Source organism: Micromonospora sp. NPDC005707, from assembly GCF_040631005.1.
GTDB lineage: Bacteria > Actinomycetota > Actinomycetes > Mycobacteriales > Micromonosporaceae > Micromonospora.
This window is the reverse complement of record NZ_JBEXYR010000015.1, coordinates 57,672-115,342: the sequence shown is the minus strand read 5'-3', so window position 1 is coordinate 115,342 and position 57,671 is coordinate 57,672. Positions and strand designations below refer to the sequence as shown.

The following is a 57,671-nucleotide window of genomic DNA, read 5'->3' as shown; positions in this document are numbered from 1 at the left end:
ACGACTGGGGCATCAGCGCCGAGATCGACCTCGCCGCCTCCGACGAGGCGGGCGCCGCGGTCGTCCGGATCACGGACGTCGGACAGCTCTGACCCCGCGGACGCCGCAGGGGTGAGCCGGGAGACCGGCCCACCCCTGTGGCGTCGGTGAATCAGTCGCGCGGGGTCTGGAAGGCCACGCGGCGACGGCGGAACATGACGAACAGCACGGCGCCGAGCGCGAGCACGGCGGCGCCGCCGCCGGCGAGCGCGGCGGCCGGGGCGCCGGTGACCGGCAGCCCGCCACCGGAGCCGCCGTTGCCGTCACCGGAGCCGCCCTCGGCGCCGGTGATGACGATGCGGGCCGTGTTGTTCTCCGGCTTCGACTCGGTGGAGGACGTCGCGCCGTCGACCACGATCGTGCCGTCCTTGCCCGGCGTCGACTTGATCTTCAGCTTGACGGTGGCCTTGATCCGGCCCCAGCCGGAGGCGACGCTCGGGAACTCGCTCTCGAAGTTGCAGCGCAGCTTCGCCGACTCCGGCAGCTGCCTGCCCGGCGTGCCGTCGGTGTAGCACCACTCGGCGGGCAGCAGCACCGTGCCGCTCGGCGCGGTGATGACGACCCCGGGGCCGCCGCCGTCGGACGGGCCGTTGTTGACGACCTCGTAGGCGAGGTCGACCGTCTGGCCGACGGCGCCCTTCACCGGCGGGACGGTGACGGCGACGTCGAGCGTGTTCTTCTTGGTCCAGAACTGGACGTCGGCGTAGTTGTCCGACTCGTCGAGCTCACGCTCCACGACGGACTGCCGGGCGAGGCCCGCGCGCACGGCCTTGGCGTGCAGCTTCTCGGCTGCGGAGGCGAACGACGGGCCGGTGCCCTTGGCGGTCGCGACCTTCTTCGCCGCCTGCGCCTCCCCGGCCAGGGCCGTGCTGAAGGCGGCGTAGTTCTCGTCCGGACCGGGCAGGTTGCGGCCGAACGTGATGTTGAACAGCGACGTGCCGGTCTCGTCGTCGAACAGCAGCAGCCCCTCGCCGGGCTTCAGCGTCAGCGGCACCGTGCAGGTGACCTGGCTCGGCCCGTACACGTAGGGGGCGCCGATGTCCTTCGGGTAGTAGTCGACGTAGGTGCAGTCGCTGTACCGCTCGACGAAGGTGGCGCCGGTGGGCAGGTCGACCCGGACCGTGAAGTCCGTCGCCGGGCTGTCGCCCTCGTTCAGGACACCGCTGTAGAGCGGGACGCGGTCGCCCGCGCCGACCGGGTGCGCCTTGTCGTTCAGGTTGTCGGCGGCGGCCACCAGGTCGGGACCCGACGGGACCACGGTCACCGGGAAGCTGGTCGTGTTGTCGCCGGGGTTGGCGTCGTCCTCGGCGCCGGCGATGGTCACGCTGACCGAGCCCGCGTCGCCGGGCGTGGCGCCCGTGCGGCTCGCCAGTGACACCGGGTAGATGGTCGTGACCTGCCCGGCCTCAAGACGGCCGACCGTGCAGGTGACCTTGGCGTTGGCGAGCTTGCAGGTGTCGTCCCAGTCGGACACGGAGGCCGTGACCGCGTCGGAGAGCTTGCTGAGGTCGAGGGTGACGGTGACCGCGCTCGCGTCGGCCTCACCGTAGTTGTAGACGTACATGCCGATCGTGGTGCCGCTGTTGTCGATCTCCGCGACGGGTTCGCGGTCGAACGAGACGAAGAGGTCGGGCAGCGCGTCCGCGGCGTGCGCCGGGGCGGAGAGGCCGAACAACGCGGTCGTCGCCAGCACCGCCGCGCCGACGGCGAGGCGGGACCAACGGGCCGTGAGGGATGTCATGTGTGTGCTCCGAAAGAGAACGATGGAAGCCCGCACTCTAATTGATGATCAGCAACCGCGATGTCCCGTGCGAAGAGACCGCTCCAGACCCTGGGCGATGTCAGACCCGTCGATTAGAATGTATGTACTAATCGAGCTGCTTGACCTGGGAGGATGCTCGTGACCGCGCCCACCTCCACCGCCCCTGTCACCCCCTACGCCACCCTCCTCGGTTTCACCCGCTACGTGGACCGCACCGGGCCCACCAAGGCCACCTTCGTGGGCGGCCTGCGCAAGCAGCGGGCGAGCCGGCACGGGTTCAACCCGCACGGCCAGTTCGTCAAGGCGCTCAAGGCCGATGTCGCCTTCCACACCGGCGGCACCCACCTGGCCCAGGTGGCAGACCTGGTCAAGCCGCGCTGGCGCCCGCTCTACGAGGCGCTGGCGCCCGGGGCGACCACCTGGCTGCACTCGCTCGGCGAGCCGGCCGGCGTCGACCTGGCCCAGACCCGCGACGCGCTGGCCATGCTGGGCGACCTGCCCGTGAAGATCAACCCGCAGTTCGGCGTGCGCTACGCCGACGGCCGCGCCGAGGCGATCCGGCTGCACTTCGACGAGGCCCCGCCGAGTGAGGAGACCGCCCTGGCCACGCTGCACCTGATGGCCCGGCACATGGACGCGGTCCTGCCGCACGCCGAGCCGGTGCTGGTCGACGTCCGGCGCGGCGAGTCCCACCGGATGCCGGCCGACGTCAAGCCGGAGCAGGTCGAGCAGTGGCTGGCGGGTGAGGCCGCCGCCTTCCGCGCCATCTGGTCCACCGCGGCCTGACCGGCCCACCACGACGAGCGGCCGCCCCTCCCCGGGCGGCCGCTCGTCCGTGTCTCCCCCCGGATCGGCAGGCACCGGCCCGCCATCCTGTTTCCCCTCTTTCGGGAAGATAGAGGGCGTATGTGAGCGGTTGTCGGGAAGCTTGGTTCATGAGAGTGCCCCGCGCCGACGCCGGCCCTGGACGCCCGGCCGTGCGCCCCGCCGCGGGTCGGCCCGTCGACCCGACGCCCCCGGGTCCCTCCCGCAGGCGGCCGGGAGCCGCCATGTCCAGAGCCAACCGGACCAAGCTGACCGTCTTCGCCCTGCTCACGCTCGCCGCGGCGGGCGTCGGTACCCCCGCGCCGGCGGTCCTCGCGCTCGCCGCCGTCACCGCGCTCATCCCGGTCGCCGACGCGCTGGATCGGGAACCCGCGCCGCGGCCGGCCCGCCGGCCGGCACCCGAGCGCGAACCCGCCTGATCCGTCCGCCCTGCCAGGAGCACACCGTGGTCACGAACGACATCACCATCGCGTCACCGCTGCAGACCGCCCGTGCCCGGGGCCGGGTGCGCGGTCGCCTCATCCTGCTCGGGCCGGCCTTCGTGGCCGCGGTCGCCTATGTCGACCCGGGCAACTTCGCCACCAACTCCACCGCCGGCGCGCGCTACGGCTACCTGCTGGTCTGGGTGGTCGTGGCGGCGAACCTGGCCGCCATGCTGGTGCAGACGCTCACCGCGAAGCTCGGCCTGGCGACCGGCCGCAGCCTGCCCGAGCTGTGCCGCGAGCACCTGCCGCGGCCGGTCAACCGGGTCATGTGGGTCCAGGCCGAACTGGTGGCCATGGCCACCGACCTGGCCGAGGTCATCGGCGGCGCGGTCGCCCTCTACCTGCTCTTCGGGGTCCCGCTGCTGCCCGGCGGCCTCATCATCGGCGCGGCCGCGTTCGCCGTCCTCGCGTTGCGCGCGCGTGGCTTCCGGGCCTTCGAGATCGCCATCGCGGTCCTGCTCGGGGTGATCGTCCTGGCCTTCGCGGTGAACCTGCTCACCGCGCAGCCCGACGTGTCCGCCGCGGCCGGCGGGCTGCTGCCCCGGGCGCAGGGCACCGACAGCATGCTGCTGGCCGCCGGCATCCTCGGCGCGACGGTGATGCCGCACGTGATCTACGTGCACTCGGCGCTGACCCCGAACCGCATTCCCGCGGCCGACGAGGCCGAGCGGCGGATCGTGGCGAAGGGCCTGCGCACCGACGTGCTGCTCGCCCTGAGCGCCGCCGGCGCGGTGAACCTCGCCATGCTGCTCGTCGCGGCGGCCACCTTCCACGGCAGCGGGATCCCCGGCACCGACACCCTGGAGGGCGTCCACGCCGGCCTGGCCGGCAGCCTCGGCGCGGTGGCGGCGCTCGGCTTCGCGGTGGCGCTGCTGCTGTCCGGGCTGGCCTCGACCAGCGTCGGGACCTACGCCGGTGAGGTCATCATGCAGGGCTTCCTGCGCCGCCGCGTCCCCCTCGCCGTGCGCCGGCTGGTCACCCTGTTGCCCGCGCTGCTGGTGCTCGCCGTCGGCGTCGACCCCACCCGGGCCCTCGTGCTGTCGCAGGTGGTGCTGAGCTTCGGCATCCCGTTCGCGCTGATCCCGGTGGTGGTCTTCACCCGCCGCCGGGACCTGATGGGCACCCTCGTCAACCGCCCGGCCACGACCGCCGTCGCGTCGGTGATCACCGCCCTCGTGGTGGCGCTCAACCTGTTCCTGCTCTGGCAGCTGGTCGCCTGACCGGCCGGCCCGCGCGCGGCGCCGTCACCGGTGCCGCGCGCGGTGCAGCAGGTACGCGGTGACCAGGCCACCGGCCAGCACGGCCGCCGCCCCCGCGGTCTGGCCCGTCTCCAGCGCCACCCGGAACGCGTCGCGGACCACGGCGCGCTCGCCGTCGGTGGCGGCGGCGGCCAGCGCGGCCGGGAACGAACCGGCCCCGGCCAGCGCGGCGGGCAGCAGCGCGGCGAACCGCGCGTTCAGGACGGCGCCGAGCACGGCCACGCCCAGGCTGCCGCCCACCTCGGTCATGGTGCCGTCCACACCTGCCCCAGCGCCGGCCCGCTCCGGCGGCAGCGCGCTCAGCACCGCCTCGACGATCGCCGGGTTGGCCAGCGCGCAGCCGGCGCCCATCAACAGCAGGCCGCCGAGCAGCGCCGGGTAGCCGTCACCGGGGGCGTACGTGACGGCCAGCAGCCCGACGGCGAGCAGCGCCATCCCGACGGCGACCGCGGCCGGCCGCCCCATCCGGCGGATCAGCGCGGCGGCGATCCCGGTGAGGTTGAGCACCACGATGGAGAGCGCGAACGGCGCCATCCGCAGCCCCGCCTCCCAGGCCGGGTAGCCGCGGACGAACTGCAGGTGCTGGGTGAGCAGGAACAGCGCACCGGTCGCGCCGAAGGTGATCAGCACGACCCCGGAGACCGCGCCGGTGAACCGGGGGTCGCGGAACAGCCCCATGTCCAGCATCGGCTCGGCGACCCGGTGTTCCCAGGCCACGAAGAGGCCGAGCAGCACGGCGCCGGCGACGGCCGCGGCGAGCACCGCCGGGGCGGCCCAGCCCTGCTCCGGCCCGGCGGTGATCGCCCAGACCACGCCGGTGAGCCCGGCCGTGGAGAGCAGCACGCCGAGCACGTCGAGGCGACCGGTGACCGCCTTGCGGGATTCGGGCACCAGCAGCCGGACGGCCACCAGGCAGACCAGCACCACCGGCACGTTGACCAGGAAGATGGCCTGCCAGGGCAGGTGGGCGAGGATCGTCCCGCCGACCGGCGGCCCGACGGCGAAGCCCAGCGCGCTGGTCGCCGCCCAGACCCCGATGGCCCGCTGGCGCGCCGGCCCTTCGAAGACCTGCACGGCCACGGCGAGGGTGGCGGTGACCAGCAGCGCGCCGCCGACGCCCATCCCGGCCCGGGCCGCGATGAGCTGGCCGGTGGTGGTGGCCAGCCCGGCGGTCAGCGAGCCGGCCCCGAACAGCACGAGCCCGGCCAGCAGCATCCGCTGCCGGCCGTAGCGGTCGGCCGCGCTGCCGGCGCTGATCAGCAGGCCGGACAGGACCAGGGCGTACGCGTTGATGATCCACTGGATGTCGCTGGTGCTGGCGCCCAGCTCGGTGGTGAGCACCGGCACCGCCACGGTGAGCACGGTGTTGTCCAGCACCACGGTGACCTGGGCGAGGCAGAGCACGGCCAGGATCCACCAGCGGTGGCGGAGGACCACCGGCCCGACCGGGGCGGCCGGCGCCGCGAGGGCGCTCACGGCCGCGGGGCGTACGGGGCGAGGGGATTGGCCAGCGTCCCGACGAACTGGAGCGCCGCCGACGGGTCCGCCAGGTCGACCATCTGCTGGTTGTTGCGCAGCTGCAGCCGGTTCAGGCAGGACAGCGCGAACTCCGGGACGAACAGGTCGTGCCGATCGGCCAGTTGCGGCACCGACTCCGTGTAGGCCGTGACGCACTCGGCCACGGTCCGCCAGAAGGTCTCCTCGTCCAGGATCCCCTCGGTGGCGAGGATCGCGTTGAGGTGGCGCAGGAACGAGTCGAACACGTCGGTGAAGACGCAGAGCACCTTCTCGTCCTCGGGCACGGCGGCGCGGATCCGGCTCACCGACTCGGGCAGGTCCGCCGCCGGGTCCATCACCACGATCTCCTCGGCGATGTCCTTGAAGATCACCCGCTCCACCACGTCGTCGCCCAGCACCAGGATGACGTTCTCGCCGTGCGGCATGAACGCCAGGTCGTACGCGTGGAGCGCGTGCAGCACCGGCACGAGGTAGGCGTCCAGGTAGCGGCGCAGCCAGTCCGCCGGGGCCAGCCCGGAGCCGGCGATCAGCGCACCGGCGAACGAGCGCCCGGCCCGGTCGACGTGCAGCAGCGACGCCATGGTGGCCAGCCGCCGGCCGGGCTCCAGCCCGGGCACCGGGCTCTCCCGCCACAGCGCGGCGAGCATCTTCCGGTACGGCGAGTACCGGTCGGTGGCCGCCTCGAACTGCCGGTGCCGGTAGCCGATCGCGGCCCGCTCCCGGATGATCGACAGCCCGGTACGCGCGAACACCGGGTCGGCGGCGATCAGGTCGGCCAGCCAGTCGTTGATGGCCGGGGTGTGCTCCATGTACGCGGCGGACAGCCCGCGCATGAAGCCCATGTTGAGCACCGACAGCGCGGTCTTCACGTAGTGCCGGTTCGGGTCGGTGACGTTGAAGAAGGTGCGCACCGACTGCTGGGCCAGGTGCTCGTCCGGCCCCTCGCCCAGCGGCACCAGGTGGCGGCGGGCCACCTCACCGGCGAACGTGACGGCCAGCTTGTTCCACCACTGCCAGGGGTGCACGGGCAGCAGCAGGTAGTCGGCCGGGTCGAGGCCGAGGCCGGTGAGGGTGCGCGCGAAGCCGGCCAGGCTCTCCTCGCCGAGTTCGGCCCGGACGTGGGTGTCGTAGTCCAGGTCGGCGGCGCAGGTGAAGGTGGTGTGGTCGCGGTGGGCGGCGAGCCAGAGCAGGCGGACCGGCTGGCCGGCCTCCGGGGCGTACCGGTGGTGGTCGTGCACGCCCCAGCCGATCCGGCCGCTGTTGGCCACGAAGCACGGGTGGCCCTCGGTCATCGCCGTCTCGATCTGCTGGAAGTCCGCCCGGACCAGCTCGGCCACCGCCAGCTCGGGCCGGGCGAGTTTGTAGGCGAGCCCGGCCAGGGTGGAGGTGATCTCCTCGAGGTAGACGGGCAGGACGCCGTCGGTGAGGCCGAGCGCGCCACGCAGCTCCAGGCAGAGGTCGACCGCGTCGAGCGGGACCTCCCGCCCGTCGACGTGCCGGGTCAGGCCGGCCGGGTCGATCCACCAGTGGTGCAGGCTCAGCTGCCGGGCGGCGAAGCGGTACTCGGCGGTGCCGTCGTCGCCGCGTACCCGGTAGTGGCCGGAACCCAGGGGCTCGGGGGTGATGAGCCGTTCGTGGGCGAACTCGGCCAGGGCCTTGCGGACCAGCTGGCGGTTGGCGGCGGCCCACAGCTCAGGGGTGAGGTGGTCGACGGCGGCGGAGGGGGTGGTCACGCGGGGTACCTCTCAACGGGTGGCGGCGAACTGCTCTCGGGTGCAGACGCTGAGCAGGGCGGTCTTCTCGGGCTTGGCGATCGGGCCGACGACGGTGAAGCCGACGGCCGCGTTCAACGCGTGCACGGCGGTGTTGCGCACGTCGGGCTCGACCACCACCCGCCGGGTGGCCGGGTCGGCGAAGAGCCAGTCCAGCACCGTGGTGATCACGGCGAGGGTGAAGCCGTGCACCGGCGCCTCGGCGGGCGCGCAGAGGAAGTGCATCCCGACGTCGCCCTCGACCGGGTCGTACAGACCGACCAGTTCGACCTCGGCGGGGTCGTAGCGCTCGGCGAGGAACGCGGGCCGGCCCTGCCAGCACCCGAGGTACGCGTCGTGGTGCGGGTTCGCCGCGATGCGCCGGTACTCCTCGGCCACCCGGGCGACGTCGGCGTCCTGCATCATCCAGAACACCGCCTTCGGGTGGGTGACCCAGCCGTGCAGCAGCGCGGCGTCGCCGTCCGGGTCGAGCGGGCGGAGGCTGAACTCGCCGAGGCGCGGGTCGTGCCGGCGGTACGTGGCCACGGTCACGGGGCCATCTTCCGTTCGCGACTGCGGGGCTCGCAGAACCGGCTCACTCCTCGCGCTCACGAGGGCATCCCGGCCGGCGCGCCGAACTCCTGGAAGGCGATGCTCTTCTCGATCGGGTAGTGCTCGCGGCCGGTCAGCTCCCGGATGATCCAGGAGTTGCGGTAGGGGCCCATGCCCAGGTCGGGCGAGGTGACGCTGTGCGTGTGGGTGCCGGCGTTCTGGAGGAAGACGCCCCGTCCGGTGTGGTCGACGCTGTAGTTGCGGGCCACGTCGAAGCGGCCGTGGCCGTCCCAGCGGATCCGGTCGCGGATCGGGTCGAGGAAGGCGGGCACCCGGTACCGGTAGCCGGTGGCGAGCACCAGCCCCTCGGTCTCCAGGGTGAAGTCGCGGCCCTGCTCGACGTGGTGCAGCCCCAGCGTGTACGTACCGCGCTCCGGGTCGTGGGCCGCGTCGGTCAGCTCGGTGTTGGTGAGCAGCCGGGTGGGCACCGGGCCGCCGACGCTCTTCACGTAGAGCAGGTCGAAGATCCCGTTGATCAGCTCGGCGTCGATGCCCTTGAACAGCCCCTTCTGCTCCGCCTCCAGGCGGTAGCGGGTCGGCTCGGGCAGGGCGTGGAAGTAGTCCACATAGTCCGGGGAGGTCATCTCCAGGGTGAGCTTGGTGTATTCGAGCGGGAAGAAGCGCGGCGAGCGGGTGACCCAGTTGAGCTGGTAGCCGTGGGTGTCGATGTCGGCGAGGAGGTCGTGGTAGATCTCGGCGGCGCTCTGCCCGCTGCCGATCACGGTGATGCTCCGCTTGCCGCGCAGCGCCGCCCGGTGCTCCCGGTACCGCGAGTTGTGGATCACGTCGCCGCCCAGCCCCGCGCACGCCGGCGGCACGTGCGGCGGGGTGCCGGTGCCGAGGACCAGCCGGCGCGCCCGGTGGGTGACCTCGCGGCCGTCGACCCGGGCGCGCACCACGTACCGGTCGTCCGTCGGGTCGTACTCGACGGCGGTGACCTCGTGTCCGAACCGGACGCTGGGCAGCTTCGCGGCGGCCCACCGGCAGTACGCGTCGAACTCGCCGCGCAGCGGGAAGAAGTTCTCCCGGATGTAGAACGGGTAGAGCCGGCCGGTCTCCTTGAGATAGCTGAGGAAGGAGTACGGCGAGGTCGGGTCGGCGAGCGTGACCAGGTCGGCGAGGAACGGGGTCTGCAGGTGGGCGCTCTCCAGCAGCATGCCGGGATGCCAGTCCACGTCGTCGCGGGCCTCCAGGAAGAGGCCGTCGAGGTCGGCGATCGGGGCGGTCAGGCAGGCCAGGCCGAGGTTGTACGGGCCCAGCCCGATGGCGATGAAGTCGTGGGTCGACATGGGGTTCTCCAGGACGGGGCCGGTCAGCCGACCGGGCAGGACAGCTCGTCGGCGGTGCGGGTGCGGGCATACCAGCCGGCGTGTTCGGCGATCAGGTCGAGCACCGCGGCGACGTCCTCCCCGGTGGTCTCCGGGTTCAGCAGGGTGAACTTGAGGTGGTGGGCGCCGTCGACCCGGGTGCCCGCGACGAGCGCCGCCCCGGAGGCGGCGAGCGCCTCGCGGGCGTACAGGTTGGCGTCGTCCACGAGGTCGGCGGCCAGGCCGGCGGGGCGCCAGCGGAACACCAGGGTGCTCAGCGCCGGCCGGGTCACCACCTCGAAGCGGGGGTCGGCGTCGAGCAGGCGCCAGGCCTCGCCGGCCCGGTCCACCACCTCGTCGAAGAGCGCGCCGACCGCGTCGGCCCCCATGATCCGCAGGGTGAGCCAGAGCTTGAGCGCGTCGAATCGGCGGGTGGTCTGGAGGCTCTTGTCGACCTGGTTGGGGATGCGCTGCTCGACGGCGCGCGCCGGGTTGAGGTAGTCGGCGTGCCAGGTGGCGTGCCGCAGCGTCCGGCCGTCGCGCACCAGCACGGCGCTGGAGCTGACCGGCTGGAAGAAGGACTTGTGGTAGTCGACGGTCACCGAGTCGGCCCGCTCGATGCCGTCGAGCAGGTGCCGGCGGGTCGGCGAGACCAGCAGCCCGCAGCCGTACGCGGCGTCGACGTGCAGCCAGACGCCGGCCGCCGCGCAGATGTCGGCGACCTGCGGCAGCGGATCGATGCTGCCGAAGTCGGTGGTGCCGGCGGTGGCGACGACCGCCATGACCAGCAGCCCGTCCGCCCGGCAGCGGGCGATCTCCCGGGCCAGCGCCTCGGGGCGCATCCGCCGCTGGGCGTCGGTGTCGACGGTGCGCACCGCGTCCGGGCCGAGGCCGAGCAGCCGGGCCGCCTTCTGCACGCTGAAGTGGCCGGCGGCGGACGTCAGCACCCGCAGCCGGGACAGCGCCTCGGGTCCGGGCCGCAGGCCGGCGCGCACCCGGGCCTCCTCCCGGGCGAGCAGCAGCGCCTGGAGGTTGGAGTGCGTGCCGCCGCTGGTGAACACCCCGTCGGCGGCGGGCCCGAGCCCGATCCGCTCGGCCGTCCAGTCGATCAGCCGGCGCTCGATGAGCGTGCCGCCGGCGCTCTGGTCCCAGGTGTCCAGCGAGGAGTTGACCGCGCTGAGCACGGCCTCGCCGAGCAGCGCCGGGATCACCACCGGGCAGTTGAGGTGGGCCAGGTAGCGGGGGTGGTGGAAGTAGACGGCGTCACGCAGGTAGACGTCGTGCAGTTCGTCGAGGGCCGCGCCGGTGTCGCCGAGCGGCCGGTCGAGGTCGACGGCCGCGACGCGCGGGGCGAGGTCGTCCGGGCCGATCCCGGTGAACGGCCGGTCGGCGGTCGCCACCCGGTGGGCCACCCGCTCGATCCCCTGGGCCAGCACGTTGCGGTAGCGGTCCAGCGAGCGGGCGGTGAACAGGTGGTCCCGGGCGGCGGCCGGGCCGGCGCCGGCCGAGGGGGCCGGAACGGTTGCTCCGGGCAGGCTCATGAACAGTCCTCAATGGTCGGAAGCGGACACGACGGCGACGGCGCGACGGGCACGGACGGTCCGAAGTTGATCGAAAGTTAGGTTACCCTAACCTAACTCGCGAGGGTCAAGAGGTCGGGTGCCGCCACGCCGGCACCGTTCGTGGCGGTCGGTCCGCCGGGGAAGCGTCGCTGGTGGGCCGCGCCGGCAGCGACGGCGAGGCCGACCAGCACGACGCAGCCGACGGCGACCGCCGGGTAGCCGAACCGACCCGCCGCCGTGAGGCCGGCCGAGGCGGCCACGAAGGAACAGACCAGCCCGAACGAGGAGAGCACCGTGAAGTCGGTGCCGCCGGTGTCCGGCCGGGAGTAGTCCATGTTGACCGTGTAGAGCACCACGTTGGCCACCGTGTACGCGGCCAGGAACAGGCAGAGCGCGACGACCGTCCCGGCCAGGGGCGCGCGGCCACTGAGCAGCGGCAGCAACAGCAGCGTGGACACGGTGAGGGAGGCGCCGGCCACCACGAGCACCCGGGTGCGGCCGTACCGGCCGATGCCGAGCCCGGCCAGCAGGCCGGCCGCGATCGCGGGCACGCTGGTCACCACTCCGGTGACCACGCCGATCCGCTGAAGCGTCCAGCCGGCGTCCACCAGGGCGGGGGTGACCAGCGCGTACGCCGCTCCGGCCCCGACGTAGAGCAGCGGCACGACGCCGAAGGTCCACCACCGGCAGCCCGGCTGGGCGAACACGGACAGCAGCGCACGGTAGGCGTGCGCCGTGGAGAGCGCCCGGTCGGTGCGGGGCGGCTCGCGGAACCGCCAGACCACCAGCAGGCCGACCGCGGTCAGCGCGGCCAGCAGCAGGATCGCCGGCCGCCAGCCGTACCGGTCGTAGACCACCACGCAGGCGCCGCCGCCGAGCAGGTTGCCCAGGTAGCTGGCGGCGACCTGGATGCCGTTGCCGGTGCCCCGGGAGCGGGCCGTGAGCAGCCGCACAGCCACGGCGTCCACGGCGATGTCCTGGGTCGCGGAGAGCAGCACGTACGCGAGGCTGACCGCGACCACCGGGCCGAGCCGGTCGGCGGGGCGGTCGAAGGGCAGCAGCGCGGCCAGCGCCAGCACCAGCCCGGTCTGGAGCACCAGCAGCCAGGAGCGGTAGTGGCCGCGGTGGCGCGAGCCGTACCGGTCGAGGATCGGGGCCCAGAGGAACTTGACCGGCCACACGAGACCGACGATCTGGAGCAGCGCGAGGGTCTCCAGGGAGGTGCCGCCGTCGCGCAGGATCGCGGTCAGCCCGACGGTGATGAAGCCCACCCCGAGGTACTGGGTGACGTAGAGCGTGGTGAGCGTGCCGAGGCGGCCGGTCACCGGGCGCTCCAGTAGCCGAGCGACGTCACCTGGTGCTTCGCCACGCCGAGGGTGCGGCGCAGGTGCCGGGTGATGTCCCGGGTGCTGGCCGCCTCGGCGGCCACCCAGTAGTGCGCGTCGTCGGCGGCCGGCAGCGCGTCCCGGACGGTTTTCACGAGGCCCTCGCCGTCCCCGCCGCGCGGGATCCAGGTGACCTCGTGGTGGTCCCGGGCGCGCGGCTCAAGCGCCCGCTCCCCCTCGTGGGCGTACTCCAGCCAGACCGTGGCCGGCACGTCGGCGGCGGCGTCGAGCAGGCTGTTCACCGCCGGCAGCGAGGCGGCGTCGCCGACCAGGTAGAGGTGGCGCGGGGCCGGCTCGGGCAGGGCGAAGGCGCTGCCCTGCACGGTGGCGTCGATGGTGTCGCCGGCGGCCGCGGTCTCGGCCCAGCGGGCGGCGCACCCGTCGTGCAGGGCGAACTCCAGGTGGAACCGGCCGGTGGCCGGGTCGGGGTCGACAAGGGTGTACGCCCGCTGGTGCGGCTTGCCGTCGTTGTCGAACCAGAGCCGGATCCACATGGTGGGGTGCACGCCGCAGGCGTCCAGCAGGTCGCCGCCGTTCATCAGCAGCCGCCGGTACCGGTCGCCGACCGGCTCGGTGCCGAGCACGGTGAGCCGGAAGTTCCGCCCGCCCATGGCCCGCAGCACCAACGCTTCCCAGTTCCGCTTCAAGGTGACCCCTCCAGTAAGGTCTGGCTAAGTTAGGGGAGGGTAACCTAAGTTGATGTTCATGATGTGGCCGGCCGGTGACGTGTCCGCGACGGCCGGCCGGTGAGCGGCATCCGACGCGACGCCTGGGGTGTGCCGCTGCTGTGGGGGGACGACGTCGACGAGCTGGCCCGTCTCCAGGGCCGCGCCGCCGCGCTCGACCGGGCCTGGCAGATCGAGGTCGAGCGCTGGCGTGCCGAGGGGCGGCTGGCCGAACACCTCGGCCCCGCCGAGCTGGGCTGGGACCGGTTCGCCCGGCGGGCCCGTCTCGCCGACACCGCCGCCCGCTGCTTCCGGCGGCTCTCCCCCGCCACCCGCCGCTGGGTCACCGCGTACGTGGACGGGGTGAACGCCGGGCTCGCCGAGGGCGCGGCCGGCGCCCCCGAGTTCGCGGCGACCGGCTGCGCGCCCGGCCGGTGGCGTCCCTGGTCCCCGCTCGGCGTCTTCCTGGTCCAGCACATCCTCTTCGGGACTTTCCCCAACAAGCTCTGGCGGGCCCACGTGGAGGCCACCCTCGGCCCGGCGGCGACGAACCTGTTCGCGGTCGAGGGACCGGGCGGGTCGGGCAGCAACGCCTGGGTGGTGCCCGGCGACCCGGCCGCCGGGCGGGGGCCGGTGCTGGCCGGCGACCCGCACCGGGTGCTGGAGCTGCCCGGGATCTATCAGCAGGTCCGGCTGGCCTGCCCCGAGTTCGACGTGCTCGGGTTCGCCTTCCCCGGCGTGCCGGGGCTGCCGCACTTCGGCCACGCCGGCGAGGTGGCCTGGGCGGTCACCAACGCGATGGCCGACTACCAGGACGTCTACCGCGAGCAGGTGCGCCGCGAGGGCGGGCGGGTGCTGGTCCGGGACGCCGACGGCTGGCTGCCGGCCCGCCACCACATCGAGCGCATCCGGGTCCGCGGCGCCGCCCCCGAGCCGGTCGAGGTGATCGAGACCCCGCGCGGCCCGGTGGTCGACCACGACCGGCACACCGGCGACGCGCTCAGCCTGCGGATTCCCGCCCGGGTCGAGGCGGACCTCGGCTTCGACGCGCTGCTGCCGCTGCTGCGGTCGCGGACCGTGGACGACGTCACCGAGGCCCTGCGCGGCTGGGTCGAGCCGGTCAACAGCGTGCTGGTGGCCGACCGGCACGGCGGCGTGCGGCAACTCGTCGCCGGGCTGGTGCCGCTGCGCGACGACCGCTGCCGGTGGGTGCCGGTGCCCGGCTGGGAGCCGCGCTACCGATGGTCCGGCCGGTACGCCGAGGCCAAGCCGGTCGAGGTGGCCGGGGTGGCGGTCTGCGCCAACGACCGCCGCGACGACGTGGCCGACCTCGGGATCGACTTCGCGCCCCCGCATCGCGCCGCCCGGATCCGGGACCTGCTCGCCGCCGACGTTGCGTCCGACGCCGTGCACATCGACACCCGGCTGGCGGCCGGCCCGCTGGGTGCGGTGCTCGACCGGCTCGACCCGGGGAGCCTCGACCCGGCCGCGCGGACGCTGCGCGAACGGCTGCGCGCCTGGGACGGCCGGATGGCCGCCGACAGCACCGACGCCGGCGCCTGGGCGGCCTGGCGGAACGCCCTGGTCCGCCGGCTGCACGACCATCCCCGGCTGCGCCCGCTGCGCACGGCGGCCCGGTACGACGAGCTGTTCGCGCCGTGGACCGACCCCCTCGCCCGGCTCGGGCACGCCCTCGACGGGCTGGTCGCCGGGGCGGACCGGCTCGGCGTGGACGTCGGCGCGGTCGCCGCGGCGGCGCTGGCCGAGGTGGCGGCGGCCGGCCCGGCCCCGGCGTGGGGGGCGCGGCACCGCCTGCACCCCGTGCACCTCGGCGCGGCCTCCGAGGTCGACGTCGCGGTGGCGGCGATGCGCGACCGGGTGTCCCTCGGCGGCGACACCGACTGCGTGCTCGCCACCTCCAGCGTCCCCGGGGTCTCCGACGCCTGCTGGCGCGGCCCGGTGGCCCGCTACGTCTGGGACCTCACCGACCGCTCGCGCAGCCGCTGGGTGGTGCCGTTCGGCGCCTCCGGCCGGGCGGGCGACCCGCACTTCGACGACCAACTGCCGCGCTGGGCGGCCGGCGAGCTGATCCCGGTGCCCGGCGCGGACCGCACGCGAGAAGGAGACCCGTCATGACGTACCAGGAAAAGCTGCCCGGCCTCGGCGAGCTGCGGCTCGTCCCGGTCGACCCGGCGGCGGACGCGGCGCTGCTGCACGGCTGGGTGACCCAGCCGTGGGCCCGGTTCTGGGGCATGGGCGAGCACACCGAGGCGGAGGTGCGGGAGGTCTACGCGTTCCTCGACGGGCTGGCCACCCACCACGCGTACCTGATCACCCTGGACGGTGCGGCGGTCGGCCTGTTCCAGACCTACCAGCCCGAGGCCGACCCGGTCGGCGAGCGCTACCCGGTCCGCGCCGGCGACATCGGGATGCACCTGCTGCTCGCGCCCGGCCGGCAGCTCCCCGGCCTCACCTCGGCGGTCGGGCCGGCCCTGGCCCGCTTCCTCTTCACCGACCCGACGCGGCAGCGCATCGTCGTGGAGCCGGACGTGCGCAACGAGCGCGCGCTGCGCCGGCTGGAGCGGGAGGGCTTCACCTTCGACGCCGAGATCGACATGCCGGACAAGCGGGCGCAGCTCGCCTTCCTCACCCGGGACCGGTTCGAGGCCGACCACCCGCTCCCCGCCTGACGACGGCAGCGCCCGCCCGGCACGGGGCCGGGCGGGCGCGGACGGTCGGTGGCTCAGGCGGCCAGGTACTTCTCCAGGTCGTCCAGGATCTTGTTGGCGGCGCCGACGCCGATGCCGGTCATCCAGACCTCGTCGGAGACGACGTGCGCCTTGCCCGCCTTCACCGCGGACAGGCCCTGCCACAGGCTGCCGGCCGTGACCTTCGCCTGCTCGGCGGCGGCCTTCTCGCCGTACGCGGTCACGAAGACGACGTCGCCGTCGACCTCGTTGACCCGCTCGGGGCTGACCAGGTCGAAGCGCTTGTCCTCCTTGCCCTCCAGCAGCTGCCGCGCGGGGCGGCCCAGGCCGGTGTCGCCGACCACGATGCCGGAGAACGAGTCCGGGCCGTAGACCCGGATGTTGCCCGGGATGAAGCGCACGATGGAGATTTTCCGCGACGAGGCGTCGCCGAGCTTCGCGCCGAAGTCCTTGGCCCGCTTCTCGTACGTGGCCAGCTGGTCCTTGGCCTGCTGCTCCTTACCGAGGGCCTTGCCGTCGAGGAGGAAGTTCTCCTTCCAGCTGATGCCCACCTTCTCCGTGAACACGGTCGGGGCGATGGCGGACAGCTCGTCGTAGAACTTCTCCTGGCGGAACTTGCTGCCGAGGATCAGGTCCGGCTTGAGCGCGTTGATCGCCTCCAGGTCGGGCTCGGTGAGCACCCCGACCTCCTTGATGCCGGCGAGCTTGTCCGCGCCGAAGTAGGTGGGCCAGCTCTTCGCCTCGCCGGCGGTGGCCGCGCCGACCGGGGTGACGCCCAGCGAGAGCGCGGTGTCGATCTTGTCGGTGTCGAGCACCACGACGCGCTTCGGCTCGGCGGGCACCTTGGTGGTGCCCATGGCGTGGGTGATCTCCCGGGTCTCCCCGGCGCTGGTGCCGGAGACGGGATCGCTCTCCCCGCAGGCGGTGAGGCCCACGCCGAGGGCGAGGGCCGCGGTGAGAGCGACGGCGAGACGACGCATCAAAAAGGTCCTTTCCTGACAGGTACGGGCCGGCGCGCGGTCACGCGTCGCCGACGGAGGCGCCGGCCGGGGCCGGCGTGGCGGCCGGAGCGGCCGAGGTGTGGGTGAGGGCGGGCACCACGAGCGGGGCGCCGGTGACCGGGCAGGGCACGACCACGCAGTCGAGCCCGAAGACGTCGCGGACCAGGTCGGCGGTGAGGATCTCGCGCGGCGGGCCGGCGGCGACCACCGCGCCGGCCCGCATGGCGACCAGGTGGTCGGCGTAGCGGGCGGCCTGGTTGAGGTCGTGCAGCACGGCGACCACGGTCCGGCCCCGCTCGGCGCGCAGCCGGTGCAGCAGGTCCAGCACCTCCACCTGGTGGGCCAGGTCGAGGAAGGTGGTCGGCTCGTCCAGCAGCAGCGCCTCGGTGTCCTGGGCCAGCGTCATGGCGATCCAGACCCGCTGCCGCTGGCCGCCGGAGAGGGTGTCCACCGGCCGGTCGGCCAGCTCGGCCACGTCGGCCATGGCCATGGCCTCCTCGACGGCCCGGCCGTCCTCGGCGGACCACTGCCGCCACCAGCGCTGGTAGGGCTGGCGGCCCCGGCCGACCAGGTCGGCGACGGTGATCCCCTCGGGCACCAGCGGGCTCTGCGGCAGCACGCCGAGCCGCCGGGCCACCTCGCGGGTGGGCAGGTCGCGGATCTCCGTGCCGTCGAGCAGCACCGCGCCGCGGCGCGGGGTGAGCAGGCGGGCCATGGTGCGCAGCAGGGTGGACTTGCCGCAGGCGTTCGGCCCGACGATCACCGTGAACGCGTCGGCGGGCAGGTCGAGGTCCAGCCCGTCGAGGACGGTCCGGGTCTCGTAGCCGGCGACCAGGTCGCGGGTGGACAGCATCGCGGTCACGACCGCCTCCCTCGGTTCCGCAGCAGCAGGAAGATCAGATAGGGGCCGCCGATCGCCGCGGTGAGCACGCCGGCCGGGAGCTGGGTGGGGGCGAACAGCCGGCGGCCGGCCAGGTCGGCGAGCACCAGCAGGAGCGCGCCGAGCAGGGCGGAGCAGAGCAGCGGCGGCCGCTCCGCCCGCACCAGCCGCCGGGCCACCTGCGGGGCGACCAGCGCCACGAAGTCCACCGCGCCGACCTGGGCGGTGACGGTGGCGGCGGCCAGCACACCGGTGGCGGCCAGGCCGACCCGGCGGGCCACCGGACGCAGCCCGATCCCCCGGGCCGTGTCGTCGTCCAGCGCCGTGCTGCGCAGCGCCCAGCCGGCCCAGAGCAGGACGGGCAGCAGCGCGGCGAGCGTGCCGGCGATCCAGGCCGCCTCGGTCCAGCCCTTGCCGGCCAGGGTGCCGATCAGCCAGAGCTGGGCGCGCAGCCCGTCGATCGGGTCGGCGGAGAGCATGACCACCTCGGTCAGCGCCCGGAGCGCGAACGCCACCGCCACGCCGGCCAGCACGAAACGCTGCGCGGCCAGGCCGTGCCGCGCACCGAGGGCGAAGACCAGGACGGCCGCCACCAGGCTACCGACCAGCGCGGCCGGCGCCACCAGGACCGCCGCGGCGCCGCTGGTCAGGGCCACCGTGGCGGCCAGGCCGGCGCCCTGCGTCACCCCGATGACGTCGGGGCTGGCCAGGGGGTTGCGGGCCACGCTCTGGATCAGGGTGCCGGCCACCCCGAACGCCGCCCCGGCCAGCGCCGCGAGCACCGCGCGGGGCAGCCGCAGGTCGAGCACCACGAGGTCGTACGGGGTGCCGGCGCCGGAGAGCGCGCGCAGCACGTCGGCCGGGGCGACGTACGGGGTGCCGAGCGAGAGGCTGAGCACCACGGCGGCGGCGAGCAGGAGGACGAGCGTGACCGCGACCAGCACCGGCCGGCGGCGCACCGGAACGGTCAGCGGACCGACCCGCAGCAGCGACCGCCCCGCCAGGGCGGTGTTCGGGGCGCCGATCTTCATTCGCGACCGCGGGGCACGCAGACCCGGCGCACTCCCCGCGCTCATGCCGTCACGACCTTGGCGCGGCGGACCAGGAAGGCGAGCAGCGGTGCGCCGACCAGCGCGGTGATGATGCCGGCCGGGACCTCGCCGGGCGGGGCGACCAGCCGACCGACCACGTCCGCCCCGAGCACCAGGGCCGGCCCGAGCAGCGCGGCGACCAGCAGGGTCCACCGGTGGTCGGCGCCCACCAGGGCCCGGGCCAGGTGCGGCACGGCCAGCCCGACGAAGGCGATCGGCCCGGCGGCGGCCACCGCGGCGCCGGTGAGCAGCACCCCGCCGAACCCGGCCGCGAGGCGGACCAGGGCGATCCGGTGGCCGAGGCCGCGGGCGACGTCGTCGCCGAGGGCCAGCGCGTCCAGGCCGCGGGCGGCCAGCGCCGCGAGGACCGTGCCGGCGAGGACGAACGGGAGTACCTGACCGGCGACGCCGACGTCCCGCCCGGTGAGGCCGCCGACCACCCAGAACCGGTACTCCTCGAAGGTGCGGGCGTCGATGCTGAGCAGCGCGTACACGACGGCGCCGAGACCGGCGTCGAGCGCCGCGCCGACCAGCGCGAGGGTGACCGGGCTCGCGCCCTCGCGGGTGCGGTTGGCGACGGCGAAGACCAGCAGCCCGGCGAGCAGCGCGCCGGCGATGCCGAACCAGACGTACCCGGTGAGCGTGCTCACGCCGAAGACGGCGATGGCCAGCACCACCCCGAAGGACGCGCCGGCGCTGACCCCGAGGATGCGCGGTTCGGCGAGCGGGTTGCGGGTGACGGCCTGGAAGAGCACCCCGGCCAGGGCGAGGGCGACCCCGACGACCAGCCCGAGGGCGGTGCGCGGCAGCCGCAGCTCGCGGACCACGGTGGTGGCGTCGCCGCCGTCCGGGGCGACCAGGGCGTGCCACACCTGGTCGACGGGGAGGTGGCGGCTGCCGAGCGCCAGGCTGGCCAGCAGCGCGACGACGAGCAGGAGGGCCGCCGCCACGGTGACCGCGAGGCGGCGGGGGGTGCCGCGGCGGGTGGGGGCGTCGGCCCGGGCGGGCCGGACGGCGACGGTGGTCACAAGGGGTGCTCGCCTCTCGGATTAGGTACGCCTTACCTTAACCGAGCTGGTTAGGCACGCCTAACTCGCTCTCGTCGATGCTGCGGGTTGCGCCTCCACCGAGGGGAGGCGGCAGGGTGGGCGGCATGGACGGTGCGACCCACTACTCGATCGGCGACCTGGCCCGGCGGACCGGGTTGCCGGTGAAGACGATCCGCTTCTGGTCCGACCGCGGGATCCTGCCGCCGACCGGCCGTGGCCCGACCGGTCACCGCCGCTACGGGGAGGAGTCCCTGGCCCGCCTGGAGCTGGTCCGGACGCTGCGGGAGCTGGGCGTCGACCTGCCGACGGTGCGCCGGGTGGTGGAGCGGGAGGTCGGGCTGGCCGAGGTCGCCGCGGCGCACGCCGAGGCCCTGGCCACCCAGATCCGGGTGCTGCGGCTGCGCCGCGCGGTGCTGACCGTGGTCGCCCGGCGCGGGGCCACCGCCGCCCAGGCGGATCTGCTGCACCGGCTGGCCGGGCTCGCCGAGGCGGAGCGGCGGCGGCTGGTCGACGAGTTCCTCGACGCCGCGTTCGCGGGCCTGACCGACCCGGGGTTCGCGGGAATCCGCCGCTCGCTCACCCCCGAACTGCCCGACGATCCCGCCGACGAGCAGGTCGAGGCGTGGGTGGAGCTGGCCGAGCTGACCCTGGACCCGGACTTCCGGTCGGGCCTGCGGCGGCTGGCGGAGCAGCACGCGGCCGACCGGGCCGGCGCGCCGGGTGTCCGCCGCGACGCGGTCGCCGTGGTCCGGGAGGAGGTCGCCCCGGCGCTGGCCGCCGGCGTCGACCCGGCCGCACCGCCGGCCGACGAGGTCGTCGCGGCGGTGACGAGCCGGTACGCACTGCTGTGCGGCCGCCCGGACGACGCCGACCTGCGCCGACGGCTGCTGGACCGGTTGGAGGCCGCCGGCGACCCGCGCCGGGAGCGGTACCTGCGCCTGCTCTCGGTGGTCAACGGCTGGCCGCCGGTGGAGAGCCTGGCCCCGGTGCTCGACTGGTCGATCCGGGCGCTGCGGGCCCGGCAGCCCCTACCCTGAGGGCATGCGATTCGACCAGCACACCGTGGTGCTCCTGGTCCGGCCGGACGACGCGCCCGACCTGCCCCAGGACGCGCTCGACCGGCTCCAGGACGCGCACCTGGCCCACCAGGCCGGGCTGGTGGAGCAGGGCGCCGTGCTCGCGGCCGGCCCGTTCCTCGGTGGTGACGACGAGCGGATCCGCGGCTTCGTCGTGCTGTCGGTCGACCCGCAGATGGCCCGCGAGCTCTACGCCAACGACCCCGCCGTCCGCGCGGGGCGGCTGGAGGCGCAGGTGCTGAGCTGGATGGTCCCGGAGGGCAACGTCCGCTTCGAGCAGGTGCCGGTGCCCCGCTCGATGCTGGAGGCCGCCGCGGGCGACTGACCCTGGCGCCCTACTCCGCGCCCATCACCAGCCCCTCGATGGTGTGCTTCTGGCGGATGGGCTCAAGAGCGTCGACCACGGGACAGCGCAGGTGCGCCCGGACCAGCTCCGGCAGGCCCGCCCAGTAGTCCCGGGTGACGGCCAGGTCGTGGTGGGCGGCGTTGCCCGCGCCCGGCGCGTCGACGCCGAGCACCAGCACGGGCCGGGCCACGTCGCTGACATTCGGGGTGCCCCGGTGGATGGTGAGCGCGGAGCGCGCCGAGATGTCGCCGCGCTTCGGGTACTTGCGGACCGCGCGGGCCTCGTAGCGGGGGTACCGGTCCTTCGACGGGAACATCTCGTGGTCGAAGTCGCGGCCGTCGTCCCACTGGGTGCCCGGGGCGATCTCGAACGGCCCCATCTCCTCGACGGTGTCCACGGTGGTCAGGTTGAACGCCAGCGAGGTGAGCCGGCGCCGCAGCCGGGTCTCCTCGGGCATCGGGAAGTCCCGGTGCCACGGCTGGGTCACCGCGCCGGGGAACGGGATGTCGAACCCCAGCTCGACGATCTCGTAGTCGGGGCCGAGCACCGCCCGGCACACCGACACCACCCACGGGTGGGTGACCAGGTCGACGAAGCCGCGCAGCTGCTCCGGGTGGATCTCGACGTACCAGCGCTCGGGGCCGCGGCCGACCGCGCCGTCGGGCCGGGACCGGGCCTCCCGGAACGCGGCGTCGACGTCCTCGCCGACCCGCTCGACCCAGTCCACCCCGAAGGCGCCACGGCAGGCGGTGATGCCGTCGCGGTAGAGGTCACCGAGGGCCTCGACGGGGGTCTCGTCCTCGATCAGCTGGGATGTCATCGGGCCTCCTCGTCGCGGGGACGACCCGAGTATTACAACGTTGTAGAAGCGCCGCAAGACCGGACGACGACGCTCGCGGGAGGGGGTTCAGTCCTCGGCGGCCTGGCGGCTGCCCGGCACCACCGGCATCGGCCACACCCCGGTGCGCGGCGGCCCGACCGGCACCTCCACCTGGTGGTCCGACCAGACGTACGTCTCGGGCAGCAGGTCGGTCACCGGGACCGCCCGCAGCGCGTCCGGCGGGCCGACGATCACCCGGATCGACGGGAAGTAGTCGAGGAGCACCTGCCGGCACCGGCCGCACGGCGGGATGACGCCCCGGCCCCGGTCCCCCACCGCGACGATGGTCTCCAGCTCGCCCGCGCCCTGCGTGGCGGCGGCCCCGATGGCCACCACCTCGGCGCACGGGCCGCCGGTGAAGTGGTAGACGTTCACGCCGCTGAAGACCCGGCCGTCCGTGGTCCGCGCCGCGGCGGCGACCGTGTGGTTGTCGCTGCGGCAGCGCAGCTTGGCGACGGCCATCGCGGCCTGCACCAGCGCCCGGTCGGTGTCGCGCATGATCATCCCGTCCCGTCGTCGACCTCGCCTCGGCGGAAACTCTAGCCCGGCCACCCACCCCCACCCGGGATGGCACGCGGGCGGCCGCGACCGCCGGTAACCCGGGGGCGCTCGGCCGGACGCCTGCCTATCCTTGGCGACGACATGCAGAATCCAGCCGCACCCGCCGTACCCGAGACCGTCCGCGACCTGCACCGCCGCCTCTCCGCCCTGATGTTCCGCGACCAGCGCCGGCTCCAGCGGCGGCTGGACGGGGTGCGGAAGCTGCGCGACCCGCAGCGGCGGGAGTCGGCGCTGACCGAGATCGCGGCCGACGTGGCCCGGGCCGAGGCGCGGCTGGCCGCCCGGCGGGCCGCCGTGCCGACCGTCACCTATCCCGCGCAACTGCCGGTCAGCGAGCGCAAGGACGACATCGCCGCCGCCATCCGCGACCACCAGGTGGTGATCGTGGCCGGCGAGACGGGCTCCGGCAAGACCACCCAGCTGCCCAAGATCTGCCTGGAGCTGGGCCGCGGCGTCACCGGGCTGATCGGCCACACCCAGCCCCGCCGGCTCGCCGCGCGGACCGTGGCGGACCGGATCGCCGAGGAGCTCGGCACCGAGCTGGGCGACGTGGTCGGCTACAAGGTGCGCTTCACCGACCAGGTCGGCGACAACAGCCTGGTCAAGCTGATGACCGACGGCATCCTGCTGGCCGAGTTGCAGACCGACCGGATGCTCCGCCAGTACGACACGTTGATCATCGACGAGGCGCACGAGCGCAGCCTGAACATCGACTTCATCCTCGGCTACCTCCGGCAGCTGCTGCCCCGCCGCCCCGACCTCAAGGTGGTCATCACCTCGGCGACCATCGAGACCGACCGGTTCGCGAAGCACTTCGCCGACGCCGAGGGCAACCCCGCGCCGGTCGTCGAGGTGTCCGGCCGGACCTATCCGGTGGAGGTGCGCTACCGCCCGCTGGTCGAGGTCGTCGAGACAGAGGAGGAGGACGACGGGGACGAGGAGAACGTCCGGGACCAGATCCAGGCCATCGGCGACGCGGTCGAGGAGCTGGCCGCCGAGGGACCCGGCGACATCCTGGTCTTCCTCAGCGGCGAGCGGGAGATCCGGGACACCGCCGACGCGCTCGGCAAGCTGGTGCAGAAGAAACGGTCGCTGCTCGGCACCGAGATCCTCCCCCTCTACGCCCGGCTCTCGACGGCCGAGCAGCACCGGGTCTTCGCCCCGCACGCCGGGCGCCGGGTGGTGCTCGCCACCAACGTCGCGGAGACCTCGCTGACCGTCCCCGGCATCAAGTACGTGGTGGACCCGGGCAGGGCCCGGATCTCCCGCTACTCCAGCCGGCTCAAGGTGCAGCGGCTGCCCATCGAGCCGGTGTCGCAGGCGAGCGCCAACCAGCGCAAGGGCCGCTGCGGGCGCACCTCGGACGGCATCTGCATCCGCCTCTACGACGAGCAGGACTTCGAGAACCGGCCCGAGTTCACCGACCCGGAGATCCTGCGCACCAACCTGGCCTCGGTCATCCTCCAGATGACCTCGATCGGGCTGGGCGACATCGCCGCGTTCCCGTTCATCGACCCGCCGGACCGGCGCAACGTCACCGACGGCGTGAACCTGCTGCACGAGCTGGGCGCGCTGGACCCGGCCGAGACCGACCCGGCGAAGCGGCTCACCCCGCTCGGCCGGCGGCTGGCCCAGCTCCCGGTCGACCCGCGGCTGGCCCGGATGGTCCTCGAAGGCGAGCGCAACGGCTGCGCCACCGAGGTGGTCGTGATCGCGGCCGCGCTCTCCATCCAGGACCCGCGCGAGCGGCCCGCCGACAAGCAGGCCCAGGCCGACCAGGCGCACGCCCGGTTCGCCGACCGGGAGTCGGACTTCGTCGCGTACCTGAACCTGTGGCGCTACCTGCGCGAGCAGCAGCGAGCCCTGTCCTCCAGCGCCTTCCGGCGGATGTGCAAGGCGGAGTACCTGAACTACCTGCGGGTGCGCGAATGGCAGGACATCGTCAGCCAGCTGCGCCAGGTGCTGCGTACCTCGGACCAGGGCGACGGCCGGCGCGGCGGCGCGGACCTGCCGGAGGAGATCGACACCCCGAAGGTGCACCAGTCCCTGCTGCCCGGCCTGCTCTCCCACCTCGGGCTCAAGGACGCGCAGAAGCACGAGTACCTGGGGGCGCGCGGGGCCAAGTTCGCGATCTTCCCGGGCTCGGCGCTGTTCAAGAAGCCGCCGCGCTGGGTGATGGCCGCCGAGCTGGTGGAGACCTCCCGGCTCTGGGGCCGGGTGGCCGGCCGGGTCGAGCCGGAGTGGGTCGAGCCGCTCGCCCAGCACCTGGTGAAGCGCAGCTACAGCGAGCCGCACTGGGAGAAGAAGCAGGCCGCCGTGATGGCCTACGAGAAGGTCACCCTCTACGGCATCCCGATCGTGACCTCCCGCAAGGTCAACTTCGGCCGGATCGACCCGGTGCTGAGCCGGGAACTGTTCCTCCGGCACGCCCTCGTGGAGGGCGACTGGCAGACCCACCACCAGTTCTGGCGGGACAACCAGCGGCTGCTGGCCGAGGTGGAGGAGCTGGAGAACCGGGCCCGACGGCGGGACATCCTGGTCGACGACGAGACGATCTACCACTTCTACGACCAGCGGATCCCCGCCGACGTGGTCTCCGGCCGGCACTTCGACACCTGGTGGAAGAAGACCCGCCGCGAGCAGCCGGACCTGCTCACCTTCACCCGAGAGCTGCTGGTCAACTCCGGTCGCGGCGGGGTGGACGGGACCGACTACCCGGACGAGTGGCGGGCCGACGGTGTCGCCCTGCCGCTGACCTACACCTTCGACCCGGGCACCCCCACCGACGGCGTGACCGTGGACATCCCGCTGCCGCTGCTCAACCAGGTGCCGGCGGAGAGCTTCGACTGGCAGGTGCCGGGCCTGCGCGAGGAGCTGGTGATCGCGCTGATCCGGTCCCTGCCCAAGGCGATCCGGCGCAACTTCGTCCCGGTGCCCGACTACGCGCGGGCGGCGCTCGCGCAGCTGCCGGCCGGCGAGGAGCCGCTGCTCGACGCGCTCACCCGGCAACTACGCCGGATGACCGGCGTGACCGTGCCGCGGGACGCCTGGGACGTGGGCAAGCTGCCCCCGCACCTGCGGGTCACCTTCCGGGTGCTCGGCGAGGACGACAAGCCGGTCGCCGAGGGCAAGGACCTGCCGGCCCTGCAACGCGAGCTGCGCCAGGAGGTACGCCAGGTCGTCGCCGCCGCCGCGCCGGACGTGGCCCGCACCGGGCTGACCGGGTGGGACATCGGCACCCTGCCGCGCACCATCGAGCAGGTCCGCGCGGGATACGCGGTGACCGCGTACCCGGCCCTGGTCGACGAGGGCACCACCGTCGGGGTGAAGGTGTTCGACTCCCCCGCCGAGCAGGAGGCCGCGCACTGGGCGGGCACCCGGCGGCTGCTCCGGCTGACCGTGCCCTCCCCGGCGAAGTTCCTCCAGGGGCGGCTCAGCAACGAGGCCAAGCTGGCGCTGTCCCGCAACCCGCACGGCGGGGTGCCGGCCCTGATCGAGGACGCGGCCGGCGCGGCCATCGACAAGCTCATGGCGGACGCGGGCGGCCCGGCCTGGGACGCCGAGGGCTTCGCCGCGCTGCGCGAGCGGGTCCGCGCCGACCTGGTCGACACGGTGGTCGACGTGATGGGCCGGGTGCGGCAGGTGCTGGCCGCCGCGTACGCCGTGGAGCAGCGACTGGGCGCCACCCGGAACCTGGCGGTGGTGGCCGCCCTGGCCGACATCCGCAACCAGCTCGGCGGCCTGGTCCACAAGGGCTTCGTCACCGAGGCCGGGTACGCCCGCCTGCCCGACCTGCTGCGCTACCTGACCGCGATCGAGCGGCGGCTGGACCGGCTGCCCGGCAACCCGCAGCGGGACAAGCAGCAGCAGGACCGGGTCGCCGTGGTCCAGAAGGAGTACCAGGACATGCTCGCCGCGCTGCCGCCCGCGAGACGGCAGTCGGCGGCGGTCCGGCAGATCCGTTGGATGATCGAGGAGCTGCGGGTGAACGTCTTTGCCCAGGCGCTCGGCACTCCGTACCCGGTCTCCGAGCAGCGCATCTACCGGGCCATGGACGACGCCGAGGGCCGCTAGAGCGGCTCCACGCCGGCGGGGAGCTGCTCGGCGGCGGTGGCGTCGTGGACGTACTCCAGCAGGATGCGACGCAGCTCGCGACCGGCGTGGGTGGGCACCACGTCGCGGCGGCGGGCCACCGCGATGGTCCGGCGGACGCCGGGCGGGACGAGCCGGGTGACCCGGATGCCCGGCCGGCGGGTGACCGCGATGCCGGGCACCAGGGCCGCGCCGAGCCCGGCCTCGACGAAGCTGAGCACGGCGTCCAGTTCCCCGCCGTCCACCGAGAGGGTCGGCTCGAAGCCGGCCTCCCGGCACGCCTGGATGGTGGCGTCGCGCAGGTCGTAGCCCTGGCGGAACATCACGAGGGGCTGGTCGCGCAGGTCGACGATGCGCACCTCGCCCCGCTCGGTGGCCGCCGGCAGCGGGTCGACCGAGGCGACCACCAGGCTCTCCCGCAGGATCGGGTCGGCGCGCAGCCCGGGGTCGGTGCCGGCCGACGGCATGATGATGAGCGCCAGGTCGAGGTCGCCGCGGAGCAGGTCACGCACCAGGTCCTGCGACCCGCCCTCCTCCACCCGCAGGTCGACGGTGGGGTGGGCGTCGCGGAACCGGCGCAGCACCGGTGGGGCCAGCGAGGTGGCCAGGCTCGGGGTGGCGCCGAGCCGGACGCGGCCCCGGCGCAGCCCGACCAGCTCCTGCACCTCGCGGGTGGCGGTGTCCACGTCGGCGAGGATCCGCTTGGCCAACGGCAGCAGCACCTCGCCGGCCGCGGTGAGGGTGATGTTGCCCCTTACCCGCTCGAAGAGCGGGGCCCCCAGGTCGGTCTCCAGGGCGTGAATTTGCTTACTGAGAGAAGGCTGGGTGATGCCCACCAGATCGGCAGCTTGGGTGAAATGTCGTACTTCTGCGACCGCGACGAAGTACCGGAGCTGATGGAGCTGCATCTGTATAGCTTATGGCTATCAAGACTGCGAAGTCGATGCATTGGACGCCTGATCGAACTGCTCCTAGCGTCGATCGCGTGGTAATCACGAAAACTCGGTCGCCCATCCGCTCCAATGTCGGCCTCAAGGCCGTCATGGCGGTGACGGGCATCATCCTGGTGCTGTTCCTGGTCGTGCACATGCTCGGCAACCTGAAGATCTTCACGGGCGAGACGTCGTTCGACCACTACGCGCACTGGCTGCGCGAGCTCGGGACGCCGCTGCTGCCGAAGACCTGGTACCTGTGGATCCAGCGCACCGTGCTCACCGTGGCCGTGCTGGCGCACATCGTCTCGGCCACCGTGCTGGCCCGGCGCGCCCGGGCGGCCCGCCCGGTGGCGTACGCGCACCGCCGGAAGATCCACGTCAACTACGCGGCCCGCACGATGCGCTGGGGTGGTGTGATCATCCTGCTCTTCGTGATCTACCACATCCTGGACCTGACCACCGGTCACCTGAACCCTCAGGGCGACGCCGCCAACCCGTACGGCAACGTGGTCCAGGACTTCGCGGCGGACCGCTGGTACGTCACGCTCTTCTACACCCTGGCGATCGTCACGCTCGGCTTCCACCTGCGGCACGGCGCCTTCAGCGCGTTCCGCAGCCTCGGCCAGCAGACCCCGAAGGGCGAGCGCCGGGCGCGCGCCGCGGCCCTCGTCTTCGCCGTCGCGCTCTGCGTCGGCTACCTCGTGGTCCCGTTCGCCGTACTCACCGGATTGGTGGCCTGACATGGATCTCTTCACCACCGGCGACCCGATCGCCGACACCAAGGCTCCCGACGGCCCCATCGAGACCCGCTGGGACCGCCACCGGTTCGAGATGAAGCTGGTCAACCCGGCCAACCGGCGGAAACTGACCGTGATCGTGGTCGGCACCGGCCTGGCCGGCGGCTCCGCCGCGGCGACGCTTGCCGAGCAGGGCTACCACGTGCGGTCCTACTGCTACCAGGACAGCCCGCGCCGGGCCCACTCCATCGCCGCGCAGGGCGGCATCAACGCCGCCAAGAACTACCGCAACGACGGCGACTCGGTGCACCGGCTCTTCTACGACACCGTCAAGGGCGGCGACTTCCGCTCCCGCGAGTCGAACGTGCACCGGCTGGCCGAGGTCTCCGTCAACATCATCGACCAGTGCGTCGCCCAGGGCGTCCCGTTCGCCCGCGAGTACGGCGGCCTGCTCGACACCCGCTCCTTCGGCGGGGCGCAGGTGCAGCGCACCTTCTACGCCCGGGGCCAGACGGGCCAGCAGCTGCTGCTCGGCGCGTACCAGGCGCTGGAGCGGCAGATCGGCCTGGGCAACGTGGAGATGAACTCCCGGCACGAGATGCTCGAACTGGTCGTCGTCGACGGGCGGGCCCGCGGCATCGTGGTCCGCGACCTGGTCACCGGCGAGATCAGCACCGAGATGGCCGACGCCGTCGTGCTCGCCTCCGGCGGCTACGGCAACGTCTTCTACCTCTCCACCAACGCCAAGGGCTGCAACGTCACCGCCTCCTGGCGGGCGCACCGCAAGGGCGCGTACTTCGCCAACCCCTGCTACACGCAGATCCACCCGACCTGCATCCCGGTCTCCGGCGACCACCAGTCGAAGCTGACCCTGATGAGCGAGTCGCTGCGCAACGACGGCCGGGTGTGGGTGCCCAAGGCCAAGGGCGACGCCCGCAGCCCGAAGGACATCGGAGAGGACGAGCGGGACTACTACCTGGAGCGGATCTACCCCTCCTTCGGCAACCTGGTCCCCCGGGACATCGCCTCCCGCGCCGCCAAGAACGTGTGCGACGAGGGGCGCGGTGTCGGCCCGGGCGGGCTCGGCGTCTACCTCGACTTCGCCGACGCGATCAACCGGCTCGGCCGCAAGGCCATCGAGGCGAAGTACGGCAACCTCTTCGAGATGTACGAGCGGATCACCGGCGAGGACCCGTACGAGGTCCCGATGCGGATCTACCCCGCCGTGCACTACACGATGGGCGGGCTCTGGGTCGACTACGACCTCCAGTCGACCATCCCGGGCCTGTTCGTGATCGGCGAGGCGAACTTCTCCGACCACGGCGCGAACCGGCTCGGCGCCTCGGCGCTCATGCAGGGCCTGGCCGACGGCTACTTCGTGCTGCCGAACACCATCGCCAACTACCTGGCCTCCGGCCCGCTGGAGAAGGTCGACGCCAGCCACCCCGAGGCGGTGGCCGCGCGGACCGAGGTCGAGGAGCGGCTCCAGCGGCTGCTCGCGATCAACGGCGACCGCACGGTGGACTCGTTCCACCGGGAGCTGGGCCAGATCATGTGGGAGCACTGCGGCATGGAGCGCTCCGAGGCCGGGCTGCGCAAGGCGATCGACGAGATCCGCACCCTGCGCGACGAGTTCTGGCAGCGGGTCCGCGTCCCGGGCGACGGCGAGGGGCTCAACCAGTCGCTGGAGAAGGCCGGCCGGGTGGCCGACTTCTTCGAGCTGGCCGAGCTCATGTGCATCGACGCCCTGCACCGCGAGGAGTCCTGCGGCGGCCACTTCCGGGCCGAGCACCAGACCCCCGACGGTGAGGCGCAGCGCGACGACGACGGGTTCTCCTACGTGGCGGCCTGGGAGTACGCCGGCACCGGTCTGCCCGTGCTGCACAAGGAAGACCTGACCTTCGAATACGTCCACCCCACGCAGCGGAGCTACAAGTGAACCTGACCCTGCGCATCTGGCGCCAGAAGGGCCCCGAGGACAAGGGTCAGATGGTGACCTACCCGGTGCAGGACGTGTCCCCGGACATGTCCTTCCTGGAGATGCTCGACGTGCTCAACGAGCGGCTGATCCTCGACGGCGAGGAGCCGGTCGCGTTCGACCACGACTGCCGCGAGGGCATCTGCGGCATGTGCAGCCTCATGATCAACGGCGAGGCGCACGGGCCGCAGCGCGGCACCACCGCCTGCCAGCTGCACATGCGGCAGTTCTCCGACGGGGACACGATCGACATCGAGCCGTGGCGCGCCCGGGCCTTCCCGGTCGTCAAGGACCTCGTCGTCGACCGCAACGCCTTCGACCAGATCATCGCCGCCGGCGGGTACGTCACCGCGCCGACCGGCAGCGCCCCGGAGGCCCACTCCACGCCGGTGGCCAAGGCCGACGCGGACGCGGCCTTCTCCTCGGCCGCCTGCATCGGCTGCGGCGCCTGCGTGGCGGCCTGCCCGAACGGCTCCGGCATGCTGTTCACCGCCGCCAAGATCACCCAGCTCTCGCTGCTGCCGCAGGGCCAGCCCGAGCGGTACACCCGGGTGATCGGCATGGTGGACGCGCACGACGAGGCCGGCTTCGGCGGCTGCACCAACATCGGCGAGTGCGCGGCGGCCTGCCCGAAGGGCATCCCGCTGAACACCATCGGCCGGCTCAACCGGGACTACCTCAAGGCGACGTCCAAGCGCGCCGGCACCCCGGGCTCCTGAGCCCCGCCGTCCGACCTCCGCGACCGCCGCGCCCCGCACCCGGGGGCGCGGCGGTCGCCCTTTTCAGGGGTACGCGAGGGCGCGCCGCGCCGGTTCAACCCCTCCCCGGCGGGTAGCAGTCCCATGGACGGCACCGAAGAGGGGACATTCAGGCATGAAGGCGCTGACCTGGCACGGCAAGCGTGACGTCCGCGTCGAGGACGTACCGGACCCCCGGATCGAGGAGCCGACCGACGCGGTCATCCGGGTCACCTCGACCGCCGTCTGCGGCTCCGACCTGCACCTGTACGAGGTGCTCGGGCCGTACCTGAAGCCCGGCGACGTGCTCGGGCACGAGCCGATGGGCATCGTCGAGGAGGTCGGCGCGGGGGTGACCCGGCTCAAGCCCGGCGACCGCGTGGTCGTCCCGTTCAACATCGCCTGCGGCTCCTGCTGGATGTGCGACCGCCAGCTCTACGCCCAGTGCGAGACCACGCAGGTGACCAGCGAGGGCAAGGGCGCGGCCCTGTTCGGCTACACCTCGCTCTACGGCTCCGTCCCCGGCGGTCAGGCCGAGTACCTGCGGGTGCCGCAGGCCCAGTTCGGCCCGATCAAGATCCCGGCGAGCGGGCCCGACGAGCGCTGGCTCTACCTGTCCGACATCCTGCCGACCGCCTGGCAGGCCGTGAAGTACGCCGACACCCCGCCCGGCGGCACCCTGGCCGTGTTCGGCCTCGGCCCCGTCGGGCAGTTCTGCGCCCGGATCGGCCGGCACCTCGGCGCCGGCCGTGTGATCGGGCTGGACCTGGTGCCGGAGCGGCTGGAGATGGCCCGACGGCACGGCATCGAGGTGCTCGACGTCAGCGAGCTGGACGACGTGCCCGGTGCGCTGATCGACCTGGTCGACGGGCGCGGCCCGGACGCGGTGATCGACGCGGTCGGCATGGAGGCGCACGGCGCGCCGCTGGGCAAGGTCGCCCAGGCCGCCGCCGGGCTGCTCCCTGACAAGCTGGCCCAGACCATGACCGACAAGGCCGGCGTGGACCGGCTCGTGGTGCTGCACGCCGCGCTCAAGGCGGTCCGGCGCGGCGGCACCGTGTCGATCTCCGGCGTGTACGGCGGCGAGCAGGACCCCATGCCGCTCATGGAGATGTTCGACCGGGGCGTCCAACTGCGCATGGGGCAGTGCCACGTGAAGCGCTGGATCGACGACATCATGCCGCTGCTCGCCGGCGACGACGACCCGCTCGGCGTCGAGGACCTGCGGACCCACCGGCTGCCGCTCGCGCGGGCGCCGCAGGCGTACGAGATGTTCCAGAAGAAGCAGGACGGCTGCGTGAAGGTCGTGCTCGAACCGTGAGCCGGACGGTGGTCGTCACCGGCGCGACCAGCGGGATCGGCCGGGCGGCGGCCCGGGAGTTCGCCGGCCGCGGGGACCGTCTGGTCCTCGCGGCCCGCTCCCCCGCCACCCTGGCGCGGGTACGCGACGAGTGCCGGGCGGCCGGCGCCGAGGTGCTCACCGTACCGACGGACGTCACCGCGCCCGGCGCGGTGGCCGCGCTGGCCGACGCGGCCGAGGCGGAGTTCGGCGGCATCGACGCCTGGGTGCACACCGCCGCCGTGATGGCCTACGGCCGCTTCCACGAGACCCCCGCAGAAGTGTTCGACCAGGTCGTCCGCACCGACCTGCTGGCCGCGGCCGAGGTGGCCCGGGTGGCGCTGCGCCGCTTCCAGGCCGCCTCGGCCGGCACGCTGGTCCTCACCGGCTCGGTGCTCGGGCACATCACGGCGCCCTACATGAGCGGCTACGTGGCGGCCAAGTGGGGCCTGCAGGGGCTGGCCCGGACGCTGCAGCAGGAGGCCCGGGAGACCCCCGGCGTGCGGATCTGCCTGGTCAACCCGGGCAGCGTGGACACGCCGGTCTACCAGCAGGCGGCCAACTACCTGGGCCGGGTCGGCCGCCCGCCGCCGCCGATCGCCACGCCGGAACGGGTGGCCCGGGCCATGGTGGACTGTGTCGACCGGCCCCGCCGAGAGGTCTCGGTGGGGCGGCTCAACGTCGTCATGCGGTTCGGCTTCACGGTGCTGCCCGGCGTGTACGACGTGCTGGTGGGACCGCTCATGCGGCTCGCCGGCCTGACCGACCGGCCGGTCGCGCCGCACCCGGGCATCGTGTTCGCGCCGTGCCCGGCCGGCGAGGCGGTGCGGGGCGGCTGGCTGCCCGACGTGTCGCGGGCGGTCCGGTCGGTGGGCGGGGTGACCGCGGCGGCCGGCTCGGCGCTGCTGCGCCGGCTGCGCTGAGCGGGCGCCGGCGGGCTGCGTCGTCGCCTACGCGGGGTGGCGGGCGGGTGGCTACGGTGTACAGCGGGACACGGCGGAGGGACGGACCATGCGGGAAGCGGACCGGGAACTGGACCGGGCGGTCGGCGGGCGGCTGTGGCGGATGACGGGACTGGCCGCGGTGGCCGGGCTGGCCTGGGCGGCGCGGGACGTGCCCGCCCAGCTCGGCGGCCGGCTCACCGGCGCCCGCGCCGAGCGCGCGGCCCGCTCGCCGCGCTTCCGCGACGGCACCTTCCACAACCCGTCGGGCACCCGCAGCACCATGGTCGCCGACCCGGGCCGCAACCTGGTCAAGGAACTGATCTTCGGCAAGCAGAAGCGGCGGCCGGACAGCGCCGTTCCGCTGCTGCGCCCGGCCGACCCGGCACCGGCCGACCCGGCCCGCGAGCTGAGCATCGTCTGGTACGGGCACGCCTCCACGCTGGTCGAGATCGAGGGGCACCGGGTGCTGCTCGACCCGGTGTGGAGCGACCGCTGCTCCCCCTCGGCGCTGGTCGGCCCGCGCCGCATCCACGAACCGCCGGTACGCCTCGACGAGCTGCCCCGTCTCGACGCCATCCTCATCTCGCACGACCACTACGACCACCTCGACATGGCCACCGTGCGCGGGCTGCTCGAACACCAGTCCGCGCCGTTCCTGGTGCCGCTCGGCGTCGGCGCCCACCTGGACCGGTGGGGCGTGCCGAAGGACCGGATCATCGAGCTGGACTGGGCGGAGAGCCACCGCATCGGCGGGCTCACCCTCACCGCCACCGCCGCCCAGCACTTCTCCGGGCGCGGGCTGCGCCGCGACGGCACGCTCTGGAGCTCCTGGGTGGTGGCCGGCGCGCAGCGGAAGGTCTTCTACACCGGCGACTCCGGCTACTTCGACGGCTACGCCGAGATCGGCGCCGAGCACGGCCCGTTCGACGTCACGCTCATGCAGATCGGCGCGTACGACCGGGCCTGGCCGACCATCCACATGTTCCCCGAGGAGGCGGTCGCCGCCCACCTCGACCTGCGCGGCGGGCTGTTCGTCCCGGTGCACTGGGCCACCTTCAACCTGGCCCTGCACGACTGGTCCGAGCCGGTGGACCGGCTCTGGGCCGAGGCGAAGGCCCGGGACGTCCGGCTGGCCGTGCCCCGGCCCGGCGAGCGTGTCGTGGTGGACGAGCCGCCGGCGGTCGACGGCTGGTGGCAGGGCGTCGCCTGAGCCCGCGCCTCAGAGCACGAAGGCGTCCGTCCAGAGGGCGCCGGAGCGGCCGGAGAGCGCGTCCAGCATCGCCACCGCCTGCCCGTCGGTGAGCTGCGCGACGAAGTCGACGATCGCCCGACCGCGGGCCCGCCCGATCCGGTCCGGCGTACGCGGGTGCAGCTCCGCCTCGGCCAGCTCGACCAGGTCGTGCAGCCGGCGGGGCAGCCGGGACTCCTCCTCCGGGTCGAGCAGCCACTCCCACAGCGCCTCCACCAGGGTGCCCAGCAGCCGGGCCTGCCCCCGCTGGTGCAGGGCCAGGTCCGGCCGGGCCAGCACGAACCGGTGGTGCACGAACTTGAGCACCTGCACCTCGTGCCACTGCGGCTTGGCCAGCAGCACGTACCCGGAGCGGACGTCCGGCTCCGGGGTCACCGTGATGGCGTCGACGAAGCGGGTGGACCAGCGGGCGGAGAACCGGGCCACGTACTGCTCGGCCTCGATCGAGCCGTCGAAGGGTAGCGCCAGCAGGCCCTCCACCAGCTCCTCGCGGACGTGCTCGACGGCCGCGGCGAACGCCTCGTCGTCGGCGATCCAGGCGTCCTTGCGGTGCAGCTGGCGGCGCAGCCGCTCGATGGCCGCACCGGGGCGCCGGCCGGCCGTGGCCAGCGCCGAGGAGGTGATCGCCCGGAAGTGCCCGCACTCGCGCTGCCAGGCGGACAGCTCGGCGGCCACCGCACCCTGCTGGAGCACACCGACCCGGTAGAAGTCCTCCACGTCGTGGATGGCGTACGCGATGTCGTCGGCCGTGTCCATGATCGACGCCTCCGGCGTCTGCTGCCAGTCCGGGATCCGGCCGGCGAACGGCTCCCGGGCCTGCCGCAGGTCGTCCACCTCGGTCCGGTACGCGCCGAACTTCGCCGACCCGCTCTCCGGGTCGTCGAGCGGGCCGGCCGCGCCGCGCGGCGCCGGGTCCAGGTGCCGCGGGTGCGGGTCCGGGTGGTCCAGCCGGGTCCACGGGTACTTCAGCATCGCCGCCCGGACCGCCGCGGTCAGGTCCAGGCCGGTGGTCGCCGCGCCGCGGATCTCGGTGCTCGTGACGATCCGGTACGACTGGGCGTTGCCCTCGAAGCCGTCGGCCAGGCCCAGCCGCTGCCGGGCCAGCCGGTCCAGCACCCGCTCCCCCAGGTGCCCGAACGGCGGGTGCCCGAGGTCGTGGGCGAGAGCGGCGGCCTCCACCACGTCCGGGTCGCAGCCGCCCAGCTTCTCCAGCAGGTCCCGGTGGGCCGCGTCGGCGGTCAGCCGCTCGGCGACCGCCCGGGCCACCTGGGCCACCTTGAGGCTGTGGGTGAGCCGGTTGTGCACGAGCAGCCCCGACCCGCCCGGGCTGATCACCTGGGTCACCCCGTTCAACCGGGCGAAGAACGGCGACCCGACGATGCGGTCCCGGTCCGCCCGGAACGGGCTGGCCGCCAGGTCGCCGAGCGCCCGGGCACTTCCGCCGAAGAGCCGCCGGGCCCGCGGATCCGCAGCTTGTTCCATGATCGCCACGCTAGCGCAGGGTGCCCCAGGTCGCGATGCGCCTGCCCACCCCTGGTGCCCCTGTGGCGGATGGGCCCGGGCGGGTGCCGCGCGGCCGGCCGTGGCGGGACCGGCACAATGACTGCCGAACCCACCCGAGAAGGCGGATCAGATCGTGACCCAGTCTGTGCACCAGCGGATCGCCGAGGAACTCGGCGTCGCCGAACGCCAGGTGCGGGCGGCCGTCGAGCTGCTCGACGGCGGCGCCACCGTGCCGTTCATCGCCCGCTACCGCAAGGAGGCCACCGGCCTGCTCGACGACGCGCAACTGCGCACCCTGGAGGAGCGGCTGCGCTACCTGCGGGAGCTGGACGAGCGGCGCGCCGCCGTGCTGGAGTCCATCCGCGGGCAGGGCAAGCTCGACGAGGCCCTGGAAGCGCAGATCATGGCGGCCGACTCGAAGTCCCGGCTGGAGGACATCTACCTGCCCTACAAGCCGAAGCGGCGGACCAGGGCGCAGATCGCCCGCGAGGCCGGGCTGGAGCCCCTCGCCGACACGCTGCTGGCCGACCCGACGCGGGACCCCCGCGCCACGGCCGCCGACTTCGTCGACGCCGACAAGGGGGTGGCCGACGCCGCCGCCGCGCTCGACGGCGCGCGGGCCATCCTCATCGAGCGGTTCGCCGAGGACGCCGACCTCATCGGCACGCTGCGGGAGCAGATGTGGTCGCGGGGCCGGCTGGTCTCCCGGGTACGCGACGGGCAGGAGACGGCCGGCGCCAAGTTCGCCGACTACTTCGACTTCGCCGAGCCGTACCCGAAGCTCCCCTCGCACCGGATCCTCGCCATGTTCCGGGGCGAGAAGGAAGGCGTGCTCGACCTGACCATGGACCCGGAGGCCGACGGCGACTCCGACGCCGTGGTCACCGGCCCCACCCGCTACGAGGCGGCCATCGCCGGCCGGTTCGGGGTCAGCGACCAGGGGCGGCCCGCCGACAAGTGGCTCACCGACACGGTGCGCTGGGCCTGGCGTACCCGGATCCTCATCCACCTCGGCGCCGACCTGCGGCTGCGGCTGTGGCAGGCGGCCGAGGAGGAGGCCGTCCGGGTCTTCGCCACCAACCTGCGCGACCTGCTGCTGGCCGCGCCGGCCGGCGCCCGCCCCACCATGGGCCTCGACCCGGGCCTGCGCACCGGCGTGAAGGTGGCCGTGGTCGACGCCACCGGCAAGGTGGTCGCCACTGACACGATCTACCCGCACGAGCCGCGCCGGCAGTGGGACGCCTCCCTGCACACGCTGGCGACCCTGGCCGCCGCGCACGGCGTCGAGCTGATCGCCATCGGCAACGGCACCGCCAGCCGGGAGACCGACAAGCTCGCCGGTGACCTGATCAAGCAGCACCCGGAGCTGAAGCTGACCAAGGTGGTGGTCTCCGAGGCCGGGGCGTCGGTCTACTCCGCGTCCGCGTACGCCTCGCAGGAACTGCCCGGGCTCGACGTCTCGCTGCGCGGCGCGGTCTCCATCGCCCGCCGCCTCCAGGACCCGCTCGCCGAGCTGGTGAAGATCGACCCGCGTTCGATCGGCGTCGGGCAGTACCAGCACGACCTGTCCGAGGTGAAGCTGTCCCGCTCCCTCGACGCGGTCGTCGAGGACTGCGTCAACGGGGTCGGCGTCGACGTCAACACCGCCTCGGCCCCGCTGCTCACCCGGGTCTCCGGCATCGGCGCCGGGCTGGCCGAGAACATCGTGCTGCACCGGGACGCCAACGGGCCGTTCCGCACCCGCGCCGACCTGAAGAAGGTGCCCCGGCTCGGGCCGAAGGCGTTCGAGCAGTGCGCCGGCTTCCTGCGCATCCCCGGCGGCGCCGACCCGCTCGACTCGTCCAGCGTGCACCCCGAGGCGTACCCGGTGGTGCGCCGGATCCTCGCCCACACCGGCCAGGACCTGCGCGCGCTGATCGGGAAGTCGGCCATCCTGCGCGGCCTGCGGGCGACCGAGTTCGTGGACGACACCTTCGGCCTGCCCACCGTCACCGACATCCTCGCCGAGCTGGAGAAGCCCGGCCGCGACCCGCGCCCGGAGTTCCGGACGGCCACCTTCGTGGAGGGCGTCGAGAAGATCAGCGACCTCACGCCGGGGATGGTGCTGGAGGGCGTCGTCACCAACGTGGCCGCGTTCGGCGCGTTCGTCGACGTCGGCGTGCACCAGGACGGTCTGGTCCACGTCTCCGCCATGTCGCACACCTTCGTGAAGGACCCGCGCGATGTGGTGAAGTCCGGCGACGTCGTCCGGGTCCGGGTGCTCGACGTGGACGTGCCCCGCAAGCGGATCTCGCTGACGCTGCGGCTGGACGACGAGGCCCCGGCCGGGGGCGGGCGGCCGCAGGGTGGCGACGGGCGCCGCGACCGCGGTCAGGGCTCTGGTCAGGGCAGCCCGGGTGCGGGTCAGCGCGGTGGCCGGGGTGGTCAGAGCGGCGGCCGTCAGAGCGGCGGCGGTCAGGGCGGCGGCGGTCAGCGTGGTGGTCAGGGCGGCGGCGGTCAGCGGGGCGCCGCCCAGGGCGCCGGTTCGCAGGGTGGCGGTTCACAGGGCGGCGGTTCGCGGGACGCCGGTTCGCAGGGCGGCGGTGGCCAGCGCGGCGACCGAGGTGGCTCGCGCGGCGGGCAGCCGCAGCGACAGGGGCGCGCCGGCGGGGCCTCGGCGCCGGCCAACAGCGCCATGGCGGACGCGCTGCGGCGCGCCGGCCTGGCCTGACGTCGCGCGACACTGTCGAGCTGACGTCACGAACGGCACGTCGCGCGACGCCGTCGAGCTGACCTCACGAACCGCACGTCGCGCGATGCTGTCGAGCTGACCTCACGACCGCACGTCGCGCGGCGCTGTCGAGCTGACGTCACGAACGACTCAGCCCGACGGCGGACCCCGCCTCGAACCGGTCCGGCGAGCGGCCGGCGCTCCTTCGAGATCTTGGACAGTTGTCGTTCGCCCCGAACGGCAACTGTCCAAGATCTGGTGCCCTTGCCCGCCCGACGATCATGGCCGACCGGCTCGCACGACCGCGTCGCTGCGCCGACGTCACCGGCGACTCAGCTCGACGGCGTGACCCGGGGGATGGGCCGGTGGAAGCGTGGACGAGGTGGGGCGGGCGAGGCGCGTACCCTCGCGGGCGTGGGTGGGGACGACGGCCTGGAGTGGCGGGAGCGGCAGCGCCGCGCGGTGCGGGCGCACGCGGCGGCCGACGCCCGGCAGCGCGCCGCCGAGCAGGCGGAGGCCGCGGACCTGGTGGCCCGCTTCGCCACCGAGGCACTCCGGCGCGGGCTGCGCACCGAGCGGCTGACGGCGGCCGGCTACGACGGGCGCGGCCGCTACCGCACCCGGATCACCGGCTGGTACGTGGATCGGGCGCACAGCCGCGCCGTCGACACCGAGGGCCGCTTCTACCTGCTCGCCGTGCCGCCGAGCCTGCGGTCGCGGCTGTTCGGAGCCGACCCGGAGCCCGCGCCGCCGCCGCTGGTGGTCGGGCGGGGCGGCCGGGACGGCGATTCGGTGCCCCTGGCGACGCTGCTCAGCCTGCGTCTCGAGGCGGGCGACGACTGGCGCTGACCCGCGCCGGCCGGACGGCCCGCTGCCGCGGCGGCAGGCCGCGCGTGGACCGCCGCTCCACCCGTCGCCACCAGCAGAGCTGCACGACCAGGGTGAGCAGGCCGGCCAGCACGATGGCGGCGAGGTTGATCACGAGCTGGAGGGCCGAGCCCGCGGCCTCGTGCCAGACGCCGTAGGCCGCCGCGACCGCCACGTTCGCCGCCGCCGGCACGGTGGTCACCGAGATCAGCACGCCGACCAGCGAGCCGGACTTCTTCGAGGTCAGCGAGAGCATGCCGGCGATCCCGGCGAGCACGCCGACCACCCAGGAGAGCGCGTCCGGGCGCCAGATGAAGTCGGTGAGCGGGCGGTGGGCCAGCAGCATGTCCCGGCTGACCAGCCCGGCGGCGGTGAGCGCCCAGGTGCTCAGGACGGTGACCAGCATGGCGGCGAGGAAGCCGACCACCAGGGCCTGCACCGAGCGGCCGATGACGTGCGGCTGCCGGCGCAGCAGCGCCACGCAGAGCGCGGCGAGCGGGCCGAACTCCGGGCCGACCACCATGGCGCCGACGATCAGGATGGGCTGGTCGAGCAGCACGCCGATGCCGGCGATCATGGTGGCCACGGTGATCAGCGCCAGGAAGGTGCCGGTGAGCACCGTCTGCTCGCCGGTCTTCGCGGCGATCTCGTCCCAGACCACGGCGTCCTCGCCGTGCCCGGGGGCGTCCTCGGCGGCCTTGTCCGCCGCCGCGGACAGGGTCAGCTCCACGTCGTCGGCGGCGATCGCCCCGTGCGCCTCGACGCCCAACTCCTGGAGCCGGCGTAGCACGCCGTCGGCGCTCTCCCGCACCACGTCACAGGTGACGTAGTCACCGGCCGGCTGGCGGGCGGCCCCGGCCAGCACGACGAGGTGGGTGACGCCGGGGTCGGCCGCCAGCAGGTCGACGACCGCGCGCGACTGGTCCGGGGGCGCGATCACCCTCAGGTGCAGCACCGGTCACCTCCCCTGGTTCCGGCGGCCCAGCGCCGCCGGCCGCCGAACTCTACTCGTCCCGCCGCCGCTCAGGAGATGCCCGCGGTGCCCGACAGGATCAGGTCGGGGCGGTGTGCGGCATTACCTAAATGCCTCCTTGTCCGTTTTACCGGCCGTGACCAGTCGCCGCGATCACCGTTACCGACGCCTCCAGCCGGAGGCCCGATGAGCAGCCGCATCTACCTGTCTCCGCCCGACGTCGGCCCCCTGGAAGAGTCGTACGTTCTCCAGGCGCTCCGCTCCGGTTGGGTCGCCCCCCTCGGTCCGGAGGTCGAGGCGTTCGAGCGGGAGATCGCCGAACGGGTCGGGACCGCGCACGCCCTGGCCGTCAATTCCGGCACGTCCGCCCTCCACCTGGCGCTCCTGTCCCTCGGGGCGGGGCCGGGCACCGTGGTGGTCGCGCCGACGATGACCTTCGTCGCCACCGCCAACGCCGCGGTCTACACCGGCGCCGAGGCCGTCTTCGTCGACTGTGAGCAGGCGGACGGCAACATGGACGTGGCCGCGCTGGAGCAGATGCTGGACCGGCTGGGCCGGGCCGGCGGGAGGGTCGCCGCGGTGCTCGTCGCGGACATGTTCGGCAGCTGCGCCGGATACGACGAGCTGCTGCCGGTCTGCGCCGCCGCCGGGGTGCCGGTCGTGGAGGATGCGGCGCAGGCCCTGGGTGCGACGTACCACGGGCGTCCGGCCGCCTCGTTCGGTCGGCTCGGCGCCCTGTCGTTCAACGGCAACAAGATCATCACTACCTCCGGCGGCGGCATGCTCGTCTCCGACGACGCCGCGCTGATCGCCCGCTGCCGTCACCTTGCCACCCAGGCACGCGAACCCGTGGCCCACTACGAACACGCGGACGTCGGCTACAACTACCGGCTGAGCAACCTGCTCGCCGCGCTCGGGCGGGCCCAGCTACGCCGGCTGGACGGGATGATGCGCCGCCGGCGGCTGATCCGGGAGCGGTACGCCAAGCTCTTCTCCACCGTCCCGGGCGTACGCCTGCTGGCGGACGGCGACGAGGGGTCGAACTGCTGGCTGACCAGCATCGTGGTCGACCCGGACCGGTCGGGGTGGCGGGCGGGAGAGCTCGCCACACACCTCGGCGCGCAGGACATCGAGACCCGGCCGATGTGGAAGCCCATGCACCTGCAGCCGGTCTTCGCCGGTTGCCGGGCGGTGGTCACCGGCGTGGCGGAGGACCTTTTCGCCCAGGGCCTCACGCTGCCCAGCGGTTCCGTCCTGGACGACCGTCGCATGGCGCGGGTCGTCGGCGCCATCGAAGAGTTCCTGGATCGCCGATGACGATGGACTTCACGGTGAGTGGTCCGGATATTGGTCCGGCGCTCGTCGACGCTTCCTGCCCCGACGTCTACTTCACCTCTGGCTACGGTCGCGCCGCCGCCGTCGCGGAGGCGGGAACCTGGCGCATGGGGCACTGGCAGGACCGGATCCTCGTCCCCTACGTGATGCGGCCGATCGACGACGAGTGCGTCGACGGGGCCAGCCCGTACGGCTACGCCGGCATCCACGTGGTCGAAGGCTGCTCCCCCGGGGACCTGGCCAGCTTCTGGTCGCTGGCCATCGACCGGTGGCGGGAGATGGGCATGATCAGCCTGTTCCTCCGCTTCTCGCCGCTGGACCCGGAGGCGCTGGCGCTGGTCGGGCGTCTGGCGACAGTCCAGCTGACACGGCGCGGGGACACGATCGTCGTCCGGGTGGACCAGGGCGCAGGCCAGGTCTGGGACAGCATGCAGGGCCGATCCCGCACCGCGGTTCGCAAGGCGTGGGCCGCGGACATGGAGGCGACGATCCGCCCCGCCGGTCCGGACGATCTGGCACCCGGCTCGCCGTTCCGCCGCCGGTACGAGGAGACCATGGTGCGGCTGGGCAGTGCGCCCGGCTACTTCTTCCCCGACGCGTACTACCGGGAACTGTTGGACGGCCTGGGCAAGAAGCTGCACATCGCCGAAGTGCGCCGGGCCGACCGGGAGGTAGCCGCCGCCGCTCTGGTGATGCGGCATCGGGACCGCGCGCACTACCACCTCGCCGGTTCGGAACCGGAGAGCGCCCGGCAGGGCGCCAACAACCTCCTGGTCTGGACGATCCTCGAGTGGGCCGCCGAGAGTGGCTGCGCGACCGTCCACCTGGGCGGAGGAGTTCGCCCGGACGACGGGTTGTTCCAGTTCAAGCGCTCGTTCGGCGGTGAGCGAACCGCCTTCTGGACCGGCACCGTAACCATCGACCCGGGCAGGTACGACCTGCTCGTGCGCCGTCACGCGGACGCCACCGGACGGACCACCGACGAGATCAGCCGCTCGGGCTTCTTCCCGGCGTACCGAGCGAGGTGACCGGGATGTCCATGGACTGGCAGCGTGCCGCGAAGCGCGTCATCGACATCGTGGGCGCCGCGCTCATCCTCGCGGTCACCGCGCCGGCGTTCCTGATCGCCGCCGCGCTGATCCGTGTGGAGCTCGGGGCACCGATCATCTTCACCCAGCAGCGCACCGGCCGCTGGCTGCAGCCATTCCGGATCTACAAGCTCCGCACCATGACTGAGGAGCGGGACGCGCAGGGCCGCCTGCTCAGCGACGGTGAGCGGTGCCCACCGGTGGGTCGGCTGATCCGCCGACTGAGCATCGACGAACTACCCCAGCTGGTGAACGTGCTCCGGGGCGATCTGAGTCTGGTCGGCCCCCGACCGCTCCTGCCGCGATACGACCCCTGGTACACCGACCGGGAACGCCTGCGCTTCTCCGTCCGACCGGGCATCACAGGACTCGCCCAGGTGAACGGGCGCAACCATCTCGCCTGGGCCGATCGGCTCGAACTCGACGTCCGGTACGTCCTCGACTGGTCACTCCGGCTGGACCTGCGCATCATCCGCCAGACCTTCAGCAGGGTCCTGCGCGCCTCCGGACTGGCGGTCGACCCATCGGCCCGAATGCTCGATCTCGACGAGGAGAGGCGCGTGGCGTGCAACCGGTGACCGCCGAGGCGGTGGCCGTCGACCTCGACCACCGCGACGAGAAGGCCGTGCGCGGCGCAGTCGCGCTGCTGGCGGCGTCCGTGCCCGACGTCTGCGAAGGTCTGGTGGCCTATCACGCCACGGGGTACGCCGCCTTCCTCACCACGGCGCTGGCCCCGCCTCCGACGATGCGGACCGTGCTGCTGCGGGCGGTCATCGTGGACACTGCCGTGGCTGCCGTGGCGGACTGGCGGCTCCTTGACGACGTGCTGTTCCTCAACGGGATCGCGGTCCGCGCCACGAACCGGAACCAGGGGCACGGGTCGCGGCTACTGGACGACGGCGTACGCCTGGCGGGACACCTCGCGATGTCCGCGCTGGAGCTTGACGTCTCGCAGGACAACCCGGGCGCTGAGGCGCTCTACCTGCGGGCCGGCTTCACGGGCGTCAGCCAGGCCTGGTGGAGCGACGTGCGGGCGGACGAGACCCCGGGGAAGGACGCCGACGTACGTCTCCTGGACTGGCCGCTGTTCACCGCGCACCACCAGGCGTACGGCTTCGGCGACCTGACCGTCCGGCATCCCGCCCACCCGGCGGGCCGGCTGCGGCTGGTCGGCGCTGCGCTGCGGGTGCCGGACGGGCCGGTCGGGACGCGCCTCGCCGGCGCCCTGACCGATGTCCTGCGTCCCACCCGCGTGTTCACCATCCGCTCCACCGCCACCGCCACCGCGGACGGGGCGTTTGCCGCGTTCACCCGGATGCGGCTGCCCCTGCGCTAGCGCCGCCAGGCCGGTGGCCCCGGACGAGCCACCGGCCGCCGCGAACGACCTGTCAGACGGACCACGAGGAGGTGGGCGTGCGACCACTGCGGATTGCCGTCCTGTTGAAAACGAACCATGGCGGGCTCTGGATCATCCCGCAGGTGGAGGAACTCCGCCGTAGAGGGCACGAGGTGGTGGCGATCCTCCCGCCCGGCTCCGGCCGGCTGACCGAGGAACTGCGGCGGCGTGGTGTCGAGGTGCACGGCTCACCCTTCGACTTCCGCTTCCGGCCCGGGATCGCGACGCTGCGCGGCCTGTGGCAACTCCGGCGGCTCGTCCGTCGGCTTCGCCTCGACGTGCTGAACTACCACCTGTACGCGTCCGCGCTCGCCGCTCGCTTCGCCACCGTCGGTCTGCCGTTGCGACGGGTGCACATGGTGGCCGGACCGCTGTATCTGGAGTCCCCGCTGATCCGGGCGACGGAACGCCTGCTCTGGCGGCTGGACCACGTCACCATCTGCGGTACGGGTTACACCTCCCGGCTCTACGGCGCGCTCGGGTGCCCGGCGCTCCGTCGACCGGTGATGACCTACGGGGTGAAGACCGCACACTTCGCCAACCCGGAGGGGTCGGCCAGCCGGGAGGAAACCCGGGCCAAGGCCCGCGCCGAACTCGGCATCGAGGAGGACGTGTTTCTCGCCATCATGGTGGCGTACGTCTATCCGCCCCGGAAGTTGGTCTTCCAGGGACGCGGCATCAAAGGCCACGACGTGCTCCTGTCCGCGTGGCAGGCGTTTCACGAGCAGCACCCCCGCGCGCGGCTCCTGCTCGTGGGCGCCGGCTCCTCCCCTGCCGGTGAGGCCCACCGGCAGGAGCTGGTGGGACGCTTCCGCATCGACCGGGACACCAGCGTGACCTGGTTGACCTCCGTGGCCGACGTCCGGGACTGCTACCGAGCCGCCGACGTCAGCGTCAGCCCCTCGCTGTCCGAGGGGCACGGCGCCGCGTGCGAGGCCAGCGCGGCGGCGGTGCCGAGCATCGTCAGTGACGCCGGCGGACTGCCCGAGACGGTGGACGAGTCGACCGGGTGGGTCGTGCCGCGGGGTGACGCGACCGCGTTGGGTTTCGCGTTGCGAAGCGCGTATCGCGAGTTCGTCGGCGGCCAGCTTCAGGCACGTGGTGAACGGGCGCAGGAGTTCGCCGTCCGGCACTTCGACAACCGGACTGCGGCGGCCGGGGTCGCCGACATCGTGGAGGCCGCGTGCCGGACCGCCGCCGGGAGGCCGTGATGCGGGTCGTGGTGACGTCGGAGTCGCGGTTCAGCCGTACGCCGGACGGGCGGGTGTGGGTGGAGGCCGGACCGGCCAACCCGGTCTGGCGCCGCTACCTGGTGGCCTTCGACCAGGTGCGGATCGCCGCCCGGGTCCGCGACGTGCCGGAGGTGCCGGAAGCCGCAGCCCGGGTGGACGGCGACGGGGTCGAGGTCTGGCCGGTGCCGTACTACCTCGGCTTTCGCGGGTACCTGCGCCGCCGGTGGGCGGTCGCCCGGGCCGTGGCCGCTGCGGCCGGCCGGCGGGACGCGGTGATCCTCCGGGTTCCTTCCCCGATCGGGTCACTGCTGGCGGCCGCGCGGGACCGTGCTCGCCTGCCGTACGCCCTGGAGGTGATCGGCGACCCGTACGACGTTCTCGCTCCCGGCGTGGTGCGGCACCCGCTGCGGCCGCTGCTGCAGGTCGCGTCGACCCGTCGGCTCCGCCGGCAGTGCCGGGACGCCGCCGCGGTGGCGTACGAGACGGAGCGTCGCCTGCAGAGCCGGTACCCGGCCCTGCCTACGACACCCACAGCGGGCATCTCCAGCGTCGACCTGCCACCCCCGGCGTTCGTGCCGCACGCCCGTGCGGTCCGGCCGCCACTGCGGGAAGCGACCCTGGTCTCGGTCGGCTCGCTGGAACAGCTCTACAAGGGCATCGACACGCTCATCGAGGCGCTCGCGCTGATGCCTACCGCCGGGCTCCACGCGCGCCTGGTGCACGTCGGAGTGGGCGCCTACCGTCCCCACCTGGAACAGCTCGCCGCCCGACTGGGGGTCGCGGACCGGGTGACGTTCACCGGCCCCCTGCCCACCGTCGAGGCGGTCCGCCACCAGCTGGACGCGGGGGACCTCTTCGTGATGCCGTCGCGCACCGAGGGCCTGCCGCGAGCGCTCATCGAGGCGATGGCTCGGGCGCTCCCGGCGGTCGGCTCCACCGCGGGTGGCATACCGGAGCTGCTCGCCCCGGAACACCTCGTCGCGCCCAACGATCCCGCCGCGCTGGCGGCCGCCGTCACGGGCGTCCTGACCGATCCCGAAGCGCTGGCCGCCGCCTCGGCCCGCAACCTCGCCCGGGCTCACGACTTCTCCGCCGAGACCCTCGACGCCCGACGTGTGCAGTACTACCGGGCGGTCGCCGAAGTCACCGAACGGCGGCAGACGCGCCCCGGCGCGCCGTTGACTCTGACGCCCTCCCGCTGACCGGGGCGTACAAGCGAAGGGGGTGCCCGCGCCGGTCGGCGCGGGCACCCCCTTCGGCGACTACCGGCCGGCGCCTGCCTGGCGCCCGGCGACCTCACGGAGGATCTCCAGGTAGCGGCCGAGCTGGTCCTCCCGGAATAGGCCCTCCAGCGCGTTGGCCGGGACAGCCGGGAGCCGGCCGGAACGCTCCTTCACGGCGAGCCATTCCCGCAACTGGGCGGCGATGGCGGGTGGATCGTTGTGGGTGACCCCCGCGCCACGGTCCCGCAGCAGCTTCGCCGCCACACCGCCCTCGTACCCGAGCAGGAGGACAGGGCGGCGCGCGTACAGGTAGTCGAAGATCTTGCCGGTCATCGTGCCGACGTCCCTGGGGTCGTTCCACATCAGCAGGACGAGCGCGTCCGCGTCCGCCTGGATCCGCCAGGACTTCTCCGGGGACACCTGGCCGAGGACGGTGACGGAGTCGGCCACCCCGGCACGCTCGACTGCTGAGCGGACAACCCCGTTGTCGTCCCCGGCGAAGACCACGTGAACGCGGGCGGCGTCAGGGCCGAGCAGGGCGATCGCGTCGAGCAGCGGACCGGGGTCGCGCCTCCCCGGGTAGACGTAGCCGGTATGGGCCAGTGTGAGTGTGGTCGCGGACAGGTCGTTGCCGGCCGGCCCGGACCCGGTGGGCCCCGCGGGTGCGGGCGCCGGCCTGCGGTCGATGCCGTTCATGACCACGTGCGTGTCGACCCCGAACGTCTGACGTAGCGTCTCCGCCAGTGGCTCGGAGACGGTCACGCAGGTCGCGACCGACCGGAGCACCCGGCGTTCCAGCTTCCTGTCGACCGCCAGTCGCGTCGCCGACCGTACCCAGTGGTCGTTGCCGACCGACCAGAGGTCACGGTAGTCGCCAACCCAGGGCACCCCGAGCCGGCGCGCGAGCGATGCCGCCGCCACGAATCCGGAGAAGGGCGGACCGGACACCAGGATCACGTCCGGCCGCCAGTCGCCGGCGGCGTGGTGGAAGCCCCGGACAGCCGGCCGGATCCAGTTGAACTGAGGGTCCGGCAGGAGCAGTTCCATGCCGGCCTTGACGAGCCCGCGGGTGATGCGGTCGCGGGCCCTGGCGGGCCCCGAGCGTGCTCGCGCCGGTCCGCCCGCATGCGGCTCGGCGGCAGGCCGGTTGAGCTTGGGAAGCTTCGGCGCGGGCGCTGTCCGGATCACGCGCTCCTCGGGCACCGGGGTCGGCTCGCCGCCCTGTTCCGCACCGATGGCGGTCAGCACGCGGACGTCCCAGCCTTCGCGAAGGGCCAGAGCGGCGAGCGCCGCCGGCCGGCGCGCGCCGACCGTCTCGGCGGGCGGGAAATGGTAGGAGACAACCAGCAGCCGCAGTGGTCTCTCGGGATTCCGTTGACTGTCGGTCACGGTCGGCCCCCTGGCCGCCAGCGGCGAACGCCCTGCATTGACGCGCACTCCTCTCCTCGCCCGACATCCGGGTCAACGAGGGATGCCCGCTGGGGACATGGCAATCGAGGAGGTGGGAAGCATGGCCAGCCCCGGCGCTCAGGTCGGCGACACGAGCTGCCGAGCCGACTTCAGTCCCGTCCGCACGGCTGGTGACCGTCACGGCCTGTAGCGACATCAGCCGGCCCGCCTACCCCGACGAGTCGGGGATCAGCGCCAGCTTGCGGCGGGCTCAACGACGGCTTCGTGGACTCAACTCAGGAACGGTCGCAGCGCCTCCGCGGCGGCCGTGCCGTCATGCCACCGGCGGACGAATCCCGGCCCCTGCGCGGCCAACCCCGCGTACCGTTCGCGGTCGTCGACGATGCCCGCCATGACGTCCGCGAAGGTGGCCGGCGGGGCATTCACGATCGGCGGCGGCTCCGGCATCACCGCAGTTGTTTCCTCACCCACATAGCCGACGACCAGCCGACCAGCCGCCATCGCTTCCACCGCCGCCACCCCGTAGCTGCCGGTGAGGATCTGGTCGACCACCACATCCGCCCGGGCGATCAACTCCGGCATCGCCTCGTTCGGCACCAACCCCGGGTTCAGATAGCGGATCCGCCCGCGTCGGGCGAGATCCAGTAGAACCGGCTCGATGATCTCCGTGCCCTTGATCGGTGGGGAGGTGCGGCTCGGCCGGTGCAGCACCGTGGGCACGCGGTCCCGCAGCGCCGGCCCGTCTGCTGCCCACACCACCGGGTCGATCGACACCGGCAGCCACGTCGCCCATCCGGCGTCCAGCAGCAGGTCGGGGGTGGACACGAACAGCGGCGCCCCCAACTCCCGGGCGATCTGCCGGTTCTGGCGGGCCCGATCGGCGGTGGTCGCCACCCAGCCCTGCGGCGCGCTCGCGTAATAGGAGAACGGGTGCCTCCGGATGTGCGCCTCGGGGTCACGGAGGTCGGTGCCGTGGGAGATCAACGCCACGGCCAGGCCGTCGCGGCGTAGACGGTCATAGTCGGCGTCGATGTGGACCAGGCCGGGGCGCCCGTACACCGGCAGGAAAGCGTCCACCGCCAGGTGTGTCACCCCCCGCAGGACCCGGTGACGCGTCCACGCCACCCGCCCCCACCCGGGCACCACGCGGTGGTGGGGCAGCCGCCGGTCGACGGGGAACCGAAACCCTCCCCGCTGGAACGGCAACCGGTCCGGAAAGGCGAACGCGACCGCCGGCACGCCGAACACCCGCTGCACCGCTCGCGCCCACTGGTGGGCCTGCCCCGCATAGTTTGCCGGCCCCACCGCGAACCCCCGCACGGTGGCCGTCACCTGACTGCTGCGCACCCGCTGCCTCTCCAGTCTGTTCCCGTTCATCCCGACACCGCGGCCGGCTGCCTGGCGGCGGCCGGCGCCGCGGGGCGGGCCGGGGCCTGCCGGTACAGCCAGGCACCCGCCCACCCGAGCATCCCCGCCGTCACCACCACGACACCGGCCGCGAACAGCAGCCCGGGGATGTGGCCCTTCACCGCCAGCAGCAGCGGATAGCTCACCCCGGCGGCGGAGAGAAACAGCCAACGGCGGCGCAGCCACACCCGCAGCGGCACCCCGACCAGGCGCAGCGACCACCGCACGTAGTAGACGCTGATCGCCGTGCCGGCCGCCGCGTAGCAGGCCACCCCGACGGTGGGCCCCCCTCCGGCCACGCCGATCGCCAGCGCACCGACCCGCACCGCCGTCTCCACTCCCGACAGCAGCAGCAGCCGCCGCAGCTCGTTCTTCACCGTCATCAGGGTCGAGAGCGGGCTGGACACGAACGACGCCGCCAGCCACGGCGCGAGGACCGCAGCCAGCACTCCGGCCTGACGCCATCGGTCGCCGAACGCCGCCGCGAACAGCTCCGGTCCGGCCACCGCCACCAACCCGAAGCACGGCACGGCCAGCATCGCCAGCCCCGAGGCGGTGCGATCCACCGCGTCGCGCAGGTCACCGCCGTCCCGGTCGAGCTGGGCGAGCTTCGGGTAGAGGACAGCGCTGACCGCCTGTCCGACGAGAGCGGTGGGCAGAGTGAGAATGCGGGTGGCGAACGCGAACAGCCCGGACACGGTGACCCCGTAGCAGGCCGCGACGATCGGGGACACCGCGGCGACGCTGAGGGTGTTCAGCACGGCCGGCCCGGTCGACAGCAGGCAGAACTGCCGCCACCGGTGGGCCGTCGCCCACCAGCCGGCCCACCCGCCGCGCGGGATCCGGTCGAGCAGCTGAGCGGCGCACCACACTCGCCCGGCGAGATATCCGCCGGCCAAGCCGATCGCTCCCCACCCCAGCAGCCCTCCGGCGACCTGACCTGCGCCCTGCACCAGCGACGACGAGACGGTGGACCGGGCCACGACAGTGAACCGGTTCCGCCGGGACTGCACCATTCGGCCGACGGCGGCGGCGCCGGTCACCGCCACCGCCGGGGGGATCAGCCACGGCATCACGCCCACGCTGGTTGCGGGCAGAGACGCGTACACGGCGACACCGACCAGCCCGAGGCCGGCCACTGCCGTCACGGCGGCGACGGCGGCCGACGCGACCTCGTCCGCCTCCCGGTCGTCGCCGGCCAACGGCACCGCCATCTCCAGCCGCAGGGTCGCCGCCGTCGCCACGATCATGGACGTCGCGAGGAGCACCGAGAATTCACCGAACTCCCGCGGCGTGTAGAACCGGGCCAGCAGTATCGACGCGGCGACGGCGACGACCTGTGACACGGCGGTGCCGGCCGCCAGGTGGGAGACGTGACGGTAGAACCCGAGGCCACGTATCCGCGATGGGACGCCGCGCACCGTCACCGCCGCGCGGCGGGCTGGGCGGCCTCGGCGGCGTGGCGCTGCAGCAGCCAGCCCAGGACGGCGATCTGCCCGAGCATCAGCCACCACCACGGCCAGGTGAGCACGGAGCTGCTGGCGAGGCTGGTCGCCCCGGTGCCGATCACGCTGAGCAGGATCACCATCCGCAGGTCGAACGCCGCTCCGCGCGCCGCCGGGGGGACGCGGACGAACAGCGCGGTTCGGCAGGCGACGACGAACACCGCAAGCAGCGGCAGGAGCAGCGGTAGACCGAACTCGGCGGCCAGTTCCAGCAGGCTGTTGTGCGCGTCGACGAGCCCACCCACCTCCAGGATCCGCTCCTGCGAGGCGATCGACTCGAACGCGGCGGCGCCGCGACCGATCCCGTGGGATTCGATGAAGATCCGCCATGCGACGCGGGTCAGGTTGAGGCGCGCGTCGTCGGAGTAGACGGTATCGGGGTCGGCGGTGAACGGGGACTTGTAGTCGGCGATGAGCTGCTGCCCCGGCCCGGTCCCGGCGAACGCCCACAGGACGATCCCGGCGGCGATGGCGATGTGGATGGCGCTGATCGTGAACGGGCGGGCCCGCAGCAGGGCGGCGCGGACCAGCCAGAACACCACCAGCGGCAGGGCGATCAGGCTGCCGAGCAGCACGGTGCGGCTCTGCGTGGCGACGGCGAGGACGAACCACAGCATCAGCAGCGGGACGTGCACGTAGCGGGCCGGTGAGCTGCGGGCGGCGATGGCGCTCCAGACCAGGTACGGCAGGCAGGCCAGCAGGTAGCCGGCGTAGTTGTTCGGGTTGTAGAAGGTGCTGGTGACGAGGTAGTCGCCGGTGAGACTCCACGGCCCCTCGATCAGGTGTTGGCGGGTGGCGAGCTCCCAGATCGCGACCGCGGAGGTGATGCAGAAGCCGACGACCCAGCCGCGTCTCATCGCGTGCAGGTTGTCGGGGTGCCCGCCGCTGAGGCCGAGGAGGCACAGCGCCCCACCGATGGCGAGGGACATGAACCACACCTTCTGGCTCGCGGCGCCCTGGTCGGGGGCCCACAGGGTGGTGAGGGGAGCCCACACCACCCAGACGAGGGCGACGACGAGCAACGCGGCGGGGGTGGCTGCCTGGCGGGGGGACCACCGGGCCAGCAGAACCATCGCCGGCAGGAGCGCGAGGGCGACGAGAAGCCAGTAGAAGTTCGGGAACAGGCTCGGCGTGAGGCTTGGCGTGGCGGACATGCCGAGGGAGCCGAGCGCCGGAAGCAGGATGAGGAACGCGCGCCGGATGTGGTGGGCGGCGGGGCCGGCGGTGGACTCAGGGGCTGGTGGCGCCAGGACGGTGCTGGTTGTGGCGTGGTGCCGCCCGCCCGCCCTCGTCGAGGTGTGGGTCATGGCCTTGCTGGGCCGTCCTTTCCTGCCTGGGGACGCGCGAGGGTCAGACCGCTCGATCCGTGCGGTAGCGGGCGAGGTTGGCGGGGTCGAGGAACCACTCGACGGTCGCCTTCAGGCCGTCGTCGATGCCGGTCACCGGCTGCCAGCCGGTGTGCGCCCGGAGCAGGCCGGCGTCGCCGACCAGGCGTTCCACCTCGGACTCCGCCGGGCGGAGCCGGGAATCCGTGACGACCACCTCCGGTTGGGCGCCGAACATGGCGGCAATCCGGCGCACCAGGTCGCCGATGGCGGTCTCCCGCCCCGTCGCCGCCTGGAACACCCGGCCCACGACCTCGGCGTCCGGCGCGGTGCCGACCGCCTGGAACGCCGCCACGGTGTCGGCCACGTAGAGCAGGTCGCGGGTGGTCCGCAGGGCGCCCAGCTCGACCATGCCATCGCCCTTGGCGAGCTGGCTGATGATGGTCGGGATGACGGCGCGGGTGGACTGCCGGGGTCCGTAGGTGTTGAACGGCCGGAGCGTGACCACCGGCAGGCCGAAGCTGAGGTGGTAGCTCTCGGCCAGCTTGTCCGCTCCGATCTTCGAGGCCGCGTACGGGGACTGGCCCCGCAGCCGGTGTGTCTCGGTCATCGGCACGGTGGTGGCTGTTCCGTACACCTCGCTGGTGGAGGTCACCACCACCCGGCCCACGCCTGCCACCCGCGCGCTCTCCAGCACGTTGAGCGTGCCGGTGATGTTCGTGTCGACGTAGGACTGCGGCGCCAGGTACGAGTACGGGATCCCGCCCAGTGCGGCGAGGTGGTAGACGACGGACGCGCCGTCGACCAGCCGTTGGACCATTCCCTGGTCCCGGATGTCCCCGGCGACCACCTCGACCCCCGCGAGCTGGTCCGGGCCGAACGTGTCCAGCCAGCCGTGCGAGCCGGCGCCGTTGTAGTGCACGAAGGCGCGTACCCGGTGGCCCGCGCTGACGAGCGCCTCGACCAGGTGCGACCCGATGAAGCCACCGGCTCCGGTCACCACCACCGGCTCGTCGGCCGTGTGTGCCGTCATGTTCTCTGCTCCTCCACTGTGCCGGTCCCGCCGTGTCCGGTCCCGCCCCGGGACCGCCCGGCCTGGATCAATAGGACGCCGCCGGATCCGGAGCGGCCGCGTGCCAGATCGCCCGGACCGACTCGTTCAGGTCGTGCCGGGGCGACCACCCCAGCACCGAGGTCACCCGCGCGAGGTCGGCGCGCATCCAACCCACCTCCGCCGATCGCGGGGGCGGCGTGCGGTCCTCGCGGAGCCGTACCGCCGCGCCCGCCTCGTCCACCAGCAGGCGGACCGCGGATCGCACGGGCAGCGCCCGCCCGCTGCCGACATTCAGGACGCGGGCCGCGGGAACGCGCACCGCCACGGCCTGCCGGACGGCCGTGGCGACGTCCCGCACGTCGACGAAGTCACGGTGGGCGTCCAGCGGGCCCGTGCGCAGGTCGTCGCCGGGGGCGAGCCGGGTGAGCAGTGCCGCCGCCCGACCCAGCAGCGTCGTCGGGGGCATGCCGGGGCCGATGGGATTGAACACCCGCAGCACGATGGCGTCCACGAGTCCGGCCCGGGCCGCGAGGGCGATGAGCCGGGTCGCGGCCGCCTGGCTCACGCCGTAGTCGCTGACCGGCGCCGGCACCGTGTCCTCGCTGACCGAGGTGCCGAACGGCACCGGGCCGTACTCGGCGGCCGAGCCGAGGCGGACCAGCCGCGCACCGGGCGCGGCGACGGCTACGGCGTCCACCAGCTTCGCGGCGGCCAGCGTGTTCGCCAGCACCAGTTCCTCGGCCGTGCCGGCCACCGCTCCGGCGCAGCACACGACCGCGTCGGGCCGTACGGCACCGAGCAGTTCCCGCAGCGTCTCCCGCGCCGAGCCGGCGAGGTCGCACTCGGCCCGCGAGAGGCACACGAGATCCGTGTCGGCTTCCAGCTCCCGGCGGACGTGGCCACCGATGAAGCCGGAGGCGCCGAACAGCAGTACCCGCGTCATACCGGCGCCGGCGTGCCGGCCGGCAGGAGCATGTCCCGGACGTCGGCGAAGGTTCGGTTCGCCTCGTCGTAGTCCTCCGGGCGGCCGATGTCGAGCCAGTAGCCGTCGAACTCGTAGCCGGCGGGCGGCTCACCCCTGCCCAGCAGGTCCAGGACGAGCTGGTCGAAACCGAAGGGCTGGCCCACCGGGTAGCGGGCAATCGTGCTCCGCGAGAGTCCGTAGACGCCCATGCTGACCCGGTAGTGGAGGACGGGTTTCTCGGAGAACGAGGTCACCTTGTCCCCCGCCAACTCCAGGACACCAAAGTCGATCTTCACGCTCCGCCGGTAGGTGGCGACCGTCAGCGGCGCACCGGAGCGCTCGTGGCTGGCCAGCACGTCCGCGTAGTCGAGGTCGGTGAGGACGTCACCGTTCATCACGAGGAAGTGCTCCGGCAGCCGTTCCCGGATGCCGAAGAGCGGGCCGATGGTGGACAGCGGCTGCTGTTCCTCGACGTAGTCCACGGCGAGGCCGAACCGGGAGCCGTCGCCGACGAAGGCCCGGATCAACGATCCCAGGTGGTTGATGGCCAGGGTGACGTGCGTGAACCGGCAGGCGGCGAGCTGGCGCAGGACGATCTCGAGGATCGCGTAGCTCTCCCCGATCGGCACCAGCGGCTTGGGCAGGGTCGAGGTGTACGGACGCAGCCGCACCCCCGCGCCACCCGCCATGATCACGACGTGCATCGGTTCTCCCGTCCGTCCCCCGCCATACCTCGCTGCCCAACGAACGGAACCTTCGCGAGGGTACGGAGTTGACATGTCAGGCCCCCGTCGTCCGGAATCGAATCAACCTCGCATACACGCCGAATAGCCCGTTCAACGCGAAACCCCGACAAAACTCATTCCGTACCGGTAAGCAGGGAAGGACAGCAGGCCGCCCGGTGGGCGGCCCGGACGCGGGTGATCACCAGGGGAGAACAGATGCCGCGGGAGACAACAACTGCCGAGAACGCAGGCCGGGCCGGCAGACGGCGCAGGGCCGTCCAGCTCCTGGTCGCCGACACGGCGGCGTGGCTCGGCGGAAGCGTGGTGGCGGTGTGGGCCCGATACGAGTTCGACCTGACCCCGGCGCAACTCGCCCGCGCGGTCGCGGTCGGCGTCGCCGCCGCCGCACTGCACCTGGGCGGCATGGCCGTCCGCCGGCGCTACGCGGGCCGCCACCCCCTCGGCAGCCTCGGTGAGATCCGTGGCCTGGCCGCGACCACCGCCGCGACGGCGGCCGTGCTGCTGCTCGCGCTCGCCCCGCTCCCCGAGCGCCCGGTTCCGGCCAGCACGCCGGTCGTCGGGGCGGCACTGGCCCTGCTGCTGATGTTCGGCACCCGCTCCGTCTACCGGCAGCAGCGGGACCGCGCGTTGCGTCCGCGGGCCGCCGACGCCGAGAAGGTGCTGCTCTTCGGCGCCGGTTCGGCGGGCGAGGGTCTGCTGCGCTCGATGGTCAGCGACCCGGCCAGCGACTACCTCCCGGTCGGCCTGCTGGACGACGACCCGGGCAAGCGGGACCTGCGGATCCACGGGGTGCGGGTGCTCGGCGGTCGGCACGACGTGGGGACCGCGGTGCGCCGGACCGGCGCGACCAGCCTCATCCTCTCGGTGGCCAACGCCGACGCCGATCTCGTCCGGCAGATCCGGGAGGCCACGCTGGCCACCGGCGCGGCGTTCAAGGTGGTTCCCCCGGTGCGCGAGCTGGTGAACCACCGGATCACCGTGAACGACGTGCGGGACCTGCAGATCAGCGACCTGCTCGGGCGGCGGCAGGTGGTCAACGACCTGACGCTGGACCACGAGGGGCTGCGGGGGCGCCGGATCCTCGTCACCGGCGCGGGCGGCTCGATCGGCTCGGAGCTCTGCCGTCAGATCATGCGCGCCGATCCGGGCGAGCTCATGATGCTGGACCGGGACGAGTCGGCGCTGCACGCGCTGCAGATGTCTCTCGCCGGCCGGGCGCTGCTCGACAGTCCCGAGCTGATCCTCGCCGACCTGCGCGACGACGAGGGGATCCGACGTATCTTCCAGGAGCGGCGGCCGGAGATCGTCTTCCACGCGGCGGCGCTCAAGCACCTCACGCTCCTCCAGCGGCACCCGGGCGAGGCGGTCAAGACGAACGTGTGGGGCACGCTGACGGTGCTCGACGCCTGCCGGGATGTGGCCCGGTTCGTGAACATCTCCACCGACAAGGCCGCGGACCCGATCAGCGTGCTCGGCTACTCGAAGCGGATCACCGAACGGTTGACCGCGCACGCCGGCGCGCACCACCCCGGCACGTTCCTCAGCGTGCGCTTCGGCAACGTGCTGAGCAGCCGCGGGTCGGTGGTGACGGCCTTCCAGCGGCAGATCGAGGCGGGCCTGCCGGTCACGGTCACCCACCCCGACGTGACCCGCTATCTGATGACGGTCCAGGAGGCGGTGCAGCTGGTCCTCCAGGCCGCCGCCATCGGCCGCGACGGTGAGGCGCTCGTGCTGGACATGGGCGAGCCGGTCCGGATCCAGGACCTCGCCCGGGAGATGATCGACCGGGCCGAGAATCCCACGCCGATCGTCTTCACCGGGCTGCGTCCGGGCGAGAAGCTGCACGAGGACCTGCTCGGCACCGGGGAGGTCGACGTCCGGCCGCTGCACCCGCTGATCTCCCACGTGCCGGTGCCGGTGCTGGACCCCATCGAGGTGGCCGCGCTCGACCCGTTCGACGACCCGCAGAAGGTCATCGCGCACCTCGCCCAGCTGTGCGACCGGGCGTTCGACCCGGCCGAGGACCGGCCGCTCGACGTCGAGCTGTCCCACTGACCCCGGCGCGCGCGGCCCGCCCCGACAGCGGGGCAGGCCGCGGCCCGCGATGCGCCGTGGCCCACGGGTACGGCCGGTAGCAGGGCGAACACATCGAGCCATTGA

48 protein-coding genes (1 of these 48 only partly in view) are annotated in these 57,671 nt (G+C 73.5%); 24 read left to right on the top strand and 24 right to left on the bottom strand.

From position 1 onward, the window contains the following. Positions 1-92 carry the 3' end of a DUF3516 domain-containing protein gene (locus tag ABZ452_RS26095; RefSeq protein WP_357948007.1) on the top strand. It extends 2,413 nt beyond the left edge of the window, so only the last 92 of its 2,505 coding nucleotides appear in the window; its start codon lies beyond the left edge, outside the window; the stop codon is at positions 90-92. Between the two features lie 59 nt (positions 93-151). On the opposite strand, the gene ABZ452_RS26090 is transcribed toward ABZ452_RS26095, so the two are convergent. Further along, positions 152-1,780 (bottom strand): peptidase, encoded by a 1,629-nt coding sequence (locus ABZ452_RS26090; protein WP_357948005.1) that lies wholly within the window; start codon positions 1,778-1,780, stop codon positions 152-154. A 159-nt stretch (positions 1,781-1,939) separates the two neighbouring features. On the opposite strand from ABZ452_RS26090, the gene ABZ452_RS26085 reads away from it, so the two are divergent. The 3 genes from ABZ452_RS26085 to ABZ452_RS26075 all read left to right on the top strand — a co-directional run bounded on the left by ABZ452_RS26085 (position 1,940) and on the right by ABZ452_RS26075 (position 4,331). After that, the gene (locus ABZ452_RS26085) at positions 1,940-2,587 is read left to right on the top strand and encodes a hypothetical protein (RefSeq protein ID WP_357948002.1); all 648 of its coding nucleotides are present in this window, start codon (positions 1,940-1,942) and stop codon (positions 2,585-2,587) included. Between the two features lie 263 nt (positions 2,588-2,850). Then, positions 2,851-3,045: a hypothetical protein gene (locus ABZ452_RS26080; RefSeq protein ID WP_357948000.1), complete on the top strand. Its 195-nt coding sequence runs from the start codon at positions 2,851-2,853 to the stop codon at positions 3,043-3,045. A gap of 26 nt (positions 3,046-3,071) precedes the next feature. After that, on the top strand, positions 3,072-4,331 hold the full coding sequence (locus ABZ452_RS26075; protein WP_357947997.1) for an Nramp family divalent metal transporter: 1,260 nt from the start codon (positions 3,072-3,074) through the stop codon (positions 4,329-4,331). 24 nt (positions 4,332-4,355) lie between these two features. Here the strand turns inward: ABZ452_RS26075 and ABZ452_RS26070 are convergent, their stop codons facing one another. The 7 genes from ABZ452_RS26070 to ABZ452_RS26040 form a co-directional block, all read right to left on the bottom strand. After that, positions 4,356-5,846: an MFS transporter gene (locus ABZ452_RS26070; RefSeq protein WP_357947994.1), complete on the bottom strand. Its 1,491-nt coding sequence runs from the start codon at positions 5,844-5,846 to the stop codon at positions 4,356-4,358. Further along, positions 5,843-7,621, bottom strand: coding sequence for an IucA/IucC family siderophore biosynthesis protein (locus ABZ452_RS26065; protein WP_357947991.1), 1,779 nt, complete (start codon positions 7,619-7,621; stop codon positions 5,843-5,845). Before ABZ452_RS26065 ends, ABZ452_RS26070 begins: the two co-directional genes overlap by 4 nt. A 12-nt stretch (positions 7,622-7,633) precedes the next feature. Next, a complete protein-coding gene (locus ABZ452_RS26060) occupies positions 7,634-8,191 on the bottom strand; it encodes a GNAT family N-acetyltransferase (RefSeq protein ID WP_357947988.1) in 558 nt (185 codons plus the stop codon). Between the two features lie 56 nt (positions 8,192-8,247). After that, entirely contained in the window at positions 8,248-9,540 is a 1,293-nt protein-coding gene (locus ABZ452_RS26055; protein ID WP_357947985.1) for a lysine N(6)-hydroxylase/L-ornithine N(5)-oxygenase family protein, read from the bottom strand. Positions 9,541-9,563: 23 nt separating this feature from the next. Continuing rightward, positions 9,564-11,099 (bottom strand): aspartate aminotransferase family protein, encoded by a 1,536-nt coding sequence (locus ABZ452_RS26050; RefSeq protein ID WP_357947982.1) that lies wholly within the window; start codon positions 11,097-11,099, stop codon positions 9,564-9,566. 92 nt (positions 11,100-11,191) lie between these two features. Then, complete coding sequence (locus tag ABZ452_RS26045) at positions 11,192-12,445, bottom strand: MFS transporter (RefSeq protein ID WP_357947979.1); 1,254 nt, start codon at positions 12,443-12,445, stop codon at positions 11,192-11,194. Then, positions 12,442-13,152: a siderophore-interacting protein gene (locus ABZ452_RS26040; protein WP_357947976.1), complete on the bottom strand. Its 711-nt coding sequence runs from the start codon at positions 13,150-13,152 to the stop codon at positions 12,442-12,444. The genes ABZ452_RS26045 and ABZ452_RS26040 overlap by 4 nt, the downstream gene beginning before the upstream one ends. A gap of 99 nt (positions 13,153-13,251) precedes the next feature. Here ABZ452_RS26040 and ABZ452_RS26035 point away from each other — a divergent pair, with 99 nt between their 5' ends. Both ABZ452_RS26035 and ABZ452_RS26030 read left to right on the top strand, forming a co-directional pair. Further along, positions 13,252-15,306 carry a penicillin acylase family protein gene (locus ABZ452_RS26035; protein WP_357947973.1) on the top strand — a complete coding sequence of 685 codons (2,055 nt, stop codon included), beginning with the start codon at positions 13,252-13,254 and terminating at the stop codon, positions 15,304-15,306. Beyond that, complete coding sequence (locus ABZ452_RS26030) at positions 15,303-15,860, top strand: GNAT family N-acetyltransferase (protein WP_357947970.1); 558 nt, start codon at positions 15,303-15,305, stop codon at positions 15,858-15,860. Before ABZ452_RS26035 ends, ABZ452_RS26030 begins: the two co-directional genes overlap by 4 nt. A gap of 53 nt (positions 15,861-15,913) precedes the next feature. Here ABZ452_RS26030 and ABZ452_RS26025 read toward each other — a convergent pair whose 3' ends face one another. The 4 genes from ABZ452_RS26025 to ABZ452_RS26010 are packed head-to-tail and all read right to left on the bottom strand — an operon-like array spanning position 15,914 to position 19,878. Next, entirely contained in the window at positions 15,914-16,858 is a 945-nt protein-coding gene (locus tag ABZ452_RS26025; protein WP_357947967.1) for an iron-siderophore ABC transporter substrate-binding protein, read from the bottom strand. Positions 16,859-16,898: 40 nt separating this feature from the next. Next, the gene (locus ABZ452_RS26020) at positions 16,899-17,732 is read right to left on the bottom strand and encodes an ABC transporter ATP-binding protein (RefSeq protein ID WP_357948163.1); all 834 of its coding nucleotides are present in this window, start codon (positions 17,730-17,732) and stop codon (positions 16,899-16,901) included. A 5-nt stretch (positions 17,733-17,737) separates the two neighbouring features. Then, positions 17,738-18,790 (bottom strand): iron ABC transporter permease, encoded by a 1,053-nt coding sequence (locus ABZ452_RS26015; protein WP_357947965.1) that lies wholly within the window; start codon positions 18,788-18,790, stop codon positions 17,738-17,740. Positions 18,791-18,831: 41 nt separating this feature from the next. After that, positions 18,832-19,878, bottom strand: coding sequence for an iron ABC transporter permease (locus ABZ452_RS26010; RefSeq protein ID WP_357947962.1), 1,047 nt, complete (start codon positions 19,876-19,878; stop codon positions 18,832-18,834). A 125-nt stretch (positions 19,879-20,003) separates the two neighbouring features. Between ABZ452_RS26010 and ABZ452_RS26005 the strand changes: the two genes are divergently transcribed. After that, positions 20,004-20,936 (top strand): MerR family transcriptional regulator, encoded by a 933-nt coding sequence (locus tag ABZ452_RS26005; protein ID WP_357947960.1) that lies wholly within the window; start codon positions 20,004-20,006, stop codon positions 20,934-20,936. A gap of 4 nt (positions 20,937-20,940) precedes the next feature. After that, a complete protein-coding gene (locus ABZ452_RS26000; protein ID WP_357947958.1) occupies positions 20,941-21,300 on the top strand; it encodes a YciI family protein in 360 nt (119 codons plus the stop codon). Positions 21,301-21,310: 10 nt separating this feature from the next. Here the strand turns inward: ABZ452_RS26000 and ABZ452_RS25995 are convergent, their stop codons facing one another. Both ABZ452_RS25995 and ABZ452_RS25990 read right to left on the bottom strand, forming a co-directional pair. Next, on the bottom strand, positions 21,311-22,141 hold the full coding sequence (locus ABZ452_RS25995; protein WP_357947955.1) for a phytanoyl-CoA dioxygenase family protein: 831 nt from the start codon (positions 22,139-22,141) through the stop codon (positions 21,311-21,313). A gap of 87 nt (positions 22,142-22,228) precedes the next feature. After that, positions 22,229-22,699, bottom strand: coding sequence for a cytidine deaminase (locus ABZ452_RS25990; protein ID WP_357947952.1), 471 nt, complete (start codon positions 22,697-22,699; stop codon positions 22,229-22,231). 144 nt (positions 22,700-22,843) lie between these two features. Between ABZ452_RS25990 and hrpA the strand changes: the two genes are divergently transcribed. Beyond that, positions 22,844-26,836 carry an ATP-dependent RNA helicase HrpA gene (hrpA, locus tag ABZ452_RS25985; RefSeq protein WP_357947949.1) on the top strand — a complete coding sequence of 1,331 codons (3,993 nt, stop codon included), beginning with the start codon at positions 22,844-22,846 and terminating at the stop codon, positions 26,834-26,836. Here hrpA and ABZ452_RS25980 read toward each other — a convergent pair. Next, on the bottom strand, positions 26,833-27,768 hold the full coding sequence (locus tag ABZ452_RS25980; RefSeq protein WP_357948160.1) for a LysR family transcriptional regulator: 936 nt from the start codon (positions 27,766-27,768) through the stop codon (positions 26,833-26,835). The two genes, hrpA and ABZ452_RS25980, sit on opposite strands and share 4 nt — an antisense overlap. Positions 27,769-27,845: 77 nt before the next feature. Between ABZ452_RS25980 and ABZ452_RS25975 the strand changes: the two genes are divergently transcribed. The 6 genes from ABZ452_RS25975 to ABZ452_RS25950 all read left to right on the top strand — a co-directional run bounded on the left by ABZ452_RS25975 (position 27,846) and on the right by ABZ452_RS25950 (position 34,734). Beyond that, complete coding sequence (locus tag ABZ452_RS25975; protein ID WP_357948157.1) at positions 27,846-28,529, top strand: succinate dehydrogenase cytochrome b subunit; 684 nt, start codon at positions 27,846-27,848, stop codon at positions 28,527-28,529. A gap of 1 nt (position 28,530) precedes the next feature. Continuing rightward, positions 28,531-30,465 carry a fumarate reductase/succinate dehydrogenase flavoprotein subunit gene (locus ABZ452_RS25970; protein ID WP_357947947.1) on the top strand — a complete coding sequence of 645 codons (1,935 nt, stop codon included), beginning with the start codon at positions 28,531-28,533 and terminating at the stop codon, positions 30,463-30,465. Next, positions 30,462-31,223, top strand: coding sequence for a succinate dehydrogenase/fumarate reductase iron-sulfur subunit (locus ABZ452_RS25965; RefSeq protein ID WP_357947945.1), 762 nt, complete (start codon positions 30,462-30,464; stop codon positions 31,221-31,223). The genes ABZ452_RS25970 and ABZ452_RS25965 overlap by 4 nt, the downstream gene beginning before the upstream one ends. Positions 31,224-31,377: 154 nt before the next feature. Then, positions 31,378-32,562: a zinc-dependent alcohol dehydrogenase gene (locus ABZ452_RS25960; protein ID WP_357947942.1), complete on the top strand. Its 1,185-nt coding sequence runs from the start codon at positions 31,378-31,380 to the stop codon at positions 32,560-32,562. Further along, on the top strand, positions 32,559-33,503 hold the full coding sequence (locus ABZ452_RS25955; RefSeq protein ID WP_357947939.1) for an SDR family NAD(P)-dependent oxidoreductase: 945 nt from the start codon (positions 32,559-32,561) through the stop codon (positions 33,501-33,503). Before ABZ452_RS25960 ends, ABZ452_RS25955 begins: the two co-directional genes overlap by 4 nt. 88 nt (positions 33,504-33,591) lie before the next feature. Further along, on the top strand, positions 33,592-34,734 hold the full coding sequence (locus ABZ452_RS25950; RefSeq protein WP_357947937.1) for an MBL fold metallo-hydrolase: 1,143 nt from the start codon (positions 33,592-33,594) through the stop codon (positions 34,732-34,734). A gap of 9 nt (positions 34,735-34,743) precedes the next feature. On the opposite strand, the gene dgt is transcribed toward ABZ452_RS25950, so the two are convergent. Beyond that, the gene (gene dgt, locus ABZ452_RS25945; protein WP_357947934.1) at positions 34,744-36,255 is read right to left on the bottom strand and encodes a dGTP triphosphohydrolase; all 1,512 of its coding nucleotides are present in this window, start codon (positions 36,253-36,255) and stop codon (positions 34,744-34,746) included. Positions 36,256-36,409: 154 nt separating this feature from the next. Here dgt and ABZ452_RS25940 point away from each other — a divergent pair, with 154 nt between their 5' ends. Both ABZ452_RS25940 and ABZ452_RS25935 read left to right on the top strand, forming a co-directional pair. Then, a complete protein-coding gene (locus ABZ452_RS25940) occupies positions 36,410-38,986 on the top strand; it encodes a Tex family protein (protein WP_357947931.1) in 2,577 nt (858 codons plus the stop codon). A 414-nt stretch (positions 38,987-39,400) separates the two neighbouring features. Next, complete coding sequence (locus ABZ452_RS25935) at positions 39,401-39,835, top strand: hypothetical protein (protein WP_357947928.1); 435 nt, start codon at positions 39,401-39,403, stop codon at positions 39,833-39,835. Here ABZ452_RS25935 and ABZ452_RS25930 read toward each other — a convergent pair. Beyond that, a complete protein-coding gene (locus tag ABZ452_RS25930) occupies positions 39,798-40,808 on the bottom strand; it encodes a DUF389 domain-containing protein (RefSeq protein WP_357947926.1) in 1,011 nt (336 codons plus the stop codon). The two genes, ABZ452_RS25935 and ABZ452_RS25930, sit on opposite strands and share 38 nt — an antisense overlap. A gap of 204 nt (positions 40,809-41,012) precedes the next feature. Between ABZ452_RS25930 and ABZ452_RS25925 the strand changes: the two genes are divergently transcribed. From ABZ452_RS25925 to ABZ452_RS25900, 6 genes are all read left to right on the top strand, one after another. Beyond that, positions 41,013-42,143 (top strand): aminotransferase class I/II-fold pyridoxal phosphate-dependent enzyme, encoded by a 1,131-nt coding sequence (locus ABZ452_RS25925; protein WP_357947923.1) that lies wholly within the window; start codon positions 41,013-41,015, stop codon positions 42,141-42,143. Next, on the top strand, positions 42,140-43,189 hold the full coding sequence (locus ABZ452_RS25920; protein WP_357947920.1) for a GNAT family N-acetyltransferase: 1,050 nt from the start codon (positions 42,140-42,142) through the stop codon (positions 43,187-43,189). The genes ABZ452_RS25925 and ABZ452_RS25920 overlap by 4 nt, the downstream gene beginning before the upstream one ends. Before the next feature lie 5 nt (positions 43,190-43,194). Further along, positions 43,195-43,827, top strand: a complete 633-nt coding sequence (locus tag ABZ452_RS25915; RefSeq protein WP_357947918.1) for a sugar transferase — start codon at positions 43,195-43,197, stop codon at positions 43,825-43,827. Further along, a complete protein-coding gene (locus ABZ452_RS25910; protein ID WP_357947916.1) occupies positions 43,815-44,585 on the top strand; it encodes a GNAT family N-acetyltransferase in 771 nt (256 codons plus the stop codon). The genes ABZ452_RS25915 and ABZ452_RS25910 overlap by 13 nt, the downstream gene beginning before the upstream one ends. 77 nt (positions 44,586-44,662) lie before the next feature. Continuing rightward, complete coding sequence (locus ABZ452_RS25905; protein WP_357947913.1) at positions 44,663-45,856, top strand: glycosyltransferase; 1,194 nt, start codon at positions 44,663-44,665, stop codon at positions 45,854-45,856. After that, positions 45,829-47,079 (top strand): glycosyltransferase, encoded by a 1,251-nt coding sequence (locus tag ABZ452_RS25900; protein ID WP_357947910.1) that lies wholly within the window; start codon positions 45,829-45,831, stop codon positions 47,077-47,079. Before ABZ452_RS25905 ends, ABZ452_RS25900 begins: the two co-directional genes overlap by 28 nt. A 60-nt stretch (positions 47,080-47,139) precedes the next feature. Here ABZ452_RS25900 and ABZ452_RS25895 read toward each other — a convergent pair whose 3' ends face one another. The 7 genes from ABZ452_RS25895 to ABZ452_RS25865 form a co-directional block, all read right to left on the bottom strand. After that, positions 47,140-48,489: a glycosyltransferase gene (locus tag ABZ452_RS25895; protein WP_357947907.1), complete on the bottom strand. Its 1,350-nt coding sequence runs from the start codon at positions 48,487-48,489 to the stop codon at positions 47,140-47,142. Between the two features lie 291 nt (positions 48,490-48,780). Further along, on the bottom strand, positions 48,781-49,887 hold the full coding sequence (locus ABZ452_RS25890; protein WP_357947905.1) for a hypothetical protein: 1,107 nt from the start codon (positions 49,885-49,887) through the stop codon (positions 48,781-48,783). After that, on the bottom strand, positions 49,884-51,263 hold the full coding sequence (locus ABZ452_RS25885) for an oligosaccharide flippase family protein (RefSeq protein WP_357947903.1): 1,380 nt from the start codon (positions 51,261-51,263) through the stop codon (positions 49,884-49,886). Before ABZ452_RS25885 ends, ABZ452_RS25890 begins: the two co-directional genes overlap by 4 nt. 77 nt (positions 51,264-51,340) lie before the next feature. Then, the gene (locus ABZ452_RS25880; protein ID WP_357947901.1) at positions 51,341-52,729 is read right to left on the bottom strand and encodes an O-antigen ligase family protein; all 1,389 of its coding nucleotides are present in this window, start codon (positions 52,727-52,729) and stop codon (positions 51,341-51,343) included. A gap of 43 nt (positions 52,730-52,772) precedes the next feature. After that, positions 52,773-53,780, bottom strand: a complete 1,008-nt coding sequence (locus ABZ452_RS25875) for an SDR family NAD(P)-dependent oxidoreductase (RefSeq protein ID WP_357947898.1) — start codon at positions 53,778-53,780, stop codon at positions 52,773-52,775. A gap of 67 nt (positions 53,781-53,847) precedes the next feature. Further along, positions 53,848-54,744 (bottom strand): NAD(P)-dependent oxidoreductase, encoded by an 897-nt coding sequence (locus tag ABZ452_RS25870; protein WP_357947895.1) that lies wholly within the window; start codon positions 54,742-54,744, stop codon positions 53,848-53,850. Continuing rightward, the gene (locus tag ABZ452_RS25865) at positions 54,741-55,469 is read right to left on the bottom strand and encodes a sugar phosphate nucleotidyltransferase (protein ID WP_357947892.1); all 729 of its coding nucleotides are present in this window, start codon (positions 55,467-55,469) and stop codon (positions 54,741-54,743) included. The genes ABZ452_RS25870 and ABZ452_RS25865 overlap by 4 nt, the downstream gene beginning before the upstream one ends. Before the next feature lie 237 nt (positions 55,470-55,706). Between ABZ452_RS25865 and ABZ452_RS25860 the strand changes: the two genes are divergently transcribed. Further along, entirely contained in the window at positions 55,707-57,566 is a 1,860-nt protein-coding gene (locus ABZ452_RS25860; protein WP_357947889.1) for a nucleoside-diphosphate sugar epimerase/dehydratase, read from the top strand. The last annotated feature ends 105 nt before the right edge of the window (positions 57,567-57,671 follow it).

Excerpts from the sequence above, each read along its gene's own strand:
- ABZ452_RS26090 (WP_357948005.1), bottom strand. The coding sequence starts at position 1,780 with ATGACATCCCTCACGGCCCGTTGGTCCCGCCTCGCCGTCGGCGCGGCG.
- ABZ452_RS26080 (WP_357948000.1), top strand. The coding sequence starts at position 2,851 with ATGTCCAGAGCCAACCGGACCAAGCTGACCGTCTTCGCCCTGCTCACG.
- ABZ452_RS26055 (WP_357947985.1), bottom strand. The coding sequence starts at position 9,540 with ATGTCGACCCACGACTTCATCGCCATCGGGCTGGGCCCGTACAACCTC.
- ABZ452_RS26050 (WP_357947982.1), bottom strand. The coding sequence starts at position 11,099 with ATGAGCCTGCCCGGAGCAACCGTTCCGGCCCCCTCGGCCGGCGCCGGC.
- ABZ452_RS26030 (WP_357947970.1), top strand. The coding sequence starts at position 15,303 with ATGACGTACCAGGAAAAGCTGCCCGGCCTCGGCGAGCTGCGGCTCGTC.
- ABZ452_RS26025 (WP_357947967.1), bottom strand. The coding sequence starts at position 16,858 with ATGCGTCGTCTCGCCGTCGCTCTCACCGCGGCCCTCGCCCTCGGCGTG.
- ABZ452_RS26020 (WP_357948163.1), bottom strand. The coding sequence starts at position 17,732 with ATGCTGTCCACCCGCGACCTGGTCGCCGGCTACGAGACCCGGACCGTC.
- ABZ452_RS26015 (WP_357947965.1), bottom strand. The coding sequence starts at position 18,790 with ATGAAGATCGGCGCCCCGAACACCGCCCTGGCGGGGCGGTCGCTGCTG.
- ABZ452_RS26005 (WP_357947960.1), top strand. The coding sequence starts at position 20,004 with ATGGACGGTGCGACCCACTACTCGATCGGCGACCTGGCCCGGCGGACC.
- ABZ452_RS26000 (WP_357947958.1), top strand. The coding sequence starts at position 20,941 with ATGCGATTCGACCAGCACACCGTGGTGCTCCTGGTCCGGCCGGACGAC.
- ABZ452_RS25995 (WP_357947955.1), bottom strand. The coding sequence starts at position 22,141 with ATGACATCCCAGCTGATCGAGGACGAGACCCCCGTCGAGGCCCTCGGT.
- ABZ452_RS25990 (WP_357947952.1), bottom strand. The coding sequence starts at position 22,699 with ATGCGCGACACCGACCGGGCGCTGGTGCAGGCCGCGATGGCCGTCGCC.
- hrpA (WP_357947949.1), top strand. The coding sequence starts at position 22,844 with ATGCAGAATCCAGCCGCACCCGCCGTACCCGAGACCGTCCGCGACCTG.
- ABZ452_RS25970 (WP_357947947.1), top strand. The coding sequence starts at position 28,531 with ATGGATCTCTTCACCACCGGCGACCCGATCGCCGACACCAAGGCTCCC.
- ABZ452_RS25960 (WP_357947942.1), top strand. The coding sequence starts at position 31,378 with ATGAAGGCGCTGACCTGGCACGGCAAGCGTGACGTCCGCGTCGAGGAC.
- ABZ452_RS25950 (WP_357947937.1), top strand. The coding sequence starts at position 33,592 with ATGCGGGAAGCGGACCGGGAACTGGACCGGGCGGTCGGCGGGCGGCTG.
- dgt (WP_357947934.1), bottom strand. The coding sequence starts at position 36,255 with ATGGAACAAGCTGCGGATCCGCGGGCCCGGCGGCTCTTCGGCGGAAGT.
- ABZ452_RS25925 (WP_357947923.1), top strand. The coding sequence starts at position 41,013 with ATGAGCAGCCGCATCTACCTGTCTCCGCCCGACGTCGGCCCCCTGGAA.
- ABZ452_RS25920 (WP_357947920.1), top strand. The coding sequence starts at position 42,140 with ATGACGATGGACTTCACGGTGAGTGGTCCGGATATTGGTCCGGCGCTC.
- ABZ452_RS25915 (WP_357947918.1), top strand. The coding sequence starts at position 43,195 with ATGTCCATGGACTGGCAGCGTGCCGCGAAGCGCGTCATCGACATCGTG.
- ABZ452_RS25890 (WP_357947905.1), bottom strand. The coding sequence starts at position 49,887 with ATGAACGGGAACAGACTGGAGAGGCAGCGGGTGCGCAGCAGTCAGGTG.
- ABZ452_RS25880 (WP_357947901.1), bottom strand. The coding sequence starts at position 52,729 with ATGACCCACACCTCGACGAGGGCGGGCGGGCGGCACCACGCCACAACC.
- ABZ452_RS25875 (WP_357947898.1), bottom strand. The coding sequence starts at position 53,780 with ATGACGGCACACACGGCCGACGAGCCGGTGGTGGTGACCGGAGCCGGT.
- ABZ452_RS25870 (WP_357947895.1), bottom strand. The coding sequence starts at position 54,744 with ATGACGCGGGTACTGCTGTTCGGCGCCTCCGGCTTCATCGGTGGCCAC.
- ABZ452_RS25865 (WP_357947892.1), bottom strand. The coding sequence starts at position 55,469 with ATGCACGTCGTGATCATGGCGGGTGGCGCGGGGGTGCGGCTGCGTCCG.
- ABZ452_RS25860 (WP_357947889.1), top strand. The coding sequence starts at position 55,707 with ATGCCGCGGGAGACAACAACTGCCGAGAACGCAGGCCGGGCCGGCAGA.